Consider the following 57,671-nt stretch of genomic DNA (forward strand, 5'->3'; position numbering starts at 1 on the left):
CTGGACTCAATGCCCGTTGTACCTAACACGCCGGGAGCAATCGCGCTGACTTCCCGATACCCTGGTGCAACCTGATCTGGCACCAATTCGAAATATTGACGGGTCACCATCAGATTTTCCACAACAAGTGGACCGAGTGAATCCGGGGTGACATTTAAGTTGCCCAGGCCAACAATCAAGACCTTGGATGTTTTGTTGATTCCGGCCTTAACCATAAAATCTTCCATCTCACGTGTGAACTCGGCGGCAACGCGCTCCTGTAACTCTGTATCACCATTCCGTAGTGACGGCACCTCCAAAGTGACATAGTGGCCTTTCACCCGACCAATGGCTTGGGCTGCTTCATCATTAAGTACATCAATACGCGTGATCGTAATGCCCTCTTTTTTCTCAACATCTTCCCGTAGTCCGGGAATCGTCTGTTTCTGTCCACCTTGAGCCATTTCTTTGGAGTCGATTGCCAAATCGGTACGAACTGTATAGTTTTGCAAATCCAGTGTCATTCTGTCCCTGCCTCCCTTACCGCATTTGAGCATATTGTGTGGGAAAAAGAGTTTCTTTATGCAGCATGTCGAACATCGTAGGAATATCTGTTGCATTTTACATGCTAGCGTGATAGAATATTTTAAGTTGTGAAACGTTTGTATTCATGCAAATGCCTTACAGGAGGTGAATGTAATGCCAAACATCAAATCCGCTGTTAAACGCGTAAAAACGAGCGACAAGCGCCGCGCACTCAACGCTTCCCAGAAGTCTGCACTCCGTACAGCTGTTAAAGCTGCTGATGCTGCTCTGGTAAGTAACGAAGTTGATACTGCAAAAGCTGCGATTCAAGCTGCTTCCAAAAAGCTGGACAAGGCTGTAACTAAAGGTCTGGTTCATAAAAATGCTGCAGCACGCAAAAAGTCTCGCTTGGCGAAAAAACTGAACGCTCTTTCCGCACAAGCGTAAGAAGCGTTACTTATACGATCCAATGGAAAAATCCTGAACAGCATAGGCTTTCAGGATTTTTTAGTATCTGATTCGATAAGTATAAGACACAGATAAAGCGACCTTTATTCCGATGATTTAACCATCATGGAGCAAAGGTCGCTTTGTTTGTATTCATACGAGTATTCTATTACGTTTACGTACTCATTCACGCACCAAGTCTTAATAAGAAAAGCTCCAGACCCAGCACTTTATCCACCGCTCCTGTTTTCATCTGGTAATCCAGTTCACTAAGGTGACTCAGGATCATTCTCAGACGATCTGGCTGAAATTTACGCGCTTGTTCACCCGCAATCTTAACGGCATATGGGTGCAGACCAAGCTGACTGGCGATCTGCTGCTGGGAGTAACTTTGTTGGCCTAACTCTTTAACCTGAATCATGATCCGAAACTGACGTGCAATTAAAGCCGCAATTTTAATTGGTTCTTCCCGCTGCTTCAGCAACTCATAGAAAAGAGCCAATGCTTTCTCCAGTCGCAAATTAGCGAGTTCTTCCACCAGCGAAAATACATTCTGCTCTGTACTACGGGCAACCAATGACTCGATATCAGCGCGACGAATTGTCCCCCCATTACCCGCAAACAAACATAACTTGTCTACTTCAGCAGACAAGGTCTGCAAACCTGTTCCCGCGTAGCTGATCAACGTGTCCGCCGCTCCCGTCTCAAACGAGACATCCCGCTGCTTTGCCAGTTTCACAATCCAATTCAACAGCTCATCTCCACTCAGTGGAGCAAAAGCAAGAACTACCGCCTGTTTCTTGACAGCCTTCACCAGTTTCTTACGCTCATCCAGCTTATCCCCTTGGGCCAGGAAAACAATCGTACTGTAATCTGCCGGATTTTCCATATATGTAAGCAGACGATCAACCTGGTGTTCGATCTTGGATTCTTTACCTGCGGTAAACAGACTGGCATCCCTTACAATAATCAGTTTGCGGGGTACCAGAAAAGGTACAGTCTCCGCTTCTTCAATAACGACCTCCACAGCCGTTTCAGACAAATCATATGGAATAATCGCAAAATCACGATGTTCTTCTTCAATAACCTGTTCCTTTAACATATCCGTAAACTGCTGTATCTGATACTTTTCCGTTCCATACAGCACATAGATCGGAGCCGGTTCTCCACTACGTATCGCCTTTGTTGCACTTTTTACATCCATTCACGGTGCCTCCTTATCCCTTTTATCCTACCAGAAAAAACGCAATACAACAAAGGGACCTTACATCCAGTTTACGGATGAAGGTCCCCTGTCCTACATCTATATAAACGCAGACACCAGCAGTTCTAGAAAAAGCCGGTGCGCGGTCATACGACGTCAGTTGTTTGAACTGAGATAGGACGTTTTATTACTTCCAATATATGCTTGTCATACTGAAAATGTTCTTTCGTTTAGTGGCGTTGAATCCCCAATTCCACTTATTTCGCAGAAGTTCCACCTGAAACAGAAGTTACATTAAAGGAGTTCTTCGCCGTTGTTCCGTCCTTGTCCGTTTCGTAGTTAAATAGGGTACCATCCTTCGACCAACTTGCTGACTTCAGCGTCCCCTCTATATTGCGTTGCTCAACCAGATTCAGAACATCTGGTTCATTGGCAGGTTTGGAGTATATGCTGATTTGATCACCAAGAAGCATAACTACATAGGAGCCGTCAGGTGATTTCCATTCTTTTGGTGCTGCCGTTGTAGCCATTCCTTGATCCGGTCCTGCCAATCCTTTGTTTCCTCCAGAGGTGTCTGCACCAGTACCGGAATCAGGAGCAGCATCGCCTTCTACCTGAGCATCTTCATTTGTATTCGGAGCTGTATCTTGAGAAGCGAAGGATTTCGCATCTCCATTTTCCGGTTCGGTTGTTCCATCCTCTTCACCATCTGTAGAAGATGCAGGAGCACTGCCTGATTCTTGATTTCTCTGCTCAGCGTCTTGGTTCTGACCCTGACTCTTCTGACTATCGGTCGAAGGAGAACTGGATGAATTATCCTGAGTTCCTTTATTTGGAGCAGGCGTCGATTCGTTAGCCGGTTGTTGAGGTGTCGGATCTGTCTGAACTTCAGGCTCCTGCACCTGATCTCCACCATTCTCTTCAGGCATTGTTTCAGATCCCAAGTTATCTCCTTCCGTTGAGGAAGCATTCGAATCATCCACAAATACATCGTTGCTGCTTGGTTGGGATGAAGTTGAAGGATCATAATTCTCAATATTTTTGCTCAATGCATTCTGATCCACATTGCCGCTCTCTTGAGTAGCTCCAGAGCTCAGCAACATGGAATCGGCATTCTCAATCTGTTCAGGCTCATATCCCCAGATGGCGAATCCCAATACAACTGCCGCAGCCGCTGCCCCCATGGACATTCGTCCTGCCATCGAGTTAAGCCATTTTTGTTTTTGCTTCGTTTTCCGCTCACTTGAACGTTGTAAATTCTCAAATGCAGCGGGGACAGGATTCATTTCCTGTATGGTGCTACTTTGCTCCCTACGCGCTTCGTCAATAGCATCAAGCTGTGGCATAATCGCATCAACCAGACTAAACTTCGGGCTTACTTGCGGTAATTCTTCCAGTTCTCTGGAAAGAGCTCTGAGTAAACTAAAATTCTCGGCGCACTCCGGACACTTGGCCACATGCTGTAGCATCTGCGCGGTTTCCGCTTCGCCCAGATCATGATCCAGATAGCGGTGCATCCATTCCACCACCTCTTCGCATTTCATCCTGTCACACCACCTTTCTGATATTCCTGTAGTAGATTCTGTAATTGCTGTCTGGCTCTAAATAAATAAGATTTCACCGTATTCAACGGAAGATCGAGACAATCCGCAATTTCATTGTAGGATAAGTCCTGCAAATATCTTAGAACAATAACGGTACGATGATGCTCGGGAAGCTTGTTGATTGCATCCTGAATGTCTTGGGCCACGTATGTAGACATGACCTCGTACTCCACATCCTGATTATCCTGAAAAACCATGTCATGTTCGTCAATGGAGACGGACGGCTTGGTTCTTCTGAATTTATCAATACAGATGTTCGTGACGATGCGTTGCACCCATGTTTTGAATTGGGCCTTTTCTTCGTATGAATTGATTTTGGTGTAAATTCGGATCAACGCTTCCTGAGCAGCATCCAAAGCGTCCTGTTCATTATTTAGAATGTAATATGCGGTCCGATAGACGTGTTGTTCAATCTCCCGCAATAGGGTAATTAGAGCGTCGCGATCGCCCGATTGAGCGGCTCTGATGAGTTCCGGCTCTACCACAAAGGATCCCCCTCTCCCTGCAACCTTACAGACGTGATCATCAATAAAATTGTTGCAAAGTTAAGTATTTTTTTAATTTGCCATAACAAAATAACGGCGTATGTATTAGGGCCGCTGAAATCTCCTCTTAGAATAACAGAAATCGCATAACGAGTCACCAAACGAGTCTAAAAGGGATTCCATTACTTACACGACTCAATTCAAATGCAATGGCATACATTATAGCTAACCACTTATTTGGTCCTTAAAATAAAAAAAGTCGAAATTTGTCCAAATTTAAGCTATTTTTAATGCAATTTTCATGAAAATAGTGTATTGTAAATTTACATTCATAAACACGAGGTGATGAGCATGCCAGCTCTTGCGAAAATTCAAGCTTTAAAAGAACAAATGCCCAAAGAATACCAAAGCATTTCCCACTTTGTGGAACATGCATTGGAGTCCATTGATACTCTGGTCGAGGAACATCGGAAGTACGTAGCTGCACAGGCATTATACGGCGATAAAATCGTTGGATCGGAAGAACGCTTGTACAGAGAAACCGTACTTGATGTTAGAGCACAGTTGTTGATGACTCTCGAGAAAACGGTAGAAGATCTGTTGCACAAAGGCGACAAACACTGGAACAAACACTTTAAGGATGGCGTAGAGTAGTTCTTATATTTCTTCCACAGTTTGAAAAAATGGCCCGTTTTCCGATATTCTCCCTCGTGGAGTGTAACGGAAAGCGGGCTTTTTTGTGCTGTGCTGTATTTTGCAATCAAATGAAGTGAGGAATCCCTGTCATCTCGATCAGAATAAAAATTGTTTTACTTATTTACTCCAACCTCTGTATGTTAAAATATGTCAACTACCTTAACCATCTCTTGTTAATATAGTTATTTAAGATGGAGGTCAATATTCAAATGACAAACACCCATAGAATCAATAGGCCGCGCGGAAAAATACTTGCAGCTTTATTAACTGCAATTGTAATTTCACTTGTAATGGGGATATATCACTACGTTCCCTTGGATGAAAGAATAGAGAATACTCACTATTATTCATTCGGGTATAAATTTACGGTTGGATTATTGATTAACCTCGCTATTTTACTTTTCTTAATTACACCACTTTCTATATTGGTTGATGGGTTACTTTTATACAGAAAAAAGGATAATACGCATATGAGATTGCTCGTTGCTATTGCCGCATATGCTCTATTAGGTTTCATAGGTGGAATCATCTACTCGATATTCACACGTAACTTCAATACTTTTTCCGCTCAGACTATCCACATTGTTGTATGTTCTCTTGTCTTTTTAGCTTTCCAGTTGGTATTAAATCGGAGTTTTCTTCACTCATCTTCACACCGATAAATAGATCGCGTGCCGTCACTCAACTCCAAACAACTTGTACCGAATATCAATCTTCCCATCTTTCACTCTCATCTGGACCTCACCCATCTGATCCGTCCGATAAATCTCTGACCCGGTAGCTTCCAGACGTTCCATCACTCCCGGATTGGGATGCCCATATGTATTGTTAACTCCTGCTGATATCACAGCGGTTTTGGCATTCCAGTATTGGAGCCAAGCTTCGGTTGAAGACGTTTTACTCCCATGATGAGCGACTTTTAGAACGTCAATGGAGACAGACGCCACCGCTGAAGCATCATTTAAATTAACCTGCAACGGGCGTGTAAGTACCCTTTGTACAACTCCCTCTGTAACTCCAAGATCTACACCTTTCTGTTCAAACTGGGCCGCTAATGAGCCATCTTGAATCATATAGAGCAGGTCCTGTTCGGCAGCAGCATCCATATCGCCAGTAAACAACATAGAAGTCCCAGCCATGTCTAGCAAAAAGACAACGGAATCATGATTTTGGTGTTCAGACACAGGCAAACTGCCAGAAGCCTCTACTTCCATGTGTGCCAGATCTGGAGCTATAAAATGTAGACTCGTCTCCTTATCAGCCTTATACGACATGCCCTGCTGAATGGCGTATAGAGGAATTTTCCGTTCCATGGCTGTGTCCAGTAATTTATCAAAGTTTTCTTTACCACTGGTTGTGCCATTAAACATGAAACGCTTAACCGGAATCTGTTCCAGCACAGCCTGTAGTCCTCCGGCATGATCCTGATCGGCATGCGTTACAATGACAGCGTCCAGTTGATGGATGCCTCTCTTTTTCAATAAAGGAACAACCACCTTGGCTCCTACCTCATACGGATCACGCCTTGTTTTCCATGATTGTTCGGTGTTCCCGAAGTTCACCGTTCCACCACCATCCACCAAAATGTGTTTGCCTTCCGGGGTTGTAATCAATGTACTGTCCCCTTGCCCAATATCCAAAAACTGCACGATGCCAGCTCCAGCAGGCTTCGGAGTCTGGTATGCCCACCACAATCCAGCAATAAAGCTGAGCGCGAGCAACCCGCACAACCATTGCTGAGCTTTACTCATTCGTTCATGTGCATAATATCCTGCACCTCGTGCGGTAAATGCACTTGTATACTCCGGCCAGGCAATACTGGCTCCTAATGTCGTTAATGAAGTTTCTTTTTCACCTACACCGTTCTTACCTTGATCCTGTGCCACGGCAGACATCGAAGAGCGAATGCCCACATTTCCCATGGCAACAGAAGGCTGTCGCCTCACAAGAGGAGCCGTATCCTCCTCAATAAACGCTGTTTCTCGCTGCTCACCATTACCACGATGCAACAGGTAGAGTAAGGCATACAACACAGCATAGTATGCGGCAATCCATAACAAGGAAGGTGTCGCCCAGATCAACACAAAACCTGGCAGGCTGTTCATCCACTCCACGCTTACAAATGTCAGTTGGTTCAGTTGAATCGCTATCCATGCGAGGGGTTTCGCCAAAGGAACCCATATGAATGACAATAGCATGGCGACCGTCCCCAGAGGTAATACAATAGCACTGATCAAAGAAACAAGCAGAAAGTTAGCCACAAATGAGAGCAGTGAGAACTGGTTGAAATACAAAATCGTTACTGGGAACGAAATCAGCTGAGCGGTCACCGTAACCGATGCTGTTGCGGCAAGAGATTTTGGCCAATTACTGAACAGTCGATTAATCAATGGCATATAGATCATCAAACCTGCGGTCACGAGAAAGGATAACTGAAAGCTGACGCTCAGCAAAAAGTACGGGTCCCACCACATCATCAGTAATGCCGCTGCACTAATCATCTGAAGGCCGTCTCTCGCGAGACCACGACGTGCCATATACAGACCAATCATGGACATAATTCCTGCACGAATCACTGAAGGTGATCCACCGGATAGCAGTACATAAGCTGGCACCAGGATCAGAACAATCGTGAGTGCCGTCTCTCTGGTAAGCCTTATCCAAGATAGAATAAGTAGCAGCGAAGCTACATATACAGCGACATGTGTTCCAGATATTGCCAGAATATGCGTTAGACCCAGTTGTGAAAATTGACCATAGGTGCCTGGATCGATATCATTAGCCATCCCGATAATCAGACCCTTCATATATCCTGCATGAGGCTCAGGAAATAACTGCTCAACCGCCGAACCCAACGTATGCCTCGTCCAATCCGTCCATCGTAGTACGTTAAATAATCCAAGCCCTTCAGGGGGAGCTGCTGTAACTGAACTGGCTCCCTTCACTTTGAACAACCAATGGATATGCAGGGTTCGCAAATAACTGCGATAATCAAACCCGCCAAAGTTCCTGGCTTCACCAGGAAGGGCAAAAGAACCATTAAGTGTGATTGAATCCCCCCTCTTCCAACCTGCTGCTACTTGCTGTTCCTCTTCCTCCATCAGTCTGACTTGAACCATCAATTGTTCATCTATTTTGAATGTAGATAATGCTGCCAGATCTGTATCTGCTGATGAATTCGATATGGGCAATATTGAAGACATCTGTATCTTAAAGTCTGCCCGATCTCCATCAATGCGTACATCTGACACAAGCTCACCCTGAATTTCGGCTGCCAAACCGTCCAACTCTCTAGCAGAAATATGAGTAGTCTCAGGCAGTCTGCTATGATTGCGTGCGTCATTCCATTCCCAATGTGCAGCACCTCCAATAAAGGCAGTGAGTAAAAATAAAATGGACCATCCACGAACATCAATGAAACGAAGTAGAAGTGGCAGACACGCCAGCGCTCCAATCATTCCCCAGATCAATGTCCAGCCTGTTAAAGCACTTGCCATCCCGCTACCGCATAACCAGCAAATCGTAAAGCTTAGCAAAGGTCTACCTTTCATTCATCCCCCTCCTTCATCTCATCCGTTGAACGCAGAAAAACCCCCAGAAAGCCCATTCAGGCTTGCCGGAGGTTCTCCCTCGCGTATTCGACCATATTCACATTAATTGCTCACAGTCATCATCGTTTCACGCGGGGGCTGGTAATTCTCCAGTCTGCGGAACGTTATGCCCTTCTGTTGCATCATGTTGGTAACCTTACCGGTATCTTTAGGATAAGAACGATGAAAGACGATTTCTGTAATTCCACTATTCGCCAGCATATTTGCACATGTCCAGCAAGGTTCGTCGGTCACATACACAGACGAGCCTTCGCGGTCAATTCGATCTGTGAATAAAAGCAAATTTTGCTCCGCATGGATTGTGCGAATGCAGCGTTGCTTTTTGACCATTTCTTCCCGACCATCGGTCACGACCAACTCATATTCTTCTGAAATCATGCAACCTGCTTCAGAACAATCCGGGACGCCGGTGGGTGCACCATTATAGGCTGTTCCCAGCAGTTTCTTTCCCTGAACAAGAACGGAACCCACGTGACGACGCGAACAGCGGGAACGGGTCGAGACCATATATGCAATGTCCATAAAATACGTGTCCCAGTCCTTGCGTACCTCTACTGTACTCATGCTGCTTTCCTCCCGCTCAACACAATTTTTATTCTAAAATTAACGGATCTGCACATACGGTGCCATCTTCTCCAGCATCTTCATGCCAATTCCTTTGACCTTCGTCAGATCACTAACTTTCGCAAAAGGACCATGTGCATTCCGATAGTCCACAATAGCCTGAGCTTTCTTCTCTCCGATTCCGGGAAGCTCTGTAAGCTTGGAGACAGGCGCTGTATTCACATCAATTTTCCCACTGTCACCAGATTCCTCACGAACTACAGGTGCATTACTGTTCGAAGCCGTCTCGGAGGTAACCAAAGGATTCGAGTTCGTACTTTGCGCAACTGGTTCAATCGAATTTGAGGTGTCTGGTGGATTATCATTTGCCTGACTTGTAGTTTGAACTCCCGAATCACCTTCAACTGAAGCGCTCGCAAGCTCTTTAGACTTATCTGCCTTTGCATCATTCCCAGTCTGCATTCCACTTGCATCCGATCCTGAAGATGCTCCTGTATTGCCCTGAACCGAAGTAGCCGACAGTACAGCAGGGAGTTCCTGCTCTATCGTCGGCTTCTCGGTGCCGAGCTGCAAGGGTTCCCAGCCACTAGGTGGTTGTTCACTTTTGCCCGACCATAATATAAGTATACTTCCAACCACCGCAGCAGCAATGGTCATTCCTTTATTCCATCTCATTCTTCCACACCTCTCCCTGAATTCAAAATCATTCATTTCGAACACGGGCGGTGCTTCCGAACCGTTGAACTTCCCTGATGAAACAAGTTGTGCATTTTTCATGTCATGTGAAACAGGTCCTCACGCATAGAATAGAGGGAATGAACTGCGCCAGTACCGTAAAGCATGAAAGGAGGCCTGAAACAATGAAGGTTGGATTTATCGGAACCGGCAGCATGGGCAGCCTGTTGATCTATGCCCTGATCCAATCGGGTGCACTTGAGCCCCGGCAGATCGCCGCCAGCAATCGAACCCCGTCCAAAGTACGTCAGTTATCCCTCCGTTACCCCGGTCTGCATGAATCCCAGAGCAATCGGGAAACGGTGATCCGAAGCAATATCATCTTCCTGTGCGTGAAGCCGCTTGAATTCAAACATGTCATTGACGACATCCTGCCTGTCGTGAATCCCAATCATATAATTGTCTCGATCACCAGTCCCGTGCAGCTGCGACATCTGGAATCTTCACTTCCTTGCAAAGTCTCCAAGGTAATTCCCAGCGTCACACACCAAGTCGGCAGTGGAGCGTCCCTCTGCATACATGGCGAACGAATGACCAGTGAAGACCGCGCTGTGTTGGAAAGTCTGCTCAGTCATATAGGCAGGCCGTACCAGGTGGATGAAGCCTGTACAAGAATCACATCCGACTTCTCTAGCTGCGGACCTGCATTCATATCGTTCTTTTTGGAACAGTGGATCGAAAGCGCCGTGAAGCTGACAGGCATCAAAAGGGCAGATGCCTGCGCTCTGGCTGGCGAAATGCTCCTGGGAACAGGCAAGCTGCTCACCGAAGGAGGATACACGCCGCAAGAGCTTCAGGCTCGTGTCGCTGTACCTGGCGGTATTACCGCTCAGGCACTTGCACTGCTGAAGGTTAGTCTCGACGGTGTTTTCGACAGCCTGATCCACACGACACATGACAAATATGATGAAGATTTGTTAAAGCTGGATGAACTATTCCGAGCCGGTGAGATTAACCGGCAACAATATTAACGAGTTTGCCTGGAACGGCAATGACCTTGCGAATGGTCTTGCCTTCCAGCGCCTGCTTAACAGGTGCCAGCTCCATCGTAAAGTCCTGCATACCCTGTGCATCCAGATCCTTCGCGATCGTCGCACGGGTTACGATTTTACCGTTTACCTGAACAACGATTTCTACTTCCGCATCCACTGTCATGGACTCATCATATTCAGGCCAAGCCACGTAAGAAATGCCACCTTCATGACCCAAACGACTCCACAGTTCCTCTGCCATATGCGGTGCCAGTGGTGACAACAACTGCACAAAGTTCTCCATCGCTTCACGAGGCAGTGTGTCGGCTTTGTATGCATCGTTGATGAAAATCATCAGCTGGCTGATGGATGTGTTGAAGCGCAGGTGTTCCAGATCTTCCGTAACTTTTTTAATCGTTTTGTGGGCAGTCCGTTTGAACTCATCCGTTCCACCGTCCACCGTAATCTTGTCATTGATGGCTCCTGTGTCTTCGTTAATGAAGAGACGCCATACACGTGACAGGAAGCGGTGCATGCCTTCAACCCCGTTTGCATTCCACGGTTTTGTCGCTTCCAAGGGTCCCATGAACATCTCGTACAGACGCAATGTATCTGCACCGAATTCATTGACGATTTCATCGGGATTGATAACATTACCACGAGATTTACTCATTTTCTCATTATTCGTGCCCAGGATCATACCTTGGTTAACAAGTTTATGGAAAGGCTCTTTTGTATCGACAACACCCAGATCATACAGCACTTTATGCCAGAAACGAGCGTACAGCAAGTGAAGTACCGCGTGCTCTGCTCCACCAATATACAGATCAACTGGCAGCCATTGCTGCTGTTTCTCCTTGGAAATCAGTTCCTTGTCATTGTGCGGATCGATAAAGCGCAGGTAGTACCAGCAGCTACCCGCCCATTGTGGCATGGTGTTGGTCTCACGACGTGCCTTCATTCCCGTTTCCGGATCTACTGTATTTACCCAATCCGTAACATTCGCCAGTGGTGATTCTCCAGTACCCGAAGGTTTGATCTGGTCGATATCAGGCAACAGCAGTGGAAGTTGATCCTCCGGTACTGTTTTCATCGTTCCGTCTTCCAGATGCAGAATCGGGATTGGTTCACCCCAGTAACGCTGACGGCTGAACAGCCAATCGCGCAGACGATAGGTCACTTTCCCTTGTCCTTTGCCGTTCTCTTCCAACCAAGCAATCATCTTGGCAACCGCTTCTTCATTGTTCAGTCCGTTGAGGAAATCGGAATTCACATGCGCGCCATCACCCGAGTACGCCTCTTGTGTAACGTCCCCACCTTGGATAACCTCGATGATATCCAGACCGAACTGCTTCGCAAATTCCCAGTCACGTGCATCATGACCCGGAACAGCCATAACCGCACCTGTACCGTAACCTGCAAGAACGTAATCAGCAATCCAGATCGGCAGTTTCGCGCCATTAACGGGATTGATTGCATAAGCGCCGGTGAATACACCTGTTTTGTCTTTGGCCAAATCTGTACGTTCCAGATCACTCTTACGAGAAGCCTGCTCCTGATAAGCCTGAATCGCTTCACGTTGGTCATCGGTTGTAATCGCTTCTACCAACTCATGTTCCGGAGCAAGTACTGCAAAGCTCGCACCGAACAATGTGTCCGCACGGGTAGTGAACACCTTGATGACTTCCTCGCGACCCTCAATGGCAAATACAACCTCTGCACCTGTCGATTTACCGATCCAGTTACGCTGCATATCCTTAATGCTTTCAGACCAATCCAGCTCTTCCAGGTCTTCCAACAGGCGCTCTGCATACTCGGTAATTTTCAGGACCCACTGGCGCATCGGTTTGCGTACAACCGGATGTCCACCACGTTCACTCTTGCCATCAATAACCTCTTCATTAGCCAGTACCGTTCCAAGGGCCTCACACCAGTTAACTGCGACTTCATCCACATAAGCCAAGCCTTTATTGTACAGCTGAATAAAGATCCATTGCGTCCATTTATAGTATTCAGGGTCCGTTGTGCTGATCTCACGATCCCAGTCATAGGAGAACCCGAGCGATTTGATCTGGCGACGGAAATTGTCAATATTGCGGAATGTAATATGCCGTGGATGTTCACCTGTATCCAGTGCATGCTGCTCAGCAGGCAGACCGAAAGCGTCCCAACCCATGGGGTGCAATACATTGTAACCGCGCATACGTTTGTAACGGGAAACGATATCCGTTGCCGTATATCCTTCCGGGTGGCCTACGTGCAGACCTGAACCGGATGGGTAAGGGAACATATCCAGTGCATAAAACTTCGGTTTAACCGGGTCCTCACCTGTTTTAAACGTTTTATTTGCATCCCAGTATTGCTGCCAACTTTTTTCCATGACTTGTGGCTGATAGCCGTGTTTCGGCTGGTTATTATCACTCATCTATTGTTCCTCCTTCAGGTTATTCGCTTTATCTTTAATTGCAACAAAAAAACCTCAGCATCCCGTAGCGTTTGCAGCGCTAGGGACGAGAGGTTGAATTCCCGTGGTACCACCCTAGTTAGCGGACGAACGTGCTTCGTCATCCACTCCCTTTGGACCTGTAACGGCGGTTAACCGATGCGGATTTCCATTCCTGAACCCAAGCTTTATACAAGCAGGTTAAACAGAATGGTGTAATCACCGCATTTCTCCAAGGCGAGTTCGCAAATCACTGTCAACCGGCTTGCACCAACCGCCGGCTCTCTGTTATGTACAGGAATCACTACTAATCCTTATCATCGAAATATGTATACAATATCGGGACCATTATATAAAAAAGCAAGCCCAAAGTCAATATTACACGTGATAATTGCCATCTTGAAGAACACGATTCGAACTGTTCCATAGCGCTAGCTGTTATTTAGGATAAGCGAAAACGCTCAATACCTTCCTCCAGATTATGAATGGTCCAATTCACATGTTCCTGATTATCATATTGGCGATAAGCGCACTCAATGCGTAGTACAAGATCAAAGTACAAGTCATACAGACTTCTTCTTCTCAGCTCACTTTCAGTCGTAATCGCATGCCCATACCCTTTCACAAAACCGGGAGTATAGTTAAAATGACTGAAATAATGCTCCATCAGAGGGTCTGCCCACAAAGAACGCTCAAAATCTATAATCGCTGTGATATGACCTGCATCCACTAACACATTGCCATCCCACAGATCCCAACTGACAAGCACAGGTTCTTCGACATCGTCCAGCACATCCGATTTTTCTTCAATCAAGCGTCTCAACTCAGGGTAATCCATCGAAAATGTAATCCCGGCTTCTTCCCCATCGGTAAGAATGTCATCCATCAAATTCATAAATGCTTCTTTCCATGTGGAATATCGCTGTTTTTGCTCCGAGAAATATCCGAACTGCTCACCCTTGATTTCATTAATTCGACGATTGTACTGACCCAGCTGGTGTTCAATGGCTTCCTGTTCTTCCGCAGAATATTGATCCTTGACCTGATTATAGGGTGTTCCAGACATGTACTCCATAATAAAATAACGCGCTGAAGCCATAGTTAACGAATCATCATAAGCCAACACTTGGGGTACGGGAACATCCTGTAGCTCCGTAATGAGGTGCAGTGCCTCAACTTCGGCAATCATGAGATCCTGTTCACAGCGCATCAGATTTGTCGAAGCTGACGGGGGCAATTTTGAGTACCACCCGCTGGGCGTCACTCCGTGTAATGAGATATGCGTGATTGGCCCAGCCATCCACCATTTCCTTATAGTCCTGTATACTTGCAGAGAAATGATGCTCTATTATGGCATTCAACTGTTCTGACGAGAGTCTTGTTTTATATGTACTTTCCAATTCTACACCTCACATTGACTATTGATTGATTTTCTTAGAAAACGCTTTCCATCCGACTATTATGGCCTCCTTTACTATAACTGGCAATACTTTTTGTCACGCTATTTTATCTTTCCTAGCATTTCCTTGGCGGATTATAGAAGCTTGTTATTCATTATCCATGGAAAATCAAACAAAAAAACTGCCCTTATGCATCATAAGGACAGTTCTCATTATTCGCTCTTATTTCACAGCAACGTAGAACAAGCGCTGTGCGCTGTCTCCGGCCTCTTTCCATTCAAAATCCCCATATACCTTCACGTCTCTGAATCCTGCCTTGGACAACTCCAGCTTCATCCAGTCCGGATCATACGCACGCTGAACATGAACTTCTTCAAAGCGCTGGTACATATCCTTGCTACCATCATCCACACGCGAAAAGATACTGAGATGATGCTCGATCTCACAGCGATCCTGGTCCAGATCACAAGTCCAAATATAAGATACGGAGCGCTCATCCAGTACGAAAGGCTGCTCCTCATCATAACGAATAAGGGTATTGGGATGATGCACATCAAACAGGAACGTTCCACCAGGCTTCAGCATCTCATATGTGCGCTGGAATGTACGAACGACATCTTCTTGTTCAAGCAGGTAATTGACGCAATCACAGAAAGATATCACCGAATCCACAGGCTCCGGAACTCGCCATTCCCGCATATCCTGCTGCACCCAACGGACACTGCCCTCGCGATACAAGCGATGACCCTGAGGCGTAGCCTCCATCTTGCTGCGTGCAACCGACAGCATATCTGATGAGAGGTCAATGCCTGTAACTTCAAAACCTGAGTTTACGAGCGGGATCGTAATAGAGCCCGTTCCACAGCCAAGTTCAGCGACACTTTTGGGCATTCCATGCTGTTCCCATGCTGTTCTTGCAAACCTTATCCAGTCCGGATAAGGCATATCTTCCATTAATTCATCATACACATAGGCAAATTTCCGGTAAGACATGTCAGGCACCGCACTTTCAATTTCATTTTCCAATCCTGCTAACAAAAGAAAAAGCAGGGGCATCCGGTGTTTACCCAGCCTATCCCTGCCTTATCCGAGTTCCATATTACAACTATTTAATCAGTAAAATTACTTGTTTTCACTTTGATCCGCAGGAGCAGATTCGGACAGATACGTCCAGCTTTCCTTTTGAACCACCAATCCGTCTTTCATCAATTTGCCCAAGGCACGCTTGAAAGCAGACTTACTGATGCCAAAGCGCTGCTTGATGATATCCGGCGGAGTTGCATCCGAGTAAGGCATGCCGCCCATAGGACGCTCTTTCATAAAGGCGAGCAGCTTGTCTGCATCTTCGTTACGTCCAACTTGTTTGAGTTGAGTCATAGCCAGATTCACACGACCGTCTTCACGTACCAGTGTCACCCGACATTTAACTTTCTCACCCAGACGCAACAAATGACTACGTTCAGATGAATGAATCATCCCAATCGCGCCAAAGCCCAGTACACCGCCCTCTACAAGTACAAAAGTACCCATCTGCAGTGGCTTGTATACCGTCGCTTCAACCCATTCGTTTAACCATGAAGTTGGCGCATGGAAAGACAAGGGTGAAAGCTCACGCTCCCCGGCCAATTTGGCACGCAGACGTCCCTGCTTGTCATGTTCCATGATTACAAAGACTTCATCCCCTACTTGAGGACGCAGTTCTTCCAGTTCAGGCAATTCACGAATAGGAAGCAGCAATTGCCGTCCAAGTCCCATTTCAAGGAAACAGCCCAGTCGTGGGTGAACATCAGCCACAACCAGTCGTGCCATTTCGCCAAGCATGAGATAAGGTTTTTTCATCGTTACGGCCAGACGATCTTCCGTATCAAAGAATACAAATACCTCAAGTGTCTCACCAATCTTAATATCCCGCGTTAACTCGGTGTAGTGAAGCAGTACATCTTCCGATCCTGTCGTCAAAAAGAAACCAAACGGAGACACTTCACGTGAAACCGGCAAAGAGACGACTGTTCCAGCAATCAAACTCATACAGTTTCCACCACTTTGGCGTCAGACCATAGACGTTCAATGTTGTAGTATTCACGCTCGTCGCGGTGGAAGATATGAACAACAACATCGCCCATGTCCATCAGTACCCAACGTGCGGAATCCATACCTTCGATACCTTTGATCGTCGCTCCGGCTGCATGAGCCTGTTTGCGAATTTCAGTGGCAATGGCTTGTACCTGTGTATCGGAATTCCCGTGACAAATAACAAAATAATCCGCCACCAGAGAAACATTAATCAGATCCAATGCTACAATATTGGATGCCTTTTTGTCGTCAGCGGCAGCAACCGCCATATTCATAAGTTCTTTCGATGATACTGTCATGAACCAACCTCCATAATCTATAATTGTGTGTTCAAAAAGATCAGTTTTCAGTACCGAGAAGATGGAATAAAGCTAGAAATGGAGTAGCGGAGCGTAGGCAAACTACGTGAGCAACGGACATTTCAGCTGAATTTCATCTTCGATGCTGATGATGCCGCTAGGCATCCTTCGTAATCAAAAGTGGGCTTTTTGAACAACCTCTATAATTGTGCAATTAAGTCATTCCGCGACAGCATAGTCAAAGGATAAATGACACGGCGCTGCGAGATCAGCAAGCTGATCGTCGAATCGAATCCGGCAATTAAACCTTCCTCCAGACTACGTTCAGCCTGTTCGCGAATATGATCCACTCCCGGGAAATCTCGTCCCGGTTCAATGTAATCGGCAAGACATACCACTTTGTCCAGCAAGCTCATGCCTACCCGACCCGAGGTATGCCACCGGATGGCATGAATAACTTCGGAATCTTCCACACCGTAATCACGCTTGGCTACAAAAGCACCGACTTCGGAATGCCAGAGCTGCTTGTCATGCTGCAGAAGTTCCTGGTTTAATCCGTTATCACGGATGACCGCTTCCATCTCCGCTACGGGCCAGTACTTCGCCACATCATGCAATATCGCTGCCAGATCTGCTTTCACAGGATCAGCACCGTATTTTTCAGCCAACATCACTGACGATTCCATCACGCCCAGTGTATGCTTCCAGCGTTTTTCCGGCATTTGGCCGGATACGGCTTGAATCAGTTCCTCACGGCTTAGTGCCATATAAACCGCTCCTTACAATGTATTGGTGCACCTCATCAGGAATCATGAAGCGTACCGAATGTCCTTTGGCTAGACGTCTGCGTACGGCTGTCGATGAAATATCAACCAAGGGCATCTCGGCTAATAGGACCCGATCCTGTAACTCGTCTGGTAGATCATCCAGATGTAACTGGAAGCCCGGCCGACCAACCCCAATAAAGGTTAAGCGTTCGGCAAGTTCTTCAATCTGCTCCCATTTGGGAAGATAGTTCACCATATCCGCCCCGATAATGAAATAAAATTCATGTTCAGGATGGCGACGCCACAGTTCCTTCATCGTATCGATTGTATAAGACACTCCGCCCAGTTCCATCTCGATGCCCAGCACCTCATATTGCTGCACACCCTTCACAGCCGCTTCCGTCATGTCGAGACGTTGCTGTCCCGAAGCTCCGGCTCCGCGCTTGTGAGGTGGAACATGGGAGGGCATGAACCAGATTTCATCCAGTGCATGTGAATCCCTTGCCGCCTCTGCTGCCAGGAGGTGCCCCATGTGGATCGGATCAAACGTACCACCCATGATGCCGATCTTCACCTGCGTCACGCTCCCTTATCTAGGTAATTCGATTTGTTTGTTATCGCGCGATTCTTTGTACAGGATGATGGTGTTACCGATGAGTTGTACAAGCTCACTTCCCGTTTCACGGGCAACTTCTTCTGCCATCTCTTTTCTGTCCTCGTCATTGTTGTTCAACACTTGCACTTTCATCAATTCGCGCTTCTCAATCGCATCTTCGATGTGACGGAACAGGTGCTCGTTGGTTCCACCTTTACCAATCTGAAATACAGGGGTCAGGTGATGTGCCTGTGACCGCAAAAAGCGCTTTTGTTTACCGTTTAACATGAATACTCCATACTCCTTATGTTGAGCAGGCCCTTCGACAGCTCAAAGACTGTCCAGGCCTGACCGTTCAATTATTATTTTCACACTTCAAAACTGTTTAGTACAGCTCGTCTCATCGTCTCCACTGGAGCCGGAATACCGAGCCAATGTTCAAAGGCCACTGCACCCTGGTATACAAACATACCCAGACCACCGTGTACCGTGCACCCGCGTAACCGCGACTCCCGGAGCAGACGGGTTTCCAGCGGATTGTAGATCAGATCACTCACCGCTGCTCCTTCACGGATCAGTGTGGGATCAACCGGTACGTCATCAACATGTGGGTGCATTCCTGCAGCCGTTGTGTTAATAACGATATCCGCCTTAGCCAGCACCGTCGCAGCGTCTTCCATCCCACTACCCAAGATCTCTCCCAAGCCGTGGCCCCGCAAATCCGAAGCAAGTGCAATAGCCCTGTCCGCTGTACGGTTCAGAATATGGATCTGTTCAGGCTTCTCCAGTGCAAGTGCGTATATGACGCCTCTCGCTGCTCCACCTGCGCCCAGTACAGCAATACGTTTACCCGCAAGCTCCGGCACAGCCTCTTCCTTCAGAGATCGGACATAGCCAATACCATCCGTATTGTACCCTGTCAGTGTTCCACCTTCATTGACGATGGTATTCACCGCACCAATGAGGCGAGCACTTTCATCGATCACATCCAGATACTGCATCACCTGCTCTTTGTGCGGGATGGTGACATTGACACCACGATAGCCCAGTGCCACAATTCCCCGAACTGCCGCTTCCAGTTGATCTGGATGAACATGCAGTGGCATATACATTCCATTCACTCCTGCAGCCTGCAGAGCCGCATTGTGCATTGCCGGCGACTTGGAGTGAGCAATAGGATCACCCATGACGCCAAGCAACACCGGAAGTGAAGAGTTGAACTTTTTCTGCTCAGACATAGGTCCGCCTCCGATCCATCTGATGTACAGTTTCTGAGATTACTAGATCAAGGATGGGCGGATCTGTACACGAATGCCTTTTGGAGCATGAACAGCAACCAGTGCGCCAATATCGCCATTTACCTTAATCCAGCCCAGACCCGAGATGAACACATCCGATTGACTGCCGCGTTTGATGCGGAATTCATGTCTGGTCCATTCAGCCATCTCTGCTGCATCCTCACGGGTTGGCGGAGACAACAATTCTCCCAGATGGTCGCGGTACAGGTCATCTGCACGCTCCAGCTTCGTCCGGTGAATATCAAGCGCAGTGCTGATAAAACAAGTGAACGACTGGCGATCACCTTCAACAAAGTCGAATCGAGCCATGCCGCCAAAGAACAGCGTCTGACCGGAGTTCAACTGATAAACAGCCGGTTTAAGCGGTTTTTCCGGCATGATGGCAGCGAGATCCTTACGTGAAACAATCTCGCTGAAACGCCATGGATACACGATTCCAGGCGTATCAATGATATATTTTCCATCATCCAGCGGAATGTTTACCATATCCAGCGTCGTTCCCGGATAACGGGACGTGGTCAGTTCCTGCTCCAGATCGCTGTAATCACGGATCAGACGGTTAATCAGTGTGGATTTACCCACATTGGTACCGCCAACCACGTACACGTCACGATCTTCGCGATACGTTCCCACGAGCTCAAGCAGTCGGTCGAAGCCCTGATTTTGCTTCGCACTGCACAAGACAACATCCACTGTGCGCAAACCTTGTTCCTTGGCTTGCTTTTGTACCCAGTTTCGAACCTTGTTCCAGTTGGTTACCTTCGGAAGCAAGTCCGTTTTGTTCACAGCAAGCAATACTGGATTGTTGCCTACAAAACGTTGCAGACCGGAGATAATACTGCCATCAAAGTCAAACAAATCAACGATATGGATGACAAGTGCATCCTTATCCCCGATTTTGCTAAGCAGCGCCAGGAATTCGTCCTGATCCACCGTAACGGATGATGACTCATTGTAGTTTTTGATACGGAAACAGCGCTGGCATATAACCGGTTCACGATCCAGTGCCTTCTCGGGGATAAACCCTGGTAATTCCGAATTTTCTGTTTGCAGATGCACGCCGCATCCGCTGCACCTTACGGCAAGATTGCCGTTATGCGGTTCTGTCATTTCTTCTTTTCCTCCTCAAGCCATAAGCCTTTCCTGCGTAAACTCGTTAGAGCAATCCGTTCCACGCGCCGATTGAAGCGGGTCATAAAGCCTTCGTCTCCAATGGAGATTGGCAATACCAGAACGGTATATAGCCCCATTCGGTTCCCTCCATAGACGTCCGTAAGCATCTGATCGCCTACTACAATCGTTTTTTCAGGAGATAACTCCATCATTTTCATTGCTCTACGAAACGGTACATTCGATGGTTTGCGTGCACTATGCACAAACTGGATATCCAGCGGGGTCGCAAACAGGGATACACGATTCAAATTGTTATTGGACACAATCATCAGCTTGAAACCTGCCTCTTTCACACGTGCAAACCATTCAATCAGTTCGGGCGTAGCGTCAGGGGCTTTGGCTCCAACGAGTGTGTTATCCAGATCAGTTATAATTCCACGGTAGCCTTGAGCGTACAGCTCTTCCAGATTAATGTCAAAAACCGTGTCTACACGCAGCTTGGGCATTAACATTTTAAACAAAGAAGTCACCTCAGTTTCATACGACACACTATATCACAAATCCGTCTTTCCTGAAAATGCATACAGCGCCTGATGGCATAGGAAAAAAGGAAAAACGGGACGGGCAACAACTATGCCCGTTCCGCTTTCAGTTCCTTCCGCAGCTTCAAGGCGGTCTGATAGACACCCTTCCAGTCGTCGGCAGTTACGGACGCCGGACTGTAGCGAGTCTGTTCAAACTTCGTAAGAAGCTCATGCAATGTCGCTTCTGCAGCCGGTTTGGCCTGGCTCCATCGAGCTACCGATTCACGAAGTGTTTCGTCTCCGCTCCGGGTCAGTCCTTTGCGTTTCACATACTGAATCCAACGCTCGGTCTCTGCCACTACCTTCTGTTCAGGGGTGAGCGGTCCACCTGTCCGTAGACGAAGCAGGAAGAATCGCATGGAGAAACGATTACGCCAGAACATGTATGCTACCCACAATACGATGATGGCTCCTGCAGCCCAGATAACAAAAGTCGGGATGGCAGACGATGCCTGCTCAGGTGCAGGGGTCTGTTCTTCTTCTTGTACCGGCTCCTCTTCTGGCTGTTCTTCAGGCTCATCTACAGGCTGTACATCAGGCTGTTCCGTGAGCAACGGCATATCAAAGCCCGGCGTTGCTTCAACGGGAATCCATCCATACTCACCAAAGTAGACCTCTGCCCAGGAGTGTGCATCTGCATTGGTAACGGTGTAGGTCGTCTCAATCTCCGCGCCAGGTTGACGTGGAGCCTGCATGTCCGAATTCAGGGACAGTTGTCCAGGCGCATAACCTTTAACCCACCTTGCAGGAATGCCCTCCGAGCGCGCCATCATCACCAGCGCAGTGGAGAAGTAGTCACAGTAGCCTTCCATAATATCGAATAGGAAACCTTCCACAAAGTCGCTGCTTACTTTTCGAGATAAATCCGGATTGTTCGTGTATTCAAAATTAGTTTGTAAATAGTTTTGCAGTAATGCCACTTTTTCATACGGGGTGTTCGCAGATGCCGTTATCTCGGCTGCAAGATTCGAAACCCGGTCAGGGAAACGGGATGGTAACTGCAAGTACATATCATCTGCCGGATTACTGTTATACAGATCTTCAAAAGACTTCGTACGAAGTTCATCTTCCACAATCACAGGGGCTTCAGATACGATGGTGTATGTCTTGGGATACTGTGGTTGCTGACGGTCTGTCACCACATGCAGTTCAGCCTGTTCGGCATTCCACAGCATACGTTCCGTTCTGTCCTCACCGTTAATCGAACTCACTTCCGAGATCGAATAAGCACCAAACAGAATCGGATAGACATTGTCATTCAGCATCGTTACGTTCTGAGTCACTTGTTTGGTGTTCACGTTACCAGATTCATCATTCTCCAGAGGCTGTCCTGCTTCAACATTCTCTGTCGCACCGCGTCCGCGGTCGTCCCAACCTGTGCCTGTGTACTCCGCACGTGTCTCACCGCGCCAGTAGCTACGCTCATTGGTGGTGACAGACATGACAGGGGTATAGTCGAAGTTGAATCCTCCACCAAGCTGATTGTCTTCCCTGCTGTATCCCGATTCAGTAGCCGCCGGAATATCGAGGTTACCGTTTCCAGCCTGACTAGTGGAAGTTCCGGTATAGTTACGCCAAGCCGTATATGGGTCCGTCAAGGTGGGTGGAATCTCCGGCATATTGACACTGGCTACAATAATCAAAGAAAAGATAATGGCAATATTGGCCAGGATTTTATAAGGATACCGGATAATTCGTTTCCAACCTTGTGGATACTGTAGCTGATAATTACGGAAATGCTGACATACAAGCCATCCCATGCCCGCGAACATCACCCAAGCGATTTCGATCCAGAGTGGAATCTGGGTAAATGAATCGAGAATCCCCATCGAAATGATGTTAACACCCAGAAAAACAAGAATTCGACGTGTTGTGGTCACGAGGCGAAGAGCAGCTTCAAGCATTACCCAAGCACACAAGGAGAACCAGATGTACGGCGTCATGTGCAATATAAATTGCTCCGCCCGGTCCGTTAAAGAACCATAAGGGATGTACACCGTGTAATCAATTAGCGTTTTATGCAAAATGTAAACAACGACAACCGCCTTGATGATCGTCCGATACACCGTTTTGAAGGGCAGAATGACCTCCAGCACACTGACTGCTGCAAGTGTCCATAACACCAGAGAAGTTGTCTCCGTATACCACGATTCCTGCGTAAATGATATCCACTGCATTCCAATCAGGAAAATCCAGAGCAATGAAGCTGCATGATACCAGGATCGTTTACCTGTAACACTTTCATTTCCTTTTGTACTCATACAGAACCTCCCCCCATCACCGTTGGAAGCTCCTGCAAGTGAGAAACCGTGAATGACCTCGTGCCTCTTCCACGCAACATGGCATTCCACTCCGCACTCCGGCGGGATTCACTGGTATCGATCAGAATATGACATGGAGTCATGCCCCGCGTATCGGCCCAGCGCAACAGTTCCAATATCTTTTCATCCTTCTGGGGAGAAATCACAACAAAATAAGCTCCCTGGGGCAGCTGACGCGCTATTCTTTCTACCCCAGGCAACAGCTGGGCATCCTGCCCGTTATATTGAATATCCACCAGATGATGCATCATCTTCTGTCGTTCCAGCAGACTTTCACTGGGGGCCATGAAGGATGTCTCCTCTGACAATGTCAATAATCCCATCCCCATCCGTTCCCTGGCACCATACTCCAGCAGAGAAGCAGCCGTGGATACGGCAATTTCGAATGCTTCCCCATGTTCATAACTTGCTGCCAGCGCATCGAGAACCAGAATGGTTTTCGGTACAGACTCATGCTCGAACTCCTTGGATTTCCAGTTCCCCGTCTTCGCCGTTGCATTCCAGTGAATACGGGAAAGTCGATCTCCGTATACATAGTCACGTACACCATTGATCTGGGTCGTCTCTCTCCTTGAACGGGTTAACGCCGTCTGAGGACCGGATAACCGTGATTTGCGGTCGTAGAGCTGCCAATATGGAATAAATACCGTTCTTGGCAGTACTCGAAACTCGCCTTTGGCCTTAAACTTTCCGCGATGTTCAATCAGTCCAAATATGTCCTCACTGGCACATTCTGTTTCCGAAAAAACATACTTGCCCCGCTCAAGTGGCGGTGTCTGGAAAGACAGCTCGCCATTTCCTCGCATATTCGGAATCAAACTTTCTTTGAACGACCAGGATTCTCCGTTATGCCGGTGCAGCATTTCACGTACAACCACATAGGGAAGCGGGAGGAATCCCGGAATAGTCAGACTCAGCCGTACTTGAACCTGGTCACCTGCATGCAGCAGTTCTTCGTGATCCGGACCTGAAGATAGCTTGCGCACCCCCTGAGCACGTCTTACTCCGCTAAATCCAGCAATGGCAAGGTACACACAGAGCAGGGTTACCATCGACAGTAACATGAGTGATGTCTTCCCGCCCTGAAACAAAACATAAGCCAGACAGCACATCCACACCATTGCGATGCTCCATACGCGTGGGTGGCGCAGCCCTCTATTGACTGTACTCAAAAGCGGCTTCATAAACTATTGCCCCATGGAGACGGGCACGCGTACCTGCTGGAGTACGGCATTCAGAACAGCCTCGGAACTCATACTGTCCAGTCTCGATTCGGGACGAAGCACAATCCGATGAGAGATTACATAAGGGGCCATCGTCTTCACATCATCTGGAAGCACATAATCACGTTCCTGCAAGAAAGCAAAAGCTTTTACGGCCATCATGAAGGATATGGCTGCCCGTGGGCTGGCACCCAGCAATACAGATGGGTGGGAGCGGGTTTGACGAACAACGTCCAGCAGATAGTCCATGACCGGATCACCAATAAAGACTTCCTTAATCTCCTGCTGGATTGCCGAGATTTGGTCCATATGGGTTACCGATTCAAGACGATCTACAGGCTGACCCAGCTGATGTGTCTTAAGCAGCGTTTTCTCAATCTCTTTATCGGGATAACCCAGACTTATTTTCAACATAAACCGGTCGAGTTGTGCTTCCGGCAATGTATACGTACCTTCAAAATCAATCGGATTCTGAGTTGCACAGAGCATGAACGGATGTGGCAGATCATATGTATCGCCATCAACGGTTACGCTGCGCTCCTCCATGACTTCGAGCAGAGCCGACTGGGTTTTCGTTGTTGCCCGGTTAATCTCGTCAGCCAGCAAAATGTTGGTCATCACGGGACCTGGACGGAAATAAAAGCGCTCATCCTTCGGATGAAATACGGATACGCCCGTAATATCACTTGGTAAAATATCAGGATTACATTGAATGCGTCGGTACTCTCCGCGCATGGATTTCGATAATGCCTTAATCAACTGCGTTTTGCCAGTTCCCGGTACGTCTTCAATCAGAACGTGCCCGCCTGCAAGCAAAGCTGTAAGTAAAAGTTGAATTTCAAAGGATTTCCCCATAATGCAGGATTCCAGATTCGAACGAACTGCGGATATGATTTGGATCGACTCTTTGCGCACAGGCATGTGGTCTAACCTCCTAAAAAAGCATACAGATTTCCTTTTATTGTACATGATCCACGGGCCTGAGTACACTCGAAGGAACTCACAATTTGTTTCCAGCCGTCAGATTCACCGCAGTTCACGCATGAATATGACAAAAAAGGCCCGGATAGAAGTTATCCGAAGCCTTTGCTGAATCGCCTTATGTTCAAGTAGATATTCCATTCTATGTCAGCCTTTTGGCCTAACCACCAATGCGGCGAGAAATGAAAAGATGATCGCTGACGAAATCCCTGCCGCAGTCAGATCGAATATCCCCGTAATGACACCAAGCCATCCCTCTTTCTCCAGTTCCGTCAATGCTCCGTGCACCAAGGAATTCCCGAAACTTGTGATGGGGATTGAAGCACCCGCACCTGCAAATTTAACCAAGGGGTCGTACAGGCCAAATGCATCCGCAAGCGCACCTGCCACAACAAGTGTGCTCATCGTATGTGCCGGTGTCAGTTTGACACCATCCATCAGAAGCTGCCCCACAACACAGATCAAACCGCCAACGATAAATGCCCATAAGAACTGCATGACCTTTATCCCTCCTTTTCTATGGCTACCGCATGAGCAATACAGGGAATACTTTCACCCTGCTGATACGAAATTGGAGACAACAGTGCCCCGGTAGCAACGACGAGCACACGCTTAAGATCACCCTTCTGCATTCGATTCAAAATGTGACCATAGGTTACCGTGGCAGAGCACCCGCATCCACTTCCCCCGGCAACAACATAAGGCTGTTTTTCCCGATCATAGATCATCAGGCCGCAGTCATTAAAAACCGTTTGTTCCATAGGAATACCTTCTTTTTGCAAAAGCTCTTTGGTAATTGGCAGTCCGACGGAAGCCAGATCCCCGGTAACAATGAGATCATAATAACTAGGCTCCAATCCCGTATCCCTAAAATGCGAGATCAGGGTATCGGCTGCTGCCGGTGCCATCGCTGAACCCATGTTAAAGGGATCTTTGATTCCCAAATCCATGATTCTTCCAATGGTGGCTTTGGTAACTACAGGACCATCACCGGTACGGGAGACCACACCACACCCTGCACCTGTGACGGTATATTGCGCATAAGGCGGCTTCTGGGAGCCATACTCGGTAGGATAACGAAATTGTTTCTCGACCGTGCAGTTATGGCTGACCGTTCCTGCAAGGACATAATCGCCAGCTCCCGAGTCAACAATCATGGACGCTAGCGCTAACGTTTCCATGGAAGTAGAACAGGCTCCAAACACACCCAGGTAAGGCACACCCAATTTTCGCGCTGAGAAGGAACTGCTGATAATCTGGTTCATCAGATCTCCACCGACAAAAAAGTGAAGCTCTTCCTTGGTGATATTGGCATTAACCAAAGCCAGTTGGGAGGCCTGTTCCAGCAGTTTGCGTTCTCCCTTTTCCCACGTCTTCTCGCCGATCTCAAGATTGTCATAGACGTAATCAAAATCAGATGACAAGGGACCCTTGCCCTCATCAGGTCCTACAACTGCCGCTTTACCGATAATTCGTGGACGATTCTCAAACTGCCACGTTTGGCGACCCAATCGCTTCATAGATGTCCACCTCCGAATCCCAGAAAGGCGTAAACAATGCCTACGACAAATGCTGCAACGACACCAAACACGATAACGGAACCCGCAAGTTTAAACATGTTGGCCCCTACACCGAGCACCAGTCCTTCAGCCCGATGTTCCAATGCAGCAGAACACATGGAATTGGCAAATCCGGTAACCGGCACAGCCGTTCCTGCTCCTGCCCATTGAGCCATTTTATCGTAAACACCGAGACAAGTTAGAATAACCGATATGAGAATCATCACCGCCACCGTAGGACTGGAAGCCTCCTTCGATGTCATGTCGAAACCGGCCATAAAAGCCTCTTGAATGGCCTGTCCAATCAAGCAGACGGTTCCACCAACCAGAAATGCCTTGAGGCAGTTCTTCAGGATTGGACGAGGCGGCTCATGTTTTTTGGCGACTTTCTTGTACTCCTTTTCATCCATGGACAGGGACGATGTTTTTTTTTCGCTTCCGGATGCAGATTGAGCTGGCAAGATACAAGACCTCCTCTATGTGAAAATGGATCAAAGCTACGGCTGAATGCCAATGGGTGTAATCCTCTATTCATTGTTTGTTAATGATCGGAAGGTTATGTATCCGGCGACAGACAGCATATGTTTCCAACAGGGACATGCCGTGGAAGCAGGATTGGATTACGCCGGACTGAACACTTAGTTACGTTCTATAAATAAAGAAGAACGATCACGAGCAAGATAAAAAGAACGATAAACAATACTTTTTCCGTGCCCTCTTCCGGAGGCTTCATCTGATGTCCTGGCTCCTTCCTGTTGCAGACAAGCGAATATTAAACATGAAGACCTTCAAAAAATGATGACATCTTCTCCATATATTCATATTCATTGCAGTGGCATCAGGACTGCGACTACAGCGGATAGAATCTTAGAATTCGGACACGATCCGAGCCCAAAACATGCCTTAAATACGTGACATAAACATGGACAATCACTAACGCAAGGTTCATACTGTAATGTGACCAGTGGTTAAATAACAAGTCCTCAGCATATTAAAGTGCATGTTCAAAAGTCTGGTTTTCAGTACCGAGAAGATGAGATGAAGCTAGAAATGGAGTAGCGGAGCGTAGGATAACTACGTGAGCAACGGACATTTCGGCTGAATTTCATATTCGATGCTGATCATGCCTCTAGGCATGATTCGCAATCAAAAGTGGACTTTTTGAACTACATCTTAAAGGACAACAGGCGGGTAGCCGTTCTACTGTGACCTGAACTACATACCAACAGAGGAGTTGTTGACACATGAATGAAAAAACGATGGATATGTTCCGTACATTAACGGAGTTTCCTTCCGCATCCGGTTTTGAACGTGAGCTTCGCGGATGGATGAAAGCGCAACTGTCCGCTTATACCGAGGAATTCGTACAGGATCGCCTGGGGAGTCTTTTTGGTGTATTGCGCGGCGAGGAAGCCGGCCCTAAAGTTATGGTAGCCGGACACTTTGACGAAGTAGGTTTCATGACTACGGGCATTACCGAAACGGGCATGATTAAGTTCCGTCCACTGGGTGGATGGTGGAGTCAGGCTGTACTGTCTCAACGACTGGAAATCATCACACCTGATCGCCGCATTACCGGAGTAGTAGGCTCTACACCTACACACTTGCTGGACGAGTCCCAGCGGAGCAAACCTGTGGACCTGAACACCATGTATCTCGATATTGGAGCGGACAACCGGGCCGAAGCAGAATCCTGGGGCATTCATCCGGGGATGCAGATCGTGCCAATCTGTGAATTCACACCCATGGCCAATCCGAAGAAAATTATGGCTAAAGCGTGGGATAATCGTTACGGCGTAGGACTTGCACTTGAACTTGTTGAAGCACTGCACAAGGAAAAACTGCCCAATACACTCTATGCTGGTGCAACAGTACAGGAAGAACTGGGGCTTCGTGGTGCACGTACGGCGGCCAATCTGATTCAGCCGGATATCTTCTTCGCACTAGACTGTAGCGCGGCGAATGATATGACAGGTGACAAGCAGTCCTTTGGACATATTGGACAAGGGGCATTACTTCGTATTTTTGACCCGGGTATGTTCACCCATCGCGGAATGGTGGAGTACGTGCAAGACACCGCTTCATCCAATCAGATCAAAATGCAGTATTTCATCTCACCAGGCGGTACCGATGCAGGTCAAGTTCACCTGAGTGGAATTGGTGTACCATCAACGGTTATTGGGATCTGTGCCCGTTATATTCATACCTCTTCTTCCATCATTCATACAGACGACTACGATGCAGCCAAAGAGCTGATCGTGAAGCTGGTGAAGGGTCTGGATCGGACAACAATGAATACCATAATTAATAACGCGTAACAGCTGACAAGAGACCTCCTAACTATATCGGGAGGTCTCTTTTTTATATCCACAACTATATTTAGTTGAACACATTCACACAGAAAGGTTGTTCTTCCATAGGAGTGGCATGTGTAAACATTCTTTAGTTCAACGTACGTAGATTAATAGGCCGAACATTATAGGAAATTACACATAAGATACAATAACGGAAGATGAATTAAACACCAAGCAGCGGGGGACCTGTTATGGCAGTGGGAAGGAACGGAAAATCGAATAAGGGTTCCAAAAAAACAAATGCTGCAAACACCCTTCTCAATGGCAACCTTAAAGGAAGAAATCTGGAACTTATCGTTGCAGCATTACTGGTAAGCGGGAAGTTAAGAGTGGATGCGGTCACCTTGTTTCGAGAAGCTACACTGGTCGTTGAATTGGTCGGACAATATAAAACGCTCCAAAATGTTACACCGTCAAATCAAGATAAACTGGTGCAATTCCTCGATGAGATCGGTGGCGATATGACGTTGAATGACGTTATACGGGCTTTCCAACAGAGAATCAATTCCTAAACGCCAAGAAATGAGGTTGAAGTGATGTCTGACTTTGATGGAAATGGGTTCGCAGAGCTATTGATCATCGTCATTCTCGTTGTTTTATTTGTATTTGGATCATCAGATATTGACAGCCTTACCGATGCACCTTCACAATCCTGAATGGTCGCACGGATATTACAATCCATTGCAGTACGAACTGTATACCTGTTGTAAACGCCAGTCCATAGTTTAGTGGACTGGCGTTTTTGGATGACTAGAGAAATAACGGTGAGAAAGCAATCCAGGCCAAAATAAGGGTAAGCACTATGCAGACATTCTCCACAACGGCTCCACGCTTGGTTCCTGTACTCATCAGATTGGCCCGTATGCGCCACTTGAGTGGTGGTAACGGACGAATCCCCCGATTGGTTAGTGAATCAGCCAACAAGTGCATGGCATATGCCGTACCTCCCGCTACCCAGATCTCCGGTCCCTGCTGCTGAGTCGTGCTGTAAAGTAAGCCAGCCCATATTGCGGTTCCATACAGCGTGTGTGTCAACCCCCTGTGGGTTAGCGTGGTACAGAGCATTAACAAGCTGCCTGTAATCAGATTCCATGGTGCGAACGCGTGACCATAGAATACCAGCCCGAGTCCGATGGCAAACATCAGCACTTTGCGGAGTGAACGGGAAGGCAGGAATGACACGAGCGCAATGAGGATCGCAAGCAACAGGTTCCACGGTTTGGCATGAACATAAAAGTACACGAAGACAGCTGTAGGCAACAGAATCGTCTGTAACAACCTGATCAGGCTGTTAGGTAACGCTCTCGATACCAGCAGCGAATTCGGCTCATCGATGTCAGGCAATAAGGAACCAATCAGAGCAACCGTAACTGCCGGTGCTGTCACCGGCATACCAGCTAACTGCAGAACAGATAGTGATACGCCTGTCCCGATAATCAGGTGGGATCTTCCCATCATGATGAAAAAACTTCCTTTCGAAGAAATAGGGAACATATACGGCCCAGTTCCGATTTTACAACGAAAACAAAATAAGAACAATAGTTCGCATTTCTTATTTGTATGAAAATAAATATAACTTTCTGTGACCGGGCTCACACTATTAAATTTATGACTCTTCTATCTTTATTAGTGAATTAAATCACATAAACTGTCGTCAGCTACTTGTATAATTTCAAATATAAACCACTAAAATTGTTGGTAATGTACAGCGTCTATCCAAGGAGGCATACACACATGAACGGAAAAAAAGAGAAACTCGTTATCATTGGTAACGGTATGGCAGGAATCAGTACGGTTGAACAAATTTTGAAATTAACTTCGCGATTCGATATCACCGTTTTTGGCACAGAGCCCTACCCTAACTACAACCGCATTATGTTGTCCTACGTATTGGAAGGTAGCAAAACATTGGATGACATCGTGCTGAATGATCTCCACTGGTATGAGGATTATGGGATTACTCTCCATACAGGAACAACTGTAGCCCGAATTGATTCGGATACGCTTGAGGTCGTTACGGAGGATGGACATCGCTTCCCTTATGACAAAATTATCATTGCCACTGGTTCCAACTCCTTCATTCTGCCGGTACCGGGACATGACAAAGAAGGTGTCGTTGGTTTCCGCGATATCGCCGATTGTAATGTCATGCTCGATGCTGCTAAACAGTACAAACGAGCGGCCGTTATCGGGGGCGGACTGCTGGGTCTTGAAGCGGCCAAAGGTCTGGTACAATTGGGCATGGAAGTTACCGTAGTACATCTGATGCAGGATCTGATGGAGCGTCAGCTTGATCCGCAAGCTTCAGCCATGTTGAAGGCCGAACTGGAGCGTCAGGGTATCCGTTTCAAAATGGGTGCGCAAACGTCCGAACTGCTGGGCGGCGAACGGGTTGAAGGAATTCGTTTTGCCGATGATTCCGTATTGAATGTTGATTTTGTGGTCATGGCTGTAGGCATTAAACCCAATACGACTGTAGCCCGCGAAAGCGGTATGGAAGTGAACCGGGGGATTATCGTAGATGACTACATGCAGACATCACTTGCGAATGTCTATTCGGTCGGGGAATGTACAGAGCACCGCGGGGTATGTTATGGCCTCGTTGCCCCATTGTTCGAGCAAGGCATGATTCTCGCGAAACATATCTGCGGGGTTGAAACGGCTCCTTATGAAGGTTCTGTTGTATCCACGAAATTGAAAATTTCGGGTGTGGATGTCTTTTCAACCGGTGAATTCATCGACAGTCCAGAGCACACCGTCATTTCACACAAAGATGACTGGAAACGGACCTACAAAAAAATTCTGCTCCGTGATAATAAAATGGTTGGTGCCGTTCTCTTCGGTGACATAACGGATTCTGCCGAATTGCAAAAACTGATCAAAAATCAAACCGAAATGACCGAGGAATTGTATAGCTCGCTCATGGGCACAGGCTGCGGCGGTCATAAGAAAGCAACATCTGTAGAAACGATGCCCGAGGACGAGATCGTATGCGGATGTAACGGGGTGACTAAAGGAACTATTGTCGATGTAATTACAAACCAGGGCCTTACCACTGTAGATGAAATCAAAGCCTGTACCGGTGCAACCCGCTCTTGCGGTGGATGTAAGCCGGTTGTGGAACAGATTCTGCAATATGTGCTGGGAGACGGCTTCAGCAGTGGTGCCAAACAGGGAATATGCGGATGTACTTCTATGGGCCGAGATGAGATCGTAGCCGAGATTCGTCTAAAAGGACTGCAAACGACCAAAGAGGTCATGAATGTCCTAGGTTGGAGTCAACCTGAAGGTTGCTCCAAATGTCGTCCAGCGATCAACTATTACCTTGGCATGATTGCACCGGACACACACGAAGATGAGAAGGAATCCCGTTTTGTTAACGAGCGCATGAACGCGAATATTCAAAAAGATGGAACGTATACGGTTGTACCTCGGATGTATGGCGGGGTGACTACACCAGCGGACCTCAAACGCATCGCTGACGTTTCGGTCAAATATGATGTGAAAGCTGTCAAAGTTACCGGTGGTCAGCGTCTCGACTTGATTGGTGTCAAAAAAGAAGATCTGACTAAAGTCTGGGCTGAACTGGATATGCCTTCAGGTTATGCATACGCCAAATCGCTGCGTACGGTCAAAACATGTGTCGGCTCCCAATTCTGCCGCTTCGGTACACAGGACTCCATGGCCATGGGTGCTCGCATTGAACGTAAATTCGAACGTCTGGATCTGCCAGCCAAATTTAAATATGCCGTGAACGGTTGTCCGCGGAACTGTGCAGAAGCATGTACAAAAGATATCGGTATCGTAGGTAACGACGGCGGCTGGGAGATCTTTATCGGCGGTAACGGCGGTATCAAAGCAAGACTTGCTGATTCCCTGTGTAAAGTGAAAACGGATGAAGAGTTGATCGAACTGTGCGGCGCCATCATGCAATATTACCGCGAGACAGGAAACTATCTGGAACGGACTTCCGAGTGGGTGGAACGCATGGGTCTGGAGCATATTCGCTCGGTGGTCGTGGATAACCTTGAGGAACGTAAAGCGTTGATGCAGCGGATTGAGTTTGCACTTGAGCATGTTGAAGAGCCTTGGCAAAAAGCGATTCGCAATGAGGAAGGCCAAAGCAAAATGTTCCATGGCATCGAAGTGTCGGCTCGTCCATAAACAAGCACGCAAGATCAATACTGGCGGAATGTTAAATAGATAAGGAGTGGTTTAAGTTGACGACAAAACAATCAGGCACCTACTTCCCTGCCGGAGTAGTTGAAGAATTCCTGCCACGAATCGGAAGAGTAGTTGAAATCCAGGATCATCAGCTTGCTGTCTTTCTTGCATCGGATGGTACCATCTTCGCTGCGGATAATCACAACCCCCACCCTAAGGGTGGGCCGCTGGCTGAAGGCATTGTGTCCGGGCATTATCTGTACGATCCACTGTATGATTGGAAAATCGACCTGACGACCGGACTTGTGCAAGCACCGGACAACGGTCAAGTACAGATGTATCCGGTGAAGGTAGAAAATGGTCAGGTCTGGATCGAAATATAGCTCCATTGAAACGTTCAAAGATTGATGCAAAATAATGGGGGAAACCGTGATGTATACACCAAGTGTTGAGGGAATTATTGAAGCTGCGGTTAAAAAACGGGATCAAATGAACGCAAGCCTGCCACGTTACATGGTTGCTGCCTTGATGGCTGGTGCCTATGTAGGACTAGGCATCGTTCTGATCTTCAGTATTGGTGCTCCGCTCCTTGCAGCGCAGTCACCACTGCAAACCATGTTGATGGGCATGTCCTTCGGACTCGCGCTCACGCTGGTCATCTTTGCCGGATCGGAACTGTTTACAGGTAACAATATGTTCTTTACCATGAGCACGCTGGCAGGCCGAACCACAGTTAACGATACGCTGAAGAACTGGGGACTCGTCTTTGTCGGCAACCTGCTCGGTGCGATTCTGCTCAGTCTGCTTATAGTCGGTAGTGGCCTGTTCAAAACGGCTACGCCGGAACATCTGTTATTCGTCGTCTCTGCCAAAAAGATGGCCGCTCCCGTATCGGAGTTGTTCTTCCGGGGTATCCTCTGTAACTGGCTCGTCTGTCTCGCAATCTGGATGGCAGCACGTTCCAAAGAAGATATCGCCAAACTTGTTCTCATCTGGTGGTGTCTGTACGCATTTATCGCAAGTGGCTATGAGCACAGTGTTGCCAATATGACATTACTGTCTTTATCCTGGCTGCTGCCGAACCACCCGGATACAATCACAATGGCGGGCTGGTTCCACAACATGATCCCGGTGACACTTGGTAATATCATCGGCGGTGCCCTCTTTGTCGGCATGGCGTACTGGTATACTTCACCGGTGCGTAAAAAAGCCTAATTTTTGATTTTACTGCACATATGTAGCGTAGGTAACACAACATCTATACCCTAAAGCCACGATGGATGCCGAACTCATGTTCAGTCACACATCGTGGCTTTTTATTGTTTGTCGATAAGCTGCTACTCTCTCGTACACCTCCCTTTCATTCTCTCGTCCTTCTATAAGAGAATTAAAATTTCATTTTACCTTTGACGCTATCCGCGTTAATCCACAGTTGACATAGCTGGCGTATAGTCGATGGATACTCACACGTATACTCAACCAGCAAAGGATGATCGCTTATATGGGAGTTCACACGTACTTCAGGTCACTCAACGATCTTGAACGTATTATTCGTACACCTGGCAAATTCAAATTCGAAGAACACAGCGTATCCGCTCATTCCTGGAAAGTCGTACAGTACGCCAAAACACTTGCAGATATTGAGGAGCAACATGGTGTCACCATCGATTGGAAGAAGTTATACGAAATCACCAGCAGTCATGATTATGGCGAAATCTTCATCGGTGATATCAAAACACCAGTCAAACATTATTCACTGGAGCTGCGTTCGATGCTGCAAAAGGTGGAAGAAGGCATGGTTGAACATTTTATTAATGAAAATATTCCTGAAGAGTTCCAGCCTATTTTCCGCAGACAGCTGCGTGAAGGCAAAGACCAATCGGTCGAAGGACTGATTCTGGAAGTCGCAGACAAGATGGATCAGGTATACGAAGCCTTTGCCGAGCTCCAACGTGGCAATACGGAAAAAGAATTTATCGTCATGTACCGTTATGCTTTGGTCAAAATCAAAAATATCGACCTCCACTGTGTACAGTATTTTCTGGAACAGATTCTCCCCGACATGATCGATGAAGGTATTCGCTCCCCGTTTGATATTCGCAAAATAACCGAAGAAGCTTTGGCCCAGTAATCAGCTCAAGTCAACATGGTGGTGCTCATCATCCATGGACAGAGCTTTTTTTCGTTCCTGTAATTGCAGTCGATACTCACTAGGGTACACTCCTGTTTTGTTTTTGAAAATCCGGCTGAAATAGTGGGAATCACCATACCCCACCGCTCCGCCAATGGTCTTGATATCCATATTCTCGTGAGTAACGAGCATGCGCTTGGCTTCATTTATTCGCAGGCCTGTCATATATTTCAGTGGAGTCTCCCCTGTTACTTTCTTAAAGCACTTCCCCAGATAGTCCACACTAAAATGCATCTGTCCCGCCATGTCCTGGAGTGTAATCTCATGCATGTAATTCTGCTTCAAATACAGCTTAACGGCCTCTGCAATGTCCTCCGGCTTCACCTGCTCGTCCAGCACGGCACTGACATGGGCAAGCGAATCCACAGCGCTCCCAAGCTTCAATTCCATCGCATCCAGCAGTGTACGAAGCTGTTCTTCCGATAATGGTTTAAGCAGATAATCCTCCACCTTGTAACTGATCGCCTGTCGTGCATACTCGAATTCATGATAACCACTCAGAATGACAATCTTCACATGCGGGTAGGCAAAATACAGATATTTGGCCAATTCCAATCCATTCATCACTGGCATCTGAATATCGGTTACAACCAGATCAGGTACGGATTGTTCGATCAGTTGTAACGCTTCCTGACCGTTCCTCGCCTCACCGATCACCTCAAACCGGGTGCCCAGCTCTTTGAATTTGCGCGATACATTACGGCGAATCAAGGCCTCGTCCTCCACAATAATCGTCCTGTACTTGATCGTCATGGGTTCAGTCATGCTCCTTTCGAATGGAACCACCTAGTGTAATCTGGACACCTCCGGAAGGCTTGTTTGCAATATGCATGTGGGCTGCCGTGCCATACCATAATTTCAATCGGACCCAAATATTCTTGAGTCCCATTCCGTTAATTTCGAGATCGGGCATACGCTCCCACTCCTGTGATTGTTCGATGTAATGCAAGATCTTGGCAAGTGCCTCGGGTTCCATGCCAGGCCCGTTGTCTTCCACGTAGATCTGCCAAGTCTCCTGTACCGTATCCATTTCTCCAGTAATGTTCAGTCTCCATGGAGGGCTATCACCCAGTCCATATTTCATGGCATTTTCGAGTAGTGGTTGTACCATCAGCATCGGAACCTGGATATGTTGCATCTCATCCGGAATATGGAACGCGTAGTGCAGATCATCCTCGAACCGAATCTTCATACACTCCAGATAACGCTCGCAATAATCCAGTTCCTGAGACAGTGGAACCCCGTTCTTACCCGGAGTAGAAATATAACGGAGCATGGATGCAATATGACCACAAAACGCGACAATCTGCTCATTCATGCCTTCTTCCGCCATGATGCTAATATTCGTGATGTTGTTGTAGAGAAAATGCGGGTTCATCTGGGATTGTAACGCCAGTAATCTCGCTTCTGTCTCCTGAGATTTCATCGCCAGCCTGTCCTGAAAGGACTGCATAAGCTGTTGATTCAACCGGATAAACGTATCATTCAACTCATCCATCTCCCGGATGGAACCGGGATGATCCAACTTGAACAAATGCGCCGAAGCCTGACCTGATATCAGATCGTTCTCACCCGTCTTCTGAATAATGCGCTGTAAGCGATGGAGCGGCAAAGTGACCCGTTTGGAGATCAGATACGAGAGAACCAGAATCAGCATGAGAGTAGCTAACGTCGCACCGATAAACATCACAGCCATCCGGTTGAGACTCGCGAAAAGGGACTGCTTCGACTGCATGACAACAACGGTCCATCCCGTCTCCTGTGACGTCATGTACGTCATCATTTGCTTGGAATGATCGAGAGGATCGGTTACTTCTTGCATGGTATCAGGGGGAAATGTACGATGTTGAATCAAGTCCACATCATCGAAATGGCCTGCTTCGGAAGCATCGGCGTCCGACGAAAGCGGATATAACCGTGTATTTTGTTCATCCATCACATAGATGCGAAGCTCATCGTTACTCGCCTGCAAGTCATTCAAATGCTGGAACAGGGTTCCGGCATCCTGCAAAATCTCAACCACGCCCTGACTGACATAATTGCCATCTTTGTATACCCGGGTAAGCGAAATGTAGGGTTGATCTGATTTCCCCTCCCCTGTTGGCATGGGCAAAGCCCCTCCCTCTAACAGACGGATCACTCGCCAGCCACTCCGCTCCCACGTTTCCTTGTACCAAGGTCGCTGAGTCAGATCCACAGACAGTTGCCCGTTGAATGCACCTGCTCCCAGCATCTTGCCGTTCACATCATAGATATTGGCCTGCTTGGCTGTATTGGAGCTGCTGATAATTGCCAGAATGACATCAATCAGTGTGGTTGTATCCTTATACAATGCCGGATCACTCGTCAGTGTCTGCTCACTGTCCTCTGCTGGTGCCAAGTAGTGACTGAAGTGTTCTTTTACCAGATTGGAATAGACGATATTCATGGAGAAGTTGTTCATTTTCACCACTTCCTGATCCAGATTGCCGACAATCGATACCCCCAGTTGTTTCTGCTGTTCTTCACTTCGATGACGAATGTCATTTGCGAGAAAAACATACAGAAGCCCCGCCACAATCAGCGAAAAGATAATAAATACCGCAGAGTAATAGGCAAACAGACTTTGCTGAAGCGTTCCAAATCGATACCGCAATCCCCACGCACCTCGTCCTATGATGATATTGGTTACACCCAACGAAAATGTCCACCCAACAGAACGCTTTTGTCTATTGAGCGCATTCGTTCTTCGCAGTAAAGTTATCCACATAAGAATACGCTTACATTAAGCGTTTCGGCAAGTGACAATTTTCTTTATATTCCGGGAGGTTCAATGATGAGAAAACGATTTCTATTTTCGCTTGCAAGTGTGCTCTTGCTCTCCACCCTGCTGCTTGCCGGATGCAACTCAGGGAAAAGTGCTGAAGGTTCGGGTAAGGTGACACTCACGTTTGGAACAAGTCAATCCGGTATTCCGCGTACAGGCATCATGCAGACGATGGCCAAGGAATATGAGCAGGAGACGGGTGTCAAAATTGACTTTCAGGTCGTACCTGACGCACAGTGGCGTGACCTGATCAAGGTGAAGCTGGCCTCTGGCGAAGCACCTGACATTTTCAATGTCGATGTCGACCCTCTCAGCATGCCGGCCAACGTAAGACCGGAGGAAAATGCCATTGACCTGACCAATGAGGAATTCACAGGTCGGATGTCCGAAGAGATTTTGCCAACTGTCAGTCACAATGACAAGGTGTACGGGGTTTCTTTTGCACCAACGAAAATCTGGTATGTGTACTATAACAAACGTATCTTCGCAGAGCTTGGCATTGAGCCTCCTACATCCTATGCCGAATTCAAGGCAATCAGCCAGAAAATTAAGGATAAAGACATTATTCCGTTCTATCAAGCACCTGCCAGTGGGTGGTATCAGGTTCTGCCTTTGTTCGAGACGGGGCCTAACTATGAACAAACGACAGCTGGAACCTATGAGAAGCTGAACAATAATGAGATGAAAGTGGCAGATATGACACAGCTTAAGACGGTCATTGAACAGTTGAAAGAATTTGCGGATCTCGGTTATTTCGGCAAAGACTTCTTGTCCAATACGGTAGAAGCGGGAATTGAGGCGTTTGGTCAGGAGAAAGCGGCTATGCTGCTGCGGGTGCCAGGTACGGAAAAGGAAGTGTCCGAAGCGTATCCGGAAATGGAAGACAATATGGGATTCTTCGTCATGCCATGGGGTGACAATCAGACGATTGGCGTGAATCCGGGCGGATCGGCTGCGATGTTTGGCAACAAAAACAGTAAACATCCCGAAGAAGTGCTGAAATTCTTCCGCTGGATTACCGAGCACGATCATCTGCAACGTGTGTTCGATGAAGGTGAAGGTAACCTGACGATCTGCTGGCCGGAAATCGAACCGAAGCTGACACAGGATTATATTGATTATGAGAAAAATCATGAAAAAGGTACGGTCATGCAGGCCGCTGTGAAATATATTGATCCACAATGGATGGATATTGGCAAGGACTTGTCAGGCATGTTCGCTGGAGCCATGACACCGGATCAGATTCTGCAAAATATTGATAAACGTCGGGCTGAACAAGCCAAAGTGTTGAAGGATGAAGCGTGGCAATAATAGCGTATCTTTCAGATAAACATAAACGCTGAACAGCGTTACATGCAGCGGGCATTTGCCCGCTTGTGTATTTTGGCAGGAAGGAAAGGTGTTACGGATTATGAATGCGAACAAAATCTATCCCTGGTATTTCTCATCTGGAGCGATTGTGTTATATCTGCTGTTCATTGTCGCTCCCGCCCTGCTGGGCATCTATTACTCCTTCACTGACTGGAACAGCTATAGTTCGGAGAAGAACTTTATCGGTCTGGAGCATTTCCGCACTATTCTGGCGGGTGATCCGACCTATCTGCTTTTTATCAAAAATACAGTCCTGTTCACCCTGGTTACATCCATTGCCAAGACGGTTCTGGGCTTGTTCCTGGCTCTACTGTTGGTCAGCGGTGTAAAGGCCGCCAATCTGCATCGGATGATTATCTTCTCACCGCAGGTGCTGTCGTTTCTGATTGTTGGGCTTGTGTTCAAAAGTCTGCTCGACCCCAACAACGGGTTCGTTAACGTAACCCTACGTTCTATGGGACTGGACGTTCTCGCCCAGAATTGGCTGGGCTCCCTGACCTGGGCCATGCCATCCATCATGGCAGTGGATACGTGGAAAGGCATGGGGTATATCATGGTGCTGTTCATCGCCGGACTGCTCGCCATCCCCCGCGATTATTACGAGGCAGCATCCATTGACGGCGCCGGGTTCGGGCAAAAGCTGTTCCGAATCACGATTCCGATGCTGATGCCTACGATCACTATCGCCACGGTACTCAATATTACGTATGGACTGAGAGTATTCGATGCCGTATACGTGCTGACCAATGGTGGCCCCGGCAACGCGACGGATGTCATTAACACGGCGGTCTATTCCTCTTTTGCCAAAGGGTATTGGGGACTCGGGAGCGCACTATCCACCATCCTGTTTGTTATCATGGCGATCATCTCCTTCTTCATCATTCGTTTGATGAACCGAAAGGTGGAATACTGATATGCGATTGAGAAAAAGATTGGCTTCGATCGGGTTAAATGCACTCGCCTGGCTGCTTAGCCTGGTGGTCTTGATTCCTTTTGTGGTCATTGTACTGAATTCATTCAAGTCGGACGCCGAGGCCAAAGTGCTAAAACTGACGCTGCCCGAGAAGTTTATTTTCGAAAATTACAAAATCGTCTATGAACAGGGACATTTAGGCGGTTCCTTTTTCAACAGTCTGCTGCATTCCGGGGCTTCTTCCCTGCTACTGGTGTTTGTTGTGGCCTTCTCGGCCTTCACGTTATCACGCAACCATTCGAGGCTCAGCAAGTTTCTGTACTTCTTCCTGATTCTCGGTATCACACTGCCGCTCAACTACATTCCGCTGATGGAAGTGATGAAGTCCATGGGTATGATCAATTCACATGTCGGCATGATTCTGCTCTACACGGCCATGGGCATTCCGATCTCGCTGTTCATTACGTATGCATTCGTGTCTAACATCCCGAAGGAGCTGGATGAAGCCGCGATCATGGACGGATGTAATGGGATCAAGCTATTCCTGCGAATCATTGTGCCTTTGTTAACCTCGGTGCTGGTGACGGTATTTGTCCTGAATTTCCTGAGTGTCTGGAATGAATTCACTGCTCCACTCTATATGCTCAACACGGTGGAAATGTGGCCGATGACGCTGGCTGTATATAATTTCTTCGGACAATTCAGTGCCCAATGGAATCTGGTCAGCGCGGATATCGTGCTCACGTCCTTGCCTGTGTTAATTGTGTTCCTCATTGGGCAAAAGTATATTGTTGGGGGACTGACTTCAGGGGCTGTTAAGGGGTAAAAGATCTAGTTGACAACAACTCATTTTGTAACTATGATGGTTACAACGGTGGTGATCATCCATGAGACAAATCAGCAGTCGCTTTTCCATTGCGGTTCATACCCTGTCCCTGATCGCTGTTATGCCCAATGAATGCACCGGAGATGTTATCGCTCAGAGTGTGAATACGAATCCCGTGATTATCAGGCGGATTATGTCCAAGCTGAAACAGGCGGGTCTGATCGACGTCAGACCTGGTGTGGGCGGTGCTTCCTTGTTGAAAGATCCGGCGGACATTACCCTTCTCGATGTATATCGAGCGCTTGAGGTCGTGGAGGATGGGGAATTGTTTAACTTTCACAAACATCCGAACCCGAAATGTCCGGTGGGCAATATGATTGAACACACCTTACGTGCCGAACTCATTGAGGCTCAGACAGCCATGGAACAGCGCTTGAATCGTGTAACCATACAGCAGATGATGGATCAGATTCATGTCTCTGAATAAAAAAAGCTCATAGTGAGCTTTTTTTAACCCTTTCGTTGTAATCACACCTGTTATAACACTTTTGATTACATCCATATTCAAACAAAACACATATCCTAGGAGGAAAAGAAGATGAAAATTTTGGTTACTGGCGCAACAGGTCAATTGGGTTCACTGGTCGTAGAAGCATTGTTAAAAACGGATTCTGCCAAGGATTTGGCAGTCAATGTACGTAATCCGGAGAAAGCGGAAGCGCTTCGTGCTCAAGGCGTTGACGTGCGTCACGGTGATTTCGATCAACCGGAGACGTTGGAGAAAGCTTTTGCCGGTGTAGACCGTCTGTTGCTCATCTCCACCGATGGTGACAATGAAACGCGCATTCGCCAACATCAGACGGCCGTGGATGCTGCCAAAAAAGCAGGCGTGGGCTTCGTCGCTTATACAAGCGTTGTGAATGCAGAGAAAAACACCCTGTCCCTGGCTGAAGTACATCGCGCTACAGAACAGGCTATTCGTGAGTCTGGCATTCCTTATTCCCTCTTACGCAATAACTGGTACCTGGAAAATGAAGCAGGCAGCGTACAAGAAGCTACGCAAGGCGCACCTTGGGTGCATGCCACCAACGACAGCCAAGTAGGCTGGGCTACACGCAGTGATTACGCTCATGCTGCCGCAGCTGTACTTGCAGGTGAAGGACATGAAAATACTGTGTATGAATTGTCTGGCAAACTTCGCACGCAAGCTGAGCTGGCTGCCATTGTTGGTGAAGTGCTTGGACAGGAAATCAACGTGCAGAACGTGGACGATGCGGCTTATGCTGACATCATGAAAGGTGCAGGTCTACCGGACTTTGTCGTATCCATGCTCGTTGATATGCAAAGTGCCATCCGTGAAGGCGCACTGGCTGTAGAAAGTAATACATTGGAAACATTACTTGGCCGTCCGGCTCAGCCACTAAGCGAAGGTATCAAAGCAATTGTAGGCAAGTAAGTTTTCGATATGAGAAAGGGACACACCAACGAATGTTGGATGTGTCCCTTTTTGGTGTAGCTAACGATCAATACAACGATATAAAAGTTGAACAGATGACTGTACACTCAACCCATTCATTTGCGACTGCCATTCGATGTAGGTGTTTGTAATTTCCACGACAGTTCATCGCTCATTGCTCATAGGTCAAGCCTCAAGAATATAACGTGCAGGAATATGATCGGCCAGCCAGATATTTTCATTTCCATGATAAAAGAGGATTCCATCTAGGGCCGCTTGAGCAGCATTGATTCTCAAAATGACCGGCTGATCATCCCGTCTTCGTCCCACCTGATTGGCCGTATCGATATCTGCGGACAGATGTACATATTGCCTTTGCCGTGGCTGTAAGCCATGTTCCATAATGGAATTCACTACCCGTGCCGGGGTACCATGGTACAGGATTTCCGGTGGCTCGGCAGGTGACTTGGATATCTTGTGCGGAGTCGAATGTCCATACAATGCCCGGATGCGGCCTGAAGAGATCTCATGTCTCTTTTTCTCCGAGGCTTGAATCATCTGCTCCAGATCAGCTTCCGTGACTTCCTTCCACTGCGGACTTTCATGCAAAGCCACCAGCAATTGCGAAATTCCCACCCAACCCTCTTCGTCCAGCTCCAGCTCATACTCCCACGGGGCATGTCGCAGAGCGTATGAGAGTTCCTTGCTTAATTTCATCAGATCCAATGCGATCACTCCCCAAATCTAATAAAACTCGTCTATTGCTGCGATTGAACCGCTGTTAAAATCTCCTGAATGTTGCGGGCCAGCCCTTCATCATCTTCCTGATTGAATTGATGGTGTCCATCGATCCCGCGATGAATAATGGTGTTCATCACCGGATGAACTTCCCGGTCGGAAGCCACCCGAATTAGGTCATCGGCAAAATCGACCGCCTGCTGTTCACTGTAGTTAAACGGTTTAATCAGCATCCGGATACTCAGTGCATGCGCCTGCGGCTCCGCCAGCCGATCCCGATGCGTGATGCCATACACCGCACCAAAACCAAAAGCAGCCATCACCTGACGCTCCAGTTCTGTCGTCTGTTCCAAAGGCGTGCCAATCAGCTCACACATTTTGTCCACCATCTGCTCCAGCTCGTTTGCCGCCGCAGCCAGAATTACGTCATTAATATCGTCAGCGTTGATAAATTCAGTCATATTGGTTTTCTCCATTTCTGCACCGTATTTGATCCATTCTCTCAGACTCTATGAGAACATTGTATCGGAGATAGGGTGTTCGTTTCAAATTCATTTGTGGATAAACAATCAATGATTCAGCTTACTATGCAGATTGAACTAAAGAATATTTAACCTTGCCACTTCGATGACAGAACAAGCTTCTGATTGCTGTTATCCCCAGATTTTTTGATTCACTTTTACAAAGGTGAAAATCTCTATTTATGGTTATTGCAGTTTGGAAGATGTTCATATGCGTCATTGTTAATCCCGGCGTGGTTCATCGTTTGGCGCAGCTCCGAAACAAACTCCATAAAATAGACTTCAGGACTGCGGCTTCCGGCATAATACTGCAGGTCATAATCGTAATTAAACCTCGAATACACATCATGCAGATCGTCAACCAGCACCTTTTTCATATCCGCTCTCGTAATAGCCGGGTCCATACTGCACTCGTTGACCAGGGTCTGTAATGTCTCTTTGAGCGCCTGCTGATCGTAGGACGGGTTAGACAACAGATGCTGCAAATCGTACAGATCTTTGAACCGGGGCCTAACTATCGTCTGATGCAGTTTCCATGCAATTTGAATGGAGAGTGGTACGGTGTGAGGAACGACAAAAGCTTCTCCAACTAGGGGTTGGTACGATAGAGCAACAGACTTCTCGTCCAAGTCGAGGTTAAAGGATATATCCAGATGCAGTTCATCCTCATCTTTATACTCATTTTCGACCCTTGGTTCACTATCAATATAAAAAGCAAGCTCCGTGTTCACCGTTGGAAAATCATCCGCCATGGCGTAGTCTATTCTGCGCCAGAAGGCATTCTTACTGAAGCTTCGGAATACGATACCGTCATTCAGGTCCATCTCCTTTACTCGGATCATCCAGTCTGTAAATATTTCATTGGCTTGGTCCTCAGTCTCAATTCGACCTGTATACAGAAAGTCGATGTCGTCCACATAACGAACGTTGGGATTCTCCAAATACTGTCTTGTCAGTAAGCTTCCTTTTAATACAAATGGACTGTTCACCAGAGAGGCACGCTTCAATAGAGCTTCCAACACAACAATGAATCTCTCATCCTCATTCAAGGTATGTAATTGTACACTTTTTCCGGACATCGTTCTCCTCCTCCATTCATCGTACTCAACATCCAATTAGATCCATCCACGATCCAGTTCTTCTCTGCTATCGTAGATGCACAGTTCATATTGCTGTTTTAACAATTCGATCTTGTTCATTTGCAGGATGTCATGTATTTCTTCCACTCTACGATAAAAATGTTCTGCACTTTCATATTCCCGGACAGTTACAAATCTCACCTTCCCATCCGCATTCAGCGAGTTCCGTGAGATATGTCCGCCTGAGTCGGCGCATAACTGCTTCAACGTGCCCACATCATTAACATAAACTTTACCGTGCCATTCAAAATAAGGCTTGGACAGTGCCAGCATCGGCTGATCAAAACACGTCTCTTCCTTAGCCGGAACTTCCACCTTCGTCCGAACAACTGTGAATCCGTTATCCCGTAACTTCGCGGTAACCTCTTCAATAACATTCTTCACTTCTTCATAATCTGCGCTATGTACAATGCCTGTGATCATCGGTTGATTAATATATTCACCTTGGTCCAAAACGATCAGCACGGGCTTCACGTTCTGTTCATTGCAGATGTTAATAAAGGTTTCCTTCTCATTCTGCTTCAGATCTCGTATGGTTACATGATATTCAAATTCCATTGGGTCACTTCCTTATTGGTTTTTCTCACGTTCATTAGATAGGTATACCATCAATTATCTCGCTTATTGCTATGACTAGAGTGAACTTACTCATAGCATATCAAAAAATTCTGATAAGTTTTTGGCCACTATTTGTGTTAGAGGAGAAAACTCTTCCGACTCTTCATGGAACCCAATAACTACATTAGGCTCTGCAGTTTCTCTATAATCCAAACAAATAAAATCTCCCGAAAAAAGTGATGCGATAGGAATTACATTCATCCCCACTAAATTTTCATTATCAGTTAACCTGTCACCGATTTGTGTAATAATAAATTCAACATCATACCATCCATTAATTAGGATCAAACTCACTGTCACTCAATATACATAGAAACTTTTCTACTATGTATTCTTGCTGATTCATACTAAACATATTTGTGATTGGTACAGCTCCGTTATGTTCCTTAATAAAGTTCCTATAAGATTCAGGAAATGAAACTCCTAAACCTCGCTCAACTGCATCTAATAAATCATCGCTTAATAATGGAACGACAATCGTATTAACATCCATTCTCATATGCTTCACTTCCTATTCTGATGTTTTAACATACACCCACTACATTCTCTATTTTTCGTGTTCCTTTGATTTTGAGCATGAAAAAGCTCATTCCTACTGATAACTAAAGTGAGAAAAAGCTTTTGAAAAGCTTATCCAGATGTTTGAATAGCCTAGTCTTGGATTTGTTGATATATTTTACGATCTTGTATTAGTATTGTAAGTGTTTAAAATTCGAGCAAATCCATAAATTAATCAGCACTTCCATTGTCAAGCGCATCCAAGGTTTCATCACTTATATCAAGTGGTTTCCTGTTAACTAGATTTGCAAGCGAAAGAAAATCACTAGCGCCAGCTACATTTAAATAACCTTCCCTTAAAAAGAAATAGCCACCTCTTTCATATAGCTTTACTGCTGGCTCAAACAAATCTTTATTATCAATAGCAATTTGATTTCCTTCATCAATGAGTGCGTTTAACTCTAAATAACTGGTAACAATTTCTCTAACATAACTATTGTCAATCTCCTTTAGTATCTGTAATTCATCAACACTTACTTGTGACTTAGTTATCGAATTTGAAATGATAATAAAAGGATACCTACAAGGACCAGGATAATATTGAAAAAATATTGATGCTCTTCTTAAGTATTCTTTACTCAAATGAACATGTGATCTTGCTTCCTTGTTTCCAATACAACTCCAATCTATTAAGGAAATACGTTTAATTGCCTGATTAAAATTTTCCATCAATCATTTCTCTCCATCTTTTGTATTTTATTGTCCAAGAACTTTTTTCGAATAGTATTCATATGCTCATGGGAATTCAAATGAAGGTTTGATCAGAAGCTACTTTGCATTTTTTTACTTCCTCAATCGTTATTTGATTTGCTTACTCCAATTAAATTTGTGATTCATCTTTTTTATACTTATGATTGATTTAATGTGATACATTTGCAAGTAAATTTGATAAACGGTAAGAAAATGAAAAAAACAAAAACAGGTCAATTACAGTGGGATCTAACCCTAATCAACCTGTTTAATGTAACTAAAAAGTAGCTTTCAAGATATAAAATTAGAGCATTTAACTTGCTTATAATCTGGAATGGAGAAATCTTCTGACATTTATTACATGAGCTAAATCATATGGAGTCAATAATCTGACTCATTTGACAGTAAAATTTTAAAGCTCATACTCCTACTCATTATAATGGACGGGTTTTATATTGGATTATCGGGATACTCTTCTAGATACCTATCTATTAGTTGTCTGCTTTTTTCATCCTCTGGTATATTACCCAAATATTTAAATTCCCAAATAAGTAGCTTGCCATCAAAGCTATAATTCGTATCAGTATAATCATAATGAATCTTGAATTCCCCATTCCTATCAATAGATAATGTGAAGGAATACCAAGGTTCTTGTTCATTATCTATAAAATTCTTTCTTAGTTCTTCACTCAGTTCAAATAGAACTCTGCCTTTGATTTTATATTGACTTTTATAATCATGATAATAAAGAGGGATTTCTAAACTATATTTAAAATTTTCCACATCCTCAGGTGTGTTATATAAAAAGTATGTCCCGCCACCTGTTTCAGTAATTTGTGCATAGTAATAAAATTTTTCCCATTTCTCTGGAATCATTTCATTAACTGTTTCAGCTATTTGATTCTATATTTAATTCATCTCTTTTTCCATGCTCAACGAAATCAACCTCCTGCTTGATTTTGGATAATTGAAACTACCCCATTCCGATGTCTTGGCCTCATCTATTCCGTTCCTACCAACTTGAAACAGATCGGAAATATCCTTACCCAGATTGTTGTTTATTGCGATTTTTTTTCGCAACTTCCTATCCAAAGTCACCCTTATCATGATCATAATATTTTGTATTATCGATTTTTCGCTCAGACCCTTCTACACTGGATAAATCAAATTTATTACTTATATCATCTGGAGTATCAAGTTGATTGGCCAGCTTGCTCAGTTGTCTTGACTGATCATCTGCTTATTTAAAAGCTGTGAGAAAACGAAGATAACAAAAAACAGGTCAATCATGGTAGTATCTTACACATAGAGTAGGCCCCTTTGATTGCAACTCATAGCTATTCTATTAATTCTTATTTACGATATTCCTACGTCTGGGAAACAAATAAACTATCCAGAAGGTCAGTGAAACTTTCTGTGATCAGTCTGATATGTTCTTCCTCTAGAGGAAGTTTCTTTTCAATATAATTGTCATAATCCATATCGAAATGATATACACTCCCTTTATTAGGTCCTTCTACTACAATACAAACTAAATTATTCCTCGGTGTCTCACCTATTGGATAATAAATTCTCGATAAAATATTTGCTTCTGTGTACAGACGATACTTTTGTTCTGAATTATTATTTAAATTATTAGACAAAGGAAAAAACATCAAAATAGAAGACTCTATTTCACCTTCTTTTTGGTCATCATTTGTAGTAAATCTCCTTCTAGTACCAGTTTTTCCACCATTCTTTACCATTAAAAATTTCTTATAATCATCAGGGAAAATCATATTATACTTCTTCTCGACTATCTCAATCTCCTGAAGACTTACAGGAGGATATGAACTTTTAATAATATTTTCATCTATATCCATACTTATCTACCCACCTATTAAGAAAGTCAATAAAATTCATCGCTGGCCTCATGTAATGTTTCTAAGAGCTCAGAAAAACTGTTACAAACCTCAGTAATGGAGTCCTCACCAAATTCTTCATTGTTAAGAAATACAACTGAAGGTGAATTTTCACTTTTTCGGTAATCAAAGCAAAGCTGATTGCCAAAAGGATCTGTTCCAAATGGAAATATCCCTTTTGGCATGAAATCACTTATAAATTCATAAACTACAACAATATTAGGCTCACTTGTAAAGCTTAGTAAATGGTCAAAAACTCCCTCTCCTCCATCATCATAGGAAAATATATTTGGTACAGGATGCCCACCATTATAGTTTTTAACACATTCTCTATAGTCATCAGGAAATTGTATACCATATTTTTTTTCAACCTTATTAATTATATCTTCACTAATATCTCCAACCGTACGTTTCCAAATTATCCCCATTTTTTTTATTCTCCAATTAGCTTTTATATACCTCCTATAGATGCACCTTATAGAAAATAATCCCTACTTTTAAACATTTATATCGGTCTCCATTTTTTATTTTCATTCCATTGGTCCCATAAAATGATTGATTATATATATATGCTCAATAAATTTAACTTTTTTTAAATTTTCAACTTTCTCTGCTCCACCTAATCCTAAAAGAGGAACATAGCCAAAACATTCATCGTAAGCAGGCTCTCCATATTTTTCAAACGCTTCAAGATAGGGAGACCAGTCAAGAGCTTTATTCAAAAAGTATTCATCACTTATGTCTCCAAAAAAGTACTTAAAATTTTTCCCTATAACATTAACTTCATGCTTTCTGAAGTTAAGCGCCATTAAGTATCCATCTTCCCAAATCAATATATCTCCCATTGCTGTTGTAAATAGAGGAATTGCTAAATTTGCTCGACTATATGTATACTGTAGTAATTCTATATACTGATCAGGATTAATAATTTTCAGATATCCATTGGAAAGACTACCCTGTCCATATTCCTTCCATACTTCAATTAGTTGAATAGGTATTACAGATTGGTACTTCTCAATGACGTTTGTAGGCATGTCCTCTTTAAAAACAAAATTTGAAATGTTCACCGTGTGTCCCCCCCACTTTACTCCAGTAACTTAATATTTAAATAGGTTGTCTTTCTTTCTTTCTTCTTCTGTCATATTCTTAGCAATTTCTCTAATCTGTCTATCCAAATCTTTTATCCTGTTCTTCAATTGAGATCCAAGAGAAGAATTGATTCTTATATCTCCTAGACCGCCTATATTGTCAGGATATCCACCCGCAATTTGATCTGGATTATGAAGGGCAGCTTTCCCCTTGATCCATTCATTTGCTTTCTTTTCAGCCTCTTCAAATGAGAATCCTTCATTACGTAGTTCATGTATTTTATCTTGTAAAGCTTTCTTACGAGCAAGTTTTTGAGCGGCATCCCCCTCTAAAGCTCTACCATCTCTTAGATATCTATCTCTATTTTTCAAAAACTCATCTACTGTTAATTGATTTATCCCTTCTTCTTGATCTTTCAATTGTCTTTTAAACTCAGCACTATCATGTTTAGGATTTCTTTTAAAGATTATTTTAATTTCAGGAATTCTTGATATAACAACTTGATTACGAGTAACATTTCCGCTCTCTTTTGATGAGTTAGATTGATCAGTTTTTTCTGTAGGCTCTAGTTTACTTTTATCTGATCCAGACGCTTCTTCCTTATTGTTTGGTTTATAATTATTCTTCGACGTGTCTAAGTCCTTATCCTTCCCTTGCTGCTCCGTCGATTCATTCGGCTTCGTTTTGGTTTCTTTTCCCTTTTTGCGTTTATCCTTTTTCTTCGATGAATCTTGTTTCACTGATTATGATTGTTGGGAATCTGATTATCTTTCTTGTTAGCGCTAGATGAGCTTGTTCCTTCACCCTCGCTAGACTTTTTCCCTGTACCTGTATTTGATCCTGAAGTGTCCGGTTCTCCGGATGTTTGGGTCTTCTTACTGGTATCCGGAGTTGGATCCTCTATCTTTCCACTACTTGATGATCCTGTTCCTTCACCATCGCCAGGTTTCTTCCCTGTACCTGAACTTGAACCCGTACTATCCGTTTCACCCGATGATTTGAACTTCTTACTACTATTCGGTGTCTGATCCGTTTTCTTGCCACTGCTTGGTGAGTTTGTGCCTTCACCGTCGCCAGACTTCTTCCCTGTACCTGGACTCGATGCAGTAGCATCCGTTTCACCTGACGATTCCGACTTCTTACTGCTGCTCGGGGTCTGATTCGGTTTCTTGCCATTGCTGGAGGAACTTGTTCCTGCCCCGTCGCTTGACTTATTCCCAGCGTTCGAGCTTGTTTTCCCTCCGGAACCCACTTCCCCGGCATTCCCCGACTCTTTGGGCTTGTTTCTTCCCAAGTTGCCCCAAGGCTGAAACCGGATGACCTGGCTCTCTTTATAATAATCACTGAAGGCTTTAACAATCACATCTTTTGACTTTTTCACAAATGTCTTTGTTTTGCTTGTAGCCGGTTTGTCTGTCGTCGTTGTTCCTTTAGAAGCAGCACTCGGAGAACCCGTTGTACCTGGGTGGTCTGAGGGTTCGGGTACACCTGAAGAACCCTTTTTCGTGCTTACTCTGCCCGTAAATCCATTGAACTCCCCGTCTAACCCTTTCATAGTCATCTCGTGTTGCTCGAATTCACCCATCAGGGTAGATAATTCTTCTTTACTCATGGGAGCCATAATTCGCCGGGCAAGATACTTTTTTTGTTCGAATGTAAGATTCTGTTTCTGCCAGTAATTATAGTCACCAAGCTCCTCAGCAGTGATGTCTATTCTTCCGATATCTCGAGCAATACCATTATGATAAGGGCCGAAGAAAAGTTCATATTCAATGTCATTCTGCTGCACCTTCCCATAATGCACCAGCGCTTCCTTCAACTCTTGGTCAATCTGTAGAAGCTAATTCTTCAAAAAATATAAAAGGAGATAACCAATTCTAACTCCAGATTAAAAAAGTTAATTACAAAGAAACTACCTCTCCTCAATCCCGATTTTCTATTATCATTTATTCAAAAAAGGATTCATTCCACCTAAAAAAATTGGAATGAATCCTCTAATCAATCATTAGTCTCTTTTTAGCAACAATCAGTTACATCACAGAATTTCTTCTTGTTGGACTATAATTAACATATCCTTTTTCAAACATTTTATCAGCTACAATATATATATCATCTTCTTTTTTTGCTATCTCCAGTTCCTCTGCCGTTACACCTAGTAATAAATTTATTCTACCGTACCCAGAAGAAACAGGTATAATTTCAGGTAAATCTATGGGTGGAGTAATTATGAAGCCACTTAAGTCTGTATTTGGAAGCCTACCTTCGCGATATTCTATAAATTGGCCAGGATAAATATGATTTTTTGTTTCTTCAATATATTTAGTCCAACTAACCAATTCATCTCTTAAAACACTTTCGTTAGGCTTTGCTGTTATCATCAATTCATACCCATATCCAGAAGTTTTTCCATTTTCAAACTCAATAAGGGATGGGGTATTATTCTCAGGATTAGTTAGCCCCGATGTGATGTATACATCCAGTCCATCAAAAGCATTTTCATATTTAAGGATTAACAAATCACTCTGCTCACTTCTCCACACGATCCTAGGTTCTATGCAATCAAACATCGACCAATATATTATTTCAATTCGATCTGACAATGGGAATTCTAAAGGTGGAATGAAAATTCTTTTTAGAATGTTTTCAACTTGAGGATAAATAAAATGCCCCTTATTTATTGTGATTTTTATATTCGATAAGGGAATTTCAGATGAAGCAAGATTTAATAACTCCTCTTCATCTAATTCTATCCACACATCCGGATTTGCTTCATCACGGGAATATAAAGTATTAATATCGACAATACCTATACTAGATAATCCTAGCAAATCTACTAATGGAGATTTTTGTTTTCCAGCAAATAATACAAGTTCACATTCTCTCGGAAAGCAGAAACCTATTGATTAAACACATTTACATAAAAATTCAAAATATGGAGATCGTTCTATCACCAATTCTAGTACTTGTTTTCTATATTTTCCACTTTGAACAAAACCTCCGTTTACCAAAGATCAAAATTGCTGGGTTTGAATACCCATTTTCCTCCTTCATCCACATAGCCCCATTCTCCATTAAATGTAACACAGCCAAGACCATTGTAAAAAGAATCAGCTGTTGTAAATACGTTTTTAATAATGTACTCTCCATTTTTGTTAATATATCCATACATATCCTTACTTTCAACTGGTGCTAAGTTATTTTGGAAGTCACCTACACTTTGAAATTTATCTTTGATAACCCTAATCCCCGAGTGATCTATAAATCCCCATTTTCCATTTGCTTTTAATTTGAATCCTCCTAACCCTTCGGAAAAACTTGAAACTTGATAATACTCAGGTTGTATAAGAAACTCCCCTTGTTGATTAATAAAGCCATAGAATTCACCGTCTGCTGAGGCTTCAGCTAATCCCTCTGAAAAATTGGATACTGAATTAAATTGATAATCAATTTTCAGCTCACCTTTATCATCTATAAAACCAAATTTTGTCCCTTGCTTTACTAGTGCCAATCCATTTGAAAATGTACCCATAACATCAAAAATCGGATCTATAATAATTTCACCAGATACCCCAAGAACACCCACCTTCTTATTTTTCTCCGCTATAACTGAAAGCCCCGGATTTATTCCATGTATTCTATCGAAGATCGGTTCTATTACAAACTCTCCTTGCTTATTAATACATCCATACTTTCCTTTATAATAAACCAATGCTAAGCCATGTTCGAAGTCCCCTAGAAAGTCAGCACTCAATTCAATGACCCATTCGTTTTCAGTATTTATATATCCTTCCTTATCATCGAACGTCCAAACATATGCTAAACCTTCACAAAAATTGTTTACAGCCTTATAAGAAGGCTCAATTATAATGTCACCTTGTTTATTAATAAAACCATACTTCTCATTTATTATAATTTTATATAGAATATTATCCTTCATTTTATAAATTCTCCCATTAATCTTTTTTTTATCATTGCTAATGCATCATAACTAAAAAGGCCGACTTGACAAAGAACGCACCCAACCATCTTAAGCTCTTCTACCTTTGTCTTTCAGGGGATAATATGTATAACAAAAGGATTAAATCCCATTCTGCTGCAACTTCTAAGTGATACTATGTTTTCCCTAAACTAGATATGGTCTTCTTCCAATCATTAGGTACTTTATACGAACCCATCTCTTCTTCGTTCTATAAACTTTGCTTGCACTCCATTTGATGGTTTGCCTTTTAACTAGCTGTCCCGCTTATTCGGACTGACGCTTTTCATCCCCCAAAAATAGGAAACTTTAAAGCTTTTATAGGAACTATCACATTGTGGCTTTGTACACTGTAAAGAATATCTGTGCAATCACAAATAAAATGAATCAACAACATTACTACCAATTCTAATCTAGTATAGTTGTTACAGTCTTCTGTTCAATATTCTCCTCTAATATTACCTTTCTGCGTGTATTAAGATCGTTATATGCATTTTCGCTTTGAATTGCGAAAAAGCATCCCGTTGGTTCGGAGTAATTTCCTCATTCTCTTCGCCATAAATATTCAAAAGTATTTTTTGGTTTTTTCCCAAATCTAGTTATTTCTGTTGTAACTATCCATAAATCTTCATAAACAATTTCTCCAAACAACTCATCTTTTTTCATTTTTAGAGTATCGTCCTTTCTTATTTAACTTCACTTACACCACCAAGGTGTCCAAATTTAGAATTAACACTATTCGGAACCAATTATATGGTTTTTTTCCATCATTAAGTTCATGCCAAGTATACCCTTAAATGTCTGGCGTTCTTACCCTTAGATTTCCACCGATCATCGTTCCGTTCTCTATTAAATCGCGTTGCATTTCATAATCGTAGATCATCTCTACGAATTTCTTATCCCTAATCGGATTGTAAATCAACCGTGTCAGATGTTTCTATTACTATTCCCTTAGGGAGAGCATACTTACAATTGAGAAATTTCCAGAGGAAAAGAAGAAAACGAGTCAATCATGGTGTTCCTTATTTAAGTTATAAAATTAAAGCATTTGATGTACGTACAACCGAAATGAAGAAATCAATCTCTATAGAGGTATTACATGAGTTATATGTGTTATTGATTGAATGATGGGTTCATTCGGAACTGGTGGGGGAGTTTAGACAAGGGCAAAAGAAACCACAATACGGGCGGATAGCTCGCATTGTGGCGTTAATGCTTGTAATTAACATGATACTACTCACACAAAGTGATTTATAGTTTTTTTCTGAAATAGACAAACAATAAAAATAAAATTCAGCTATAGAAACAAAAATATATAAATCATACTACTCTATCTATTTCATCTAGTCTCTCCATGTTTAATTCACTAAATTCTGTTCTTGGAAAAGAATAAACATTTTGAGGCCATCCAAATTTTCCACAAACAAGTTCATTATGGTGGTAACTAATTCTCCCCCCCTCTCAAACAACAATATTATAGGTTCATAAAGCTCTTCGAAACGTGCATCTATCTTTTCTCCAAAGCTAATTATCCACTCCCACTCTAAAAAATATTTGCACAAGAACTCTACTGTCCAACCTTGTTTCAATAAATCCAATTCCTCAACTTTTTTTGAATATTAAGCAGTATTTCTTCTTTAACATCAATAATCTGAGCCGCACTGTAAATGGGTTTACGCATTTTATTATCAGGACAATAAACATCTCTAAAGATGTTACCCCTATTAATAAATTCAGTTACAAGTAATGCATGTGAAGGAAGGTCTTGCCTCCTGAAGTTCCAATCAATATTTATAATTCTTTGTACCGATTTCTCAAACCTCTCCAAATTTCCCACTTCTTTCTTTATGTTATGTTTGAAATCTGTTTTCATTTTGGATCACGCATATCAGGTCTAAAATTAGGATAGTCATCAGGCTGAGGTGGTGCCAGTTCATGAGCACCCGGAGGATCGCCTGTAAATTTTTGATTTTCAATTCCCCTTACATCTCTATAAGGTACACCTTGTTTCATTAATTGCGACTCCGCTAATTCATGATCAGCCAATTTTCTAAAGTACGCTTTTTCATCTGCTGGTAGTTCTCCCTTTAAAGCACGCTCCCAACCATGTGCAACATCCCAAACAGGATGAAAATAGTCGGAATAATACGTTCCCTCATACTGATTAACAAGATTCCCATGTTTTGTTAGAATCATATGTTCCTTTAAAGCTTTCGCTTCTTTGAAACTTAATCCTGTATTTTTAGCGAAAGTCTGAATTTCCTGTACATCTAAACCTGTCGATCTTAATTTTTCATATGTCTGAAGAGCAATTTGGTCTTGTCTTACTTCTATTGGATAATCGATCGGGTTACCTCTTGGCTCAAGTTTGGTAACAACATTCCCAGTCCCCTCAGCCTCTGATTCACTTTCTCGTCTTTCTTCCTCTTCACTTTTACGTTTTTCCTCCTCTTTTTTCTTTTTATCATCTTTTCCTTTTTTCTTCGATGAATCTTGTTTCCACTGATTATGACTGTTGGGAATCTGATTATCTTTCTTGTTAGCGCTAGATGAGCTTGTTCCTTCACCCTCGCTCGACTTTTTCCCTGTACCTGTATTTGATCCTGTAGTATCCGGTTCCCCGGATGTTTGGGTCTTCTTACTGGTATTCGGAGTTTGATCCTCTATCTTTCCACTACTTGATGATCCTGTTCCTTCACCATCGCCAGGCTTCTTCCCTGTACCTGAACTCGAACCCGTACTATCCGTTTCACCCGATGATTTGGACTTCTTACTAGTATTCGGTGTCTGACCCGTTTTTTGCCACTGCTTGGTGAGTTTGTGCCTTCACCGTCGCCAGACTTCTTCCCTGTACTTGGACTCGATGCAGTAGCATCCGTTTCA

At 44.9% G+C, this 57,671-nt stretch carries 63 protein-coding genes, 1 pseudogene and 1 other annotated feature (2 of these 65 cut by a window edge); of the genes and pseudogenes, 15 read left to right on the forward strand and 49 right to left on the reverse strand.

Features of this window, described 5'->3' with window-relative positions; all coding sequences use genetic code 11:
• On the reverse strand, window positions 1–503 hold the 5' portion of the coding sequence (gene gpr / locus NYE45_RS21055) for a GPR endopeptidase (RefSeq protein ID WP_340013840.1). Its footprint begins 499 nt before the window's first position; 503 of the gene's 1,002 nt are visible here — the first part of the coding sequence; its start codon is at window positions 501–503; the stop codon falls past the left edge of the window.
• Window positions 504–678: 175 nt separating this feature from the next.
• Between gpr and rpsT the strand changes: the two genes are divergently transcribed.
• Window positions 679–951, forward strand: coding sequence for a 30S ribosomal protein S20 (rpsT, locus tag NYE45_RS21060; protein WP_024628504.1), 273 nt, complete (start codon window positions 679–681; stop codon window positions 949–951).
• Window positions 952–1,138: 187 nt separating this feature from the next.
• On the opposite strand, the gene holA is transcribed toward rpsT, so the two are convergent.
• From holA to NYE45_RS21075, 3 genes are all read right to left on the reverse strand, one after another.
• Complete coding sequence (gene holA, locus NYE45_RS21065; protein ID WP_340013841.1) at window positions 1,139–2,155, reverse strand: DNA polymerase III subunit delta; 1,017 nt, start codon at window positions 2,153–2,155, stop codon at window positions 1,139–1,141.
• A gap of 257 nt (window positions 2,156–2,412) precedes the next feature.
• A complete protein-coding gene (locus NYE45_RS21070; protein WP_340013842.1) occupies window positions 2,413–3,699 on the reverse strand; it encodes an anti-sigma factor in 1,287 nt (428 codons plus the stop codon).
• Window positions 3,696–4,244, reverse strand: coding sequence for a sigma-70 family RNA polymerase sigma factor (locus NYE45_RS21075; protein ID WP_017687205.1), 549 nt, complete (start codon window positions 4,242–4,244; stop codon window positions 3,696–3,698). The genes NYE45_RS21070 and NYE45_RS21075 overlap by 4 nt, the downstream gene beginning before the upstream one ends.
• Window positions 4,245–4,595: 351 nt before the next feature.
• Here NYE45_RS21075 and NYE45_RS21080 point away from each other — a divergent pair, with 351 nt between their 5' ends.
• Entirely contained in the window at window positions 4,596–4,898 is a 303-nt protein-coding gene (locus NYE45_RS21080; RefSeq protein WP_062835531.1) for a hypothetical protein, read from the forward strand.
• Window positions 4,899–5,617: 719 nt separating this feature from the next.
• On the opposite strand, the gene NYE45_RS21085 is transcribed toward NYE45_RS21080, so the two are convergent.
• From NYE45_RS21085 to NYE45_RS21095, 3 genes are all read right to left on the reverse strand, one after another.
• Entirely contained in the window at window positions 5,618–8,491 is a 2,874-nt protein-coding gene (locus NYE45_RS21085) for a ComEC/Rec2 family competence protein (protein WP_340013843.1), read from the reverse strand.
• 102 nt (window positions 8,492–8,593) lie between these two features.
• Complete coding sequence (locus NYE45_RS21090; RefSeq protein ID WP_062835557.1) at window positions 8,594–9,115, reverse strand: dCMP deaminase family protein; 522 nt, start codon at window positions 9,113–9,115, stop codon at window positions 8,594–8,596.
• Between the two features lie 39 nt (window positions 9,116–9,154).
• Window positions 9,155–9,790, reverse strand: coding sequence for a helix-hairpin-helix domain-containing protein (locus tag NYE45_RS21095; RefSeq protein WP_340013844.1), 636 nt, complete (start codon window positions 9,788–9,790; stop codon window positions 9,155–9,157).
• 185 nt (window positions 9,791–9,975) lie between these two features.
• Between NYE45_RS21095 and comER the strand changes: the two genes are divergently transcribed.
• Window positions 9,976–10,821: a late competence protein ComER gene (comER, locus tag NYE45_RS21100; RefSeq protein WP_036615122.1), complete on the forward strand. Its 846-nt coding sequence runs from the start codon at window positions 9,976–9,978 to the stop codon at window positions 10,819–10,821.
• Here the strand turns inward: comER and leuS are convergent.
• From leuS to spoVAC, 18 genes are all read right to left on the reverse strand, one after another.
• Window positions 10,802–13,246, reverse strand: a complete 2,445-nt coding sequence (gene leuS, locus NYE45_RS21105; protein ID WP_340013846.1) for a leucine--tRNA ligase — start codon at window positions 13,244–13,246, stop codon at window positions 10,802–10,804. The two genes, comER and leuS, sit on opposite strands and share 20 nt — an antisense overlap.
• Window positions 13,247–13,324: 78 nt before the next feature.
• Window positions 13,325–13,594 (reverse strand) — a binding site (T-box leader).
• A 112-nt stretch (window positions 13,595–13,706) separates the two neighbouring features.
• A complete protein-coding gene (locus tag NYE45_RS21110; RefSeq protein ID WP_340013847.1) occupies window positions 13,707–14,474 on the reverse strand; it encodes an aminoglycoside phosphotransferase family protein in 768 nt (255 codons plus the stop codon).
• Entirely contained in the window at window positions 14,464–14,664 is a 201-nt protein-coding gene (locus NYE45_RS21115) for a hypothetical protein (protein ID WP_340013848.1), read from the reverse strand. The genes NYE45_RS21110 and NYE45_RS21115 overlap by 11 nt, the downstream gene beginning before the upstream one ends.
• A gap of 222 nt (window positions 14,665–14,886) precedes the next feature.
• Window positions 14,887–15,657 (reverse strand): class I SAM-dependent methyltransferase, encoded by a 771-nt coding sequence (locus tag NYE45_RS21120; RefSeq protein WP_340017416.1) that lies wholly within the window; start codon window positions 15,655–15,657, stop codon window positions 14,887–14,889.
• A gap of 129 nt (window positions 15,658–15,786) precedes the next feature.
• Window positions 15,787–16,692, reverse strand: coding sequence for a S1-like domain-containing RNA-binding protein (locus tag NYE45_RS21125; RefSeq protein WP_340013849.1), 906 nt, complete (start codon window positions 16,690–16,692; stop codon window positions 15,787–15,789).
• Entirely contained in the window at window positions 16,689–17,036 is a 348-nt protein-coding gene (rsfS, locus tag NYE45_RS21130; protein ID WP_036615136.1) for a ribosome silencing factor, read from the reverse strand. Before rsfS ends, NYE45_RS21125 begins: the two co-directional genes overlap by 4 nt.
• A gap of 200 nt (window positions 17,037–17,236) precedes the next feature.
• The gene (yqeK, locus tag NYE45_RS21135; RefSeq protein WP_340013850.1) at window positions 17,237–17,803 is read right to left on the reverse strand and encodes a bis(5'-nucleosyl)-tetraphosphatase (symmetrical) YqeK; all 567 of its coding nucleotides are present in this window, start codon (window positions 17,801–17,803) and stop codon (window positions 17,237–17,239) included.
• Window positions 17,787–18,377, reverse strand: a complete 591-nt coding sequence (locus tag NYE45_RS21140; protein WP_074095918.1) for a nicotinate-nucleotide adenylyltransferase — start codon at window positions 18,375–18,377, stop codon at window positions 17,787–17,789. The genes yqeK and NYE45_RS21140 overlap by 17 nt, the downstream gene beginning before the upstream one ends.
• A 15-nt stretch (window positions 18,378–18,392) precedes the next feature.
• Window positions 18,393–18,686, reverse strand: coding sequence for a ribosome assembly RNA-binding protein YhbY (gene yhbY / locus NYE45_RS21145; protein WP_017687186.1), 294 nt, complete (start codon window positions 18,684–18,686; stop codon window positions 18,393–18,395).
• Window positions 18,687–18,766: 80 nt separating this feature from the next.
• A complete protein-coding gene (gene aroE, locus NYE45_RS21150; RefSeq protein ID WP_340013851.1) occupies window positions 18,767–19,636 on the reverse strand; it encodes a shikimate dehydrogenase in 870 nt (289 codons plus the stop codon).
• A 42-nt stretch (window positions 19,637–19,678) separates the two neighbouring features.
• Window positions 19,679–20,806, reverse strand: a complete 1,128-nt coding sequence (gene yqeH, locus NYE45_RS21155; protein ID WP_017687184.1) for a ribosome biogenesis GTPase YqeH — start codon at window positions 20,804–20,806, stop codon at window positions 19,679–19,681.
• A complete protein-coding gene (locus NYE45_RS21160; protein WP_062835565.1) occupies window positions 20,803–21,330 on the reverse strand; it encodes a YqeG family HAD IIIA-type phosphatase in 528 nt (175 codons plus the stop codon). Before NYE45_RS21160 ends, yqeH begins: the two co-directional genes overlap by 4 nt.
• Before the next feature lie 110 nt (window positions 21,331–21,440).
• Complete coding sequence (locus tag NYE45_RS21165; RefSeq protein ID WP_340013852.1) at window positions 21,441–23,654, reverse strand: transglutaminase domain-containing protein; 2,214 nt, start codon at window positions 23,652–23,654, stop codon at window positions 21,441–21,443.
• A complete protein-coding gene (locus NYE45_RS21170) occupies window positions 23,651–24,898 on the reverse strand; it encodes a DUF58 domain-containing protein (RefSeq protein WP_340013853.1) in 1,248 nt (415 codons plus the stop codon). The genes NYE45_RS21165 and NYE45_RS21170 overlap by 4 nt, the downstream gene beginning before the upstream one ends.
• A gap of 3 nt (window positions 24,899–24,901) precedes the next feature.
• Window positions 24,902–25,858 carry a MoxR family ATPase gene (locus NYE45_RS21175; protein WP_062835567.1) on the reverse strand — a complete coding sequence of 319 codons (957 nt, stop codon included), beginning with the start codon at window positions 25,856–25,858 and terminating at the stop codon, window positions 24,902–24,904.
• A 207-nt stretch (window positions 25,859–26,065) separates the two neighbouring features.
• Window positions 26,066–26,416 (reverse strand): stage V sporulation protein AE, encoded by a 351-nt coding sequence (spoVAE, locus tag NYE45_RS21180; RefSeq protein WP_062835568.1) that lies wholly within the window; start codon window positions 26,414–26,416, stop codon window positions 26,066–26,068.
• A 5-nt stretch (window positions 26,417–26,421) separates the two neighbouring features.
• Complete coding sequence (gene spoVAD / locus NYE45_RS21185) at window positions 26,422–27,438, reverse strand: stage V sporulation protein AD (RefSeq protein WP_062835569.1); 1,017 nt, start codon at window positions 27,436–27,438, stop codon at window positions 26,422–26,424.
• Complete coding sequence (gene spoVAC, locus NYE45_RS21190; protein ID WP_047844446.1) at window positions 27,435–27,887, reverse strand: stage V sporulation protein AC; 453 nt, start codon at window positions 27,885–27,887, stop codon at window positions 27,435–27,437. The genes spoVAD and spoVAC overlap by 4 nt, the downstream gene beginning before the upstream one ends.
• 103 nt (window positions 27,888–27,990) lie before the next feature.
• On the opposite strand from spoVAC, the gene NYE45_RS21195 reads away from it, so the two are divergent.
• The 3 genes from NYE45_RS21195 to NYE45_RS21205 all read left to right on the forward strand — a co-directional run bounded on the left by NYE45_RS21195 (window position 27,991) and on the right by NYE45_RS21205 (window position 30,343).
• Window positions 27,991–28,119, forward strand: coding sequence for a hypothetical protein (locus NYE45_RS21195; protein WP_340013854.1), 129 nt, complete (start codon window positions 27,991–27,993; stop codon window positions 28,117–28,119).
• 602 nt (window positions 28,120–28,721) lie between these two features.
• On the forward strand, window positions 28,722–29,795 hold the full coding sequence (locus NYE45_RS21200) for a M42 family metallopeptidase (RefSeq protein ID WP_340013855.1): 1,074 nt from the start codon (window positions 28,722–28,724) through the stop codon (window positions 29,793–29,795).
• Window positions 29,796–30,022: 227 nt separating this feature from the next.
• Window positions 30,023–30,343, forward strand: a complete 321-nt coding sequence (locus NYE45_RS21205) for a hypothetical protein (protein WP_062835571.1) — start codon at window positions 30,023–30,025, stop codon at window positions 30,341–30,343.
• A gap of 238 nt (window positions 30,344–30,581) precedes the next feature.
• Here NYE45_RS21205 and NYE45_RS21210 read toward each other — a convergent pair whose 3' ends face one another.
• Complete coding sequence (locus NYE45_RS21210; RefSeq protein WP_062835572.1) at window positions 30,582–31,289, reverse strand: metal-dependent hydrolase; 708 nt, start codon at window positions 31,287–31,289, stop codon at window positions 30,582–30,584.
• 276 nt (window positions 31,290–31,565) lie between these two features.
• Here NYE45_RS21210 and nirB point away from each other — a divergent pair, with 276 nt between their 5' ends.
• From nirB to NYE45_RS21230, 4 genes are all read left to right on the forward strand, one after another.
• On the forward strand, window positions 31,566–33,995 hold the full coding sequence (nirB, locus tag NYE45_RS21215; RefSeq protein WP_340013856.1) for a nitrite reductase large subunit NirB: 2,430 nt from the start codon (window positions 31,566–31,568) through the stop codon (window positions 33,993–33,995).
• A gap of 56 nt (window positions 33,996–34,051) precedes the next feature.
• Window positions 34,052–34,378 (forward strand): nitrite reductase small subunit NirD, encoded by a 327-nt coding sequence (gene nirD, locus NYE45_RS21220; RefSeq protein ID WP_017687170.1) that lies wholly within the window; start codon window positions 34,052–34,054, stop codon window positions 34,376–34,378.
• A 49-nt stretch (window positions 34,379–34,427) separates the two neighbouring features.
• Window positions 34,428–35,210, forward strand: coding sequence for a formate/nitrite transporter family protein (locus NYE45_RS21225; RefSeq protein ID WP_062835574.1), 783 nt, complete (start codon window positions 34,428–34,430; stop codon window positions 35,208–35,210).
• 286 nt (window positions 35,211–35,496) lie between these two features.
• Window positions 35,497–36,126, forward strand: a complete 630-nt coding sequence (locus NYE45_RS21230; RefSeq protein WP_340013857.1) for a YfbR-like 5'-deoxynucleotidase — start codon at window positions 35,497–35,499, stop codon at window positions 36,124–36,126.
• Here the strand turns inward: NYE45_RS21230 and NYE45_RS21235 are convergent, their stop codons facing one another.
• Both NYE45_RS21235 and NYE45_RS21240 read right to left on the reverse strand, forming a co-directional pair.
• Complete coding sequence (locus NYE45_RS21235; RefSeq protein ID WP_340013858.1) at window positions 36,127–36,951, reverse strand: response regulator; 825 nt, start codon at window positions 36,949–36,951, stop codon at window positions 36,127–36,129.
• Complete coding sequence (locus NYE45_RS21240; RefSeq protein WP_340013859.1) at window positions 36,944–38,863, reverse strand: histidine kinase; 1,920 nt, start codon at window positions 38,861–38,863, stop codon at window positions 36,944–36,946. The genes NYE45_RS21235 and NYE45_RS21240 overlap by 8 nt, the downstream gene beginning before the upstream one ends.
• A gap of 138 nt (window positions 38,864–39,001) precedes the next feature.
• Between NYE45_RS21240 and NYE45_RS21245 the strand changes: the two genes are divergently transcribed.
• From NYE45_RS21245 to NYE45_RS21265, 5 genes are all read left to right on the forward strand, one after another.
• Window positions 39,002–40,303, forward strand: a complete 1,302-nt coding sequence (locus NYE45_RS21245; protein WP_340013860.1) for an ABC transporter substrate-binding protein — start codon at window positions 39,002–39,004, stop codon at window positions 40,301–40,303.
• Between the two features lie 100 nt (window positions 40,304–40,403).
• Entirely contained in the window at window positions 40,404–41,276 is an 873-nt protein-coding gene (locus NYE45_RS21250; RefSeq protein ID WP_017687164.1) for a sugar ABC transporter permease, read from the forward strand.
• Window position 41,277: 1 nt separating this feature from the next.
• The gene (locus NYE45_RS21255) at window positions 41,278–42,102 is read left to right on the forward strand and encodes a carbohydrate ABC transporter permease (protein ID WP_036668529.1); all 825 of its coding nucleotides are present in this window, start codon (window positions 41,278–41,280) and stop codon (window positions 42,100–42,102) included.
• Between the two features lie 61 nt (window positions 42,103–42,163).
• Window positions 42,164–42,589, forward strand: coding sequence for an Rrf2 family transcriptional regulator (locus NYE45_RS21260; protein ID WP_036668516.1), 426 nt, complete (start codon window positions 42,164–42,166; stop codon window positions 42,587–42,589).
• A gap of 111 nt (window positions 42,590–42,700) precedes the next feature.
• A complete protein-coding gene (locus tag NYE45_RS21265) occupies window positions 42,701–43,558 on the forward strand; it encodes an SDR family oxidoreductase (protein WP_340013861.1) in 858 nt (285 codons plus the stop codon).
• A gap of 186 nt (window positions 43,559–43,744) precedes the next feature.
• Here the strand turns inward: NYE45_RS21265 and NYE45_RS21270 are convergent, their stop codons facing one another.
• The 21 genes and pseudogenes from NYE45_RS21270 to NYE45_RS21370 all read right to left on the reverse strand — a co-directional run.
• The gene (locus NYE45_RS21270; protein ID WP_340013862.1) at window positions 43,745–44,284 is read right to left on the reverse strand and encodes an RNA 2'-phosphotransferase; all 540 of its coding nucleotides are present in this window, start codon (window positions 44,282–44,284) and stop codon (window positions 43,745–43,747) included.
• Between the two features lie 32 nt (window positions 44,285–44,316).
• Complete coding sequence (gene imm48 / locus NYE45_RS21275) at window positions 44,317–44,757, reverse strand: Imm48 family immunity protein (RefSeq protein ID WP_145150941.1); 441 nt, start codon at window positions 44,755–44,757, stop codon at window positions 44,317–44,319.
• Between the two features lie 236 nt (window positions 44,758–44,993).
• Complete coding sequence (locus tag NYE45_RS21280; protein ID WP_340013863.1) at window positions 44,994–45,896, reverse strand: nucleotidyl transferase AbiEii/AbiGii toxin family protein; 903 nt, start codon at window positions 45,894–45,896, stop codon at window positions 44,994–44,996.
• Between the two features lie 36 nt (window positions 45,897–45,932).
• Complete coding sequence (locus NYE45_RS21285) at window positions 45,933–46,514, reverse strand: hypothetical protein (protein ID WP_340013864.1); 582 nt, start codon at window positions 46,512–46,514, stop codon at window positions 45,933–45,935.
• A gap of 90 nt (window positions 46,515–46,604) precedes the next feature.
• Entirely contained in the window at window positions 46,605–46,868 is a 264-nt protein-coding gene (locus NYE45_RS21290) for an SMI1/KNR4 family protein (RefSeq protein WP_340013865.1), read from the reverse strand.
• Complete coding sequence (locus NYE45_RS21295) at window positions 46,849–47,073, reverse strand: SMI1/KNR4 family protein (RefSeq protein ID WP_340013867.1); 225 nt, start codon at window positions 47,071–47,073, stop codon at window positions 46,849–46,851. The genes NYE45_RS21290 and NYE45_RS21295 overlap by 20 nt, the downstream gene beginning before the upstream one ends.
• A 230-nt stretch (window positions 47,074–47,303) precedes the next feature.
• Window positions 47,304–47,801, reverse strand: coding sequence for a hypothetical protein (locus NYE45_RS21300; RefSeq protein ID WP_340013868.1), 498 nt, complete (start codon window positions 47,799–47,801; stop codon window positions 47,304–47,306).
• Window positions 47,802–48,272: 471 nt separating this feature from the next.
• Window positions 48,273–48,719 (reverse strand): immunity protein YezG family protein, encoded by a 447-nt coding sequence (locus tag NYE45_RS21305; RefSeq protein WP_340017417.1) that lies wholly within the window; start codon window positions 48,717–48,719, stop codon window positions 48,273–48,275.
• 470 nt (window positions 48,720–49,189) lie between these two features.
• On the reverse strand, window positions 49,190–49,684 hold the full coding sequence (locus NYE45_RS21310) for an SMI1/KNR4 family protein (RefSeq protein ID WP_340013869.1): 495 nt from the start codon (window positions 49,682–49,684) through the stop codon (window positions 49,190–49,192).
• A 26-nt stretch (window positions 49,685–49,710) separates the two neighbouring features.
• The gene (locus NYE45_RS21315) at window positions 49,711–50,151 is read right to left on the reverse strand and encodes an SMI1/KNR4 family protein (RefSeq protein ID WP_340013870.1); all 441 of its coding nucleotides are present in this window, start codon (window positions 50,149–50,151) and stop codon (window positions 49,711–49,713) included.
• A gap of 102 nt (window positions 50,152–50,253) precedes the next feature.
• Window positions 50,254–50,790, reverse strand: coding sequence for a T6SS immunity protein Tdi1 domain-containing protein (locus NYE45_RS21320; RefSeq protein ID WP_340013871.1), 537 nt, complete (start codon window positions 50,788–50,790; stop codon window positions 50,254–50,256).
• Between the two features lie 30 nt (window positions 50,791–50,820).
• Window positions 50,821–51,552, reverse strand: coding sequence for a polymorphic toxin type 15 domain-containing protein (locus NYE45_RS21325; RefSeq protein WP_340013872.1), 732 nt, complete (start codon window positions 51,550–51,552; stop codon window positions 50,821–50,823).
• Complete coding sequence (locus NYE45_RS21330) at window positions 51,549–52,631, reverse strand: hypothetical protein (RefSeq protein WP_340013873.1); 1,083 nt, start codon at window positions 52,629–52,631, stop codon at window positions 51,549–51,551. Before NYE45_RS21330 ends, NYE45_RS21325 begins: the two co-directional genes overlap by 4 nt.
• Window positions 52,632–52,842: 211 nt before the next feature.
• Entirely contained in the window at window positions 52,843–53,640 is a 798-nt protein-coding gene (locus NYE45_RS21335; RefSeq protein ID WP_340013874.1) for a suppressor of fused domain protein, read from the reverse strand.
• Window positions 53,641–53,813: 173 nt separating this feature from the next.
• On the reverse strand, window positions 53,814–54,749 hold the full coding sequence (locus NYE45_RS21340) for a WG repeat-containing protein (RefSeq protein ID WP_340013875.1): 936 nt from the start codon (window positions 54,747–54,749) through the stop codon (window positions 53,814–53,816).
• A gap of 582 nt (window positions 54,750–55,331) precedes the next feature.
• Window positions 55,332–55,454, reverse strand: a complete 123-nt coding sequence (locus tag NYE45_RS21345; protein WP_340013876.1) for a hypothetical protein — start codon at window positions 55,452–55,454, stop codon at window positions 55,332–55,334.
• Between the two features lie 20 nt (window positions 55,455–55,474).
• Window positions 55,475–55,575: pseudogene (locus NYE45_RS21350) on the reverse strand (HNH endonuclease); the annotation flags it as partial.
• Between the two features lie 571 nt (window positions 55,576–56,146).
• A complete protein-coding gene (locus NYE45_RS21355) occupies window positions 56,147–56,377 on the reverse strand; it encodes a hypothetical protein (RefSeq protein ID WP_340013877.1) in 231 nt (76 codons plus the stop codon).
• A complete protein-coding gene (locus NYE45_RS21360) occupies window positions 56,374–56,661 on the reverse strand; it encodes a hypothetical protein (RefSeq protein WP_340013878.1) in 288 nt (95 codons plus the stop codon). Before NYE45_RS21360 ends, NYE45_RS21355 begins: the two co-directional genes overlap by 4 nt.
• Window positions 56,658–56,984, reverse strand: a complete 327-nt coding sequence (locus NYE45_RS21365) for a hypothetical protein (RefSeq protein ID WP_340013879.1) — start codon at window positions 56,982–56,984, stop codon at window positions 56,658–56,660. Before NYE45_RS21365 ends, NYE45_RS21360 begins: the two co-directional genes overlap by 4 nt.
• Window positions 56,985–57,451: 467 nt before the next feature.
• Window positions 57,452–57,671, reverse strand: the 3' end of a protein-coding gene (locus tag NYE45_RS21370; RefSeq protein WP_340013880.1) for a hypothetical protein. 2,819 nt of this gene lie beyond the right edge of the window; 220 of the gene's 3,039 nt are visible here — the last part of the coding sequence; the start codon falls outside the window, past its right edge; it ends in the stop codon at window positions 57,452–57,454.

This window comes from Paenibacillus sp. FSL K6-1318 (assembly GCF_037976905.1).
Classification (GTDB): domain Bacteria; phylum Bacillota; class Bacilli; order Paenibacillales; family Paenibacillaceae; genus Paenibacillus; species Paenibacillus amylolyticus_A.

Excerpts from the sequence above, each read along its gene's own strand:
- rpsT (WP_024628504.1), top strand. The coding sequence starts at position 679 with ATGCCAAACATCAAATCCGCTGTTAAACGCGTAAAAACGAGCGACAAG.
- holA (WP_340013841.1), bottom strand. The coding sequence starts at position 2,155 with ATGGATGTAAAAAGTGCAACAAAGGCGATACGTAGTGGAGAACCGGCT.
- NYE45_RS21070 (WP_340013842.1), bottom strand. The coding sequence starts at position 3,699 with ATGAAATGCGAAGAGGTGGTGGAATGGATGCACCGCTATCTGGATCAT.
- NYE45_RS21080 (WP_062835531.1), top strand. The coding sequence starts at position 4,596 with ATGCCAGCTCTTGCGAAAATTCAAGCTTTAAAAGAACAAATGCCCAAA.
- NYE45_RS21085 (WP_340013843.1), bottom strand. The coding sequence starts at position 8,491 with ATGAAAGGTAGACCTTTGCTAAGCTTTACGATTTGCTGGTTATGCGGT.
- NYE45_RS21090 (WP_062835557.1), bottom strand. The coding sequence starts at position 9,115 with ATGAGTACAGTAGAGGTACGCAAGGACTGGGACACGTATTTTATGGAC.
- NYE45_RS21095 (WP_340013844.1), bottom strand. The coding sequence starts at position 9,790 with ATGAGATGGAATAAAGGAATGACCATTGCTGCTGCGGTGGTTGGAAGT.
- comER (WP_036615122.1), top strand. The coding sequence starts at position 9,976 with ATGAAGGTTGGATTTATCGGAACCGGCAGCATGGGCAGCCTGTTGATC.
- leuS (WP_340013846.1), bottom strand. The coding sequence starts at position 13,246 with ATGAGTGATAATAACCAGCCGAAACACGGCTATCAGCCACAAGTCATG.
- NYE45_RS21110 (WP_340013847.1), bottom strand. The coding sequence starts at position 14,474 with ATGCGCTGTGAACAGGATCTCATGATTGCCGAAGTTGAGGCACTGCAC.
- NYE45_RS21120 (WP_340017416.1), bottom strand. The coding sequence starts at position 15,657 with ATGTCTTACCGGAAATTTGCCTATGTGTATGATGAATTAATGGAAGAT.
- NYE45_RS21125 (WP_340013849.1), bottom strand. The coding sequence starts at position 16,692 with ATGAGTTTGATTGCTGGAACAGTCGTCTCTTTGCCGGTTTCACGTGAA.
- rsfS (WP_036615136.1), bottom strand. The coding sequence starts at position 17,036 with ATGACAGTATCATCGAAAGAACTTATGAATATGGCGGTTGCTGCCGCT.
- yqeK (WP_340013850.1), bottom strand. The coding sequence starts at position 17,803 with ATGGCACTAAGCCGTGAGGAACTGATTCAAGCCGTATCCGGCCAAATG.
- yhbY (WP_017687186.1), bottom strand. The coding sequence starts at position 18,686 with ATGTTAAACGGTAAACAAAAGCGCTTTTTGCGGTCACAGGCACATCAC.
- aroE (WP_340013851.1), bottom strand. The coding sequence starts at position 19,636 with ATGTCTGAGCAGAAAAAGTTCAACTCTTCACTTCCGGTGTTGCTTGGC.
- yqeH (WP_017687184.1), bottom strand. The coding sequence starts at position 20,806 with ATGACAGAACCGCATAACGGCAATCTTGCCGTAAGGTGCAGCGGATGC.
- NYE45_RS21165 (WP_340013852.1), bottom strand. The coding sequence starts at position 23,654 with ATGAGTACAAAAGGAAATGAAAGTGTTACAGGTAAACGATCCTGGTAT.
- NYE45_RS21170 (WP_340013853.1), bottom strand. The coding sequence starts at position 24,898 with ATGAAGCCGCTTTTGAGTACAGTCAATAGAGGGCTGCGCCACCCACGC.
- NYE45_RS21175 (WP_062835567.1), bottom strand. The coding sequence starts at position 25,858 with ATGCCTGTGCGCAAAGAGTCGATCCAAATCATATCCGCAGTTCGTTCG.
- spoVAE (WP_062835568.1), bottom strand. The coding sequence starts at position 26,416 with ATGCAGTTCTTATGGGCATTTATCGTTGGCGGTTTGATCTGTGTTGTG.
- spoVAD (WP_062835569.1), bottom strand. The coding sequence starts at position 27,438 with ATGAAGCGATTGGGTCGCCAAACGTGGCAGTTTGAGAATCGTCCACGA.
- spoVAC (WP_047844446.1), bottom strand. The coding sequence starts at position 27,887 with ATGGATGAAAAGGAGTACAAGAAAGTCGCCAAAAAACATGAGCCGCCT.
- NYE45_RS21195 (WP_340013854.1), top strand. The coding sequence starts at position 27,991 with ATGGGTGTAATCCTCTATTCATTGTTTGTTAATGATCGGAAGGTTATG.
- NYE45_RS21200 (WP_340013855.1), top strand. The coding sequence starts at position 28,722 with ATGAATGAAAAAACGATGGATATGTTCCGTACATTAACGGAGTTTCCT.
- NYE45_RS21205 (WP_062835571.1), top strand. The coding sequence starts at position 30,023 with ATGGCAGTGGGAAGGAACGGAAAATCGAATAAGGGTTCCAAAAAAACA.
- NYE45_RS21210 (WP_062835572.1), bottom strand. The coding sequence starts at position 31,289 with ATGATGGGAAGATCCCACCTGATTATCGGGACAGGCGTATCACTATCT.
- nirB (WP_340013856.1), top strand. The coding sequence starts at position 31,566 with ATGAACGGAAAAAAAGAGAAACTCGTTATCATTGGTAACGGTATGGCA.
- NYE45_RS21225 (WP_062835574.1), top strand. The coding sequence starts at position 34,428 with ATGTATACACCAAGTGTTGAGGGAATTATTGAAGCTGCGGTTAAAAAA.
- NYE45_RS21230 (WP_340013857.1), top strand. The coding sequence starts at position 35,497 with ATGGGAGTTCACACGTACTTCAGGTCACTCAACGATCTTGAACGTATT.
- NYE45_RS21235 (WP_340013858.1), bottom strand. The coding sequence starts at position 36,951 with ATGACTGAACCCATGACGATCAAGTACAGGACGATTATTGTGGAGGAC.
- NYE45_RS21245 (WP_340013860.1), top strand. The coding sequence starts at position 39,002 with ATGAGAAAACGATTTCTATTTTCGCTTGCAAGTGTGCTCTTGCTCTCC.
- NYE45_RS21250 (WP_017687164.1), top strand. The coding sequence starts at position 40,404 with ATGAATGCGAACAAAATCTATCCCTGGTATTTCTCATCTGGAGCGATT.
- NYE45_RS21255 (WP_036668529.1), top strand. The coding sequence starts at position 41,278 with ATGCGATTGAGAAAAAGATTGGCTTCGATCGGGTTAAATGCACTCGCC.
- NYE45_RS21260 (WP_036668516.1), top strand. The coding sequence starts at position 42,164 with ATGAGACAAATCAGCAGTCGCTTTTCCATTGCGGTTCATACCCTGTCC.
- NYE45_RS21265 (WP_340013861.1), top strand. The coding sequence starts at position 42,701 with ATGAAAATTTTGGTTACTGGCGCAACAGGTCAATTGGGTTCACTGGTC.
- imm48 (WP_145150941.1), bottom strand. The coding sequence starts at position 44,757 with ATGACTGAATTTATCAACGCTGACGATATTAATGACGTAATTCTGGCT.
- NYE45_RS21280 (WP_340013863.1), bottom strand. The coding sequence starts at position 45,896 with ATGTCCGGAAAAAGTGTACAATTACATACCTTGAATGAGGATGAGAGA.
- NYE45_RS21285 (WP_340013864.1), bottom strand. The coding sequence starts at position 46,514 with ATGGAATTTGAATATCATGTAACCATACGAGATCTGAAGCAGAATGAG.
- NYE45_RS21295 (WP_340013867.1), bottom strand. The coding sequence starts at position 47,073 with ATGAGAATGGATGTTAATACGATTGTCGTTCCATTATTAAGCGATGAT.
- NYE45_RS21300 (WP_340013868.1), bottom strand. The coding sequence starts at position 47,801 with ATGGAAAATTTTAATCAGGCAATTAAACGTATTTCCTTAATAGATTGG.
- NYE45_RS21310 (WP_340013869.1), bottom strand. The coding sequence starts at position 49,684 with ATGGATATAGATGAAAATATTATTAAAAGTTCATATCCTCCTGTAAGT.
- NYE45_RS21315 (WP_340013870.1), bottom strand. The coding sequence starts at position 50,151 with ATGGGGATAATTTGGAAACGTACGGTTGGAGATATTAGTGAAGATATA.
- NYE45_RS21340 (WP_340013875.1), bottom strand. The coding sequence starts at position 54,749 with ATGAAGGATAATATTCTATATAAAATTATAATAAATGAGAAGTATGGT.
- NYE45_RS21345 (WP_340013876.1), bottom strand. The coding sequence starts at position 55,454 with ATGAAAAAAGATGAGTTGTTTGGAGAAATTGTTTATGAAGATTTATGG.
- NYE45_RS21360 (WP_340013878.1), bottom strand. The coding sequence starts at position 56,661 with ATGAAAACAGATTTCAAACATAACATAAAGAAAGAAGTGGGAAATTTG.
- NYE45_RS21365 (WP_340013879.1), bottom strand. The coding sequence starts at position 56,984 with ATGATTCTAACAAAACATGGGAATCTTGTTAATCAGTATGAGGGAACG.